Here is a 55,928-nt window from a genome sequence, read left to right as displayed (position 1 = left end):
CTCACGCGGGGCGCTGCGGCCAGCGGTTGCGGACGACGTCCACCTGTGCAGCGGCCATCATGGACCGTTTCCGATCAGGGCCTGCCGTCCCGGTGAATTGACGTTCGGACAGGAAACCGTAGACGGGCGGTAGCGATGCTCTGGAGCACACCGGGTCCATCCCGGAAACGACACCCCAGGAGGAGATCATGCCGCTCCAGCAGAGTCGCAACGGCCGTCGCCGCGCCGCAGCCGTCCTCGTAGCCCTACTGGCCGGCGCTGGCCTGACGCTGTCCGCGCCGACCGCCGCACAGGCGTCCAGCCCGTGCACCAGCCTGACCTTCTACCGGGTCGGCGGCTACCCGGGCGGCGCGGACATGCACGTGCCCACCGTCGGCTGGCAGACCGGAAACAAAAGCTGCTACCTCACCTACGGCCACTCGGGCTCCGCGGTGCTGGTGCTCCAGGAGGCGCTGAACAACTGCTACGCGCGGTCGCTCAGCCTGGACGGGAACTACGGTCCGAAGACCCGGGACGCCGTCCGGTACGCCCAGCACAAGATCAATGAGGACATCGTGTACGCGAACATCGCCGAGGACGGCGAGTACGGCCCGCAGACACGTGCCTACATGGGCTTCGCGATCTTCGGGGTCAACGGCGGCCCGGTCATTCCCAACGTCTGCTACTACCCGGGCTGACCGCCGTACAGCGCCGGCCGGAGCCCTCGCGGACTCCGGCCGGCGCCGTGGCGGCCCCTCCCCCGGTGCGGCGTCGCCGGCTCCCCCCCTGCGCGGCGACGCTCATGGATCAGCAGACCCGGACCGCCTCGATCCGCTGATTCCAGTTCCCCCCGATCGCGGCCGAGTCGTACGCCAGGTTCGCCCGGTAGCCATAGGCGTGCTGGTAGCCGAGCAGGCCGGTGGCGTTGGCGTTGTCCCAGAAGGTGGAGACGGTGCCGGACGGCCGGTTGTTGATGATCGATTGGGCCCGGTTGCGGAAGTACGAGGGCAGCGGGACGTCGTTGCATCCGTTGTACGGACCGTCGAGCAGGAAGATGTCGCCGCTGAAGTTGGCCCCGGCGTACAGGCAGAGCAGACCCGACGGGCAGGCGTAGTTGGCCTGGGCCGGACTCGGGGCGACGCCGAGCGTGGCGCCCACGGCGATCGTACCGAGCAGCGCGGACGTGAGCCTTCGCAGAGCACTTCGCACGATGGTGACCTCCGGTGTCGTCACGACCGGAACCGGCCGCGAGTCGAGTTGCCGACATCACGTTGATCGATGTCCTTGTAGCAACGATGATCTGCGCGGAAGGTCGACGAATTCCTGCCGGAACCTCAATCCGGCTGTCCCGGGGGTGCCGGTGGGGCGACCGGCGGTGCAGCGAGCGGCGGTTCATGGAGATTCGGGTCCTCGGGCCGGTCGAGGTCTGGGCGAACGGCCGTCCGGTCGATGCCGGAGCGGCCCGCCAGCGCGCCGTCCTGGCCGCACTGGCGGTCGACGTGGGCCGACCGGTGAACCTGGACGCTCTGGTGGACCGGGTCTGGGGCGACGCGTCGCCGCCCCGGGTTCGCCACAACCTGCACGTCTACCTCGCCCGGCTCCGCCGGGTGCTGGCCGACGCGGGCGCGCCGGACGTGTTGGCGCGACGGTCGGGTGGTTACCTGCTGGACCTGCCACCGGAGACAGTGGACGGCCCGCACTTCGACGCGCTGCGGCAGCGTGCCGACGGGCTGCCCGACGGGGACCCCGAACGGGTGGAACTGCTGCGCAGGGCGCTTGAGCTGTGGCGTGGCGAGCCGCTGGCGGGGCTGCCGGGCGAGTGGGCGGCCCGGGTCCGGCAGGACTGGCACCGCCGGCACACCGACACCGTCGTGCAGTGGGCCCGTGGGCTGTTGCGACGGGGCGAGCCGGATGCGGTGATCGATCCGCTGACCCGGCTCGCCGACGAGCACCCGCTCGACGAACCGGTCGCCGCCGTGCTGCTGCACGCGTTGGTCGCGGCTGGTCGCGGGGCGCAGGCACTGACGTACTACGCCCGACTGCGGGACCGGCTCGCCGACGCGCTCGGTGTGGACCCGGGCATCGAGCTTCGCCAGCTACACCAGGCCATCCTGCGCGGCGAGGTCACCTCGCCGACCCCGGAGGTGTCCCCCGTGCCGGCCGCCGCGGTCATCGTCGCCCCGTCGCGGCCGGACCGCCCGGTCCCCGCGCAGTTGCCGTCGGATGTCCGGGGCTTCGCCGGGCGGCGTTCGGAGCTGGACCGTCTGGACGCGCTGCGGGCGTCCGCCGAGGAGCGACCCGGGGCCGTCCCGCTGGCCGTGCTCTCCGGAGCGGGCGGGGTCGGCAAGACGGCCCTCGCCGTGCACTGGGCGCACCGGGTCGCCGGGCAGTTCCCGGACGGGCAGCTCTACGCCAATCTGGAGGGCTACAGCCACAGCGGCGTCGTCCGAAGCGCGGAGCAGGTGGTCCGGGGCTTCCTGGCCGCGCTCGGGGTGCCGCCGCGCGAGGTGCCGGCGGACGAGCAGGCGCAGACCGCGTTGTACCGCAGCCTGCTCGCCGGTCGGCGGGTGCTGGTGCTGCTCGACAACGCCCGGGACGCCGCGCAGGTACGGCCGCTGCTGCCGGGCGCGGCCGGCTGCCTGGTGCTGGTGACCAGCCGGGATCGGCTCACCGGTCTGGTGGCCACCGAGGGCGCCGAGGCGGTCGTGCTGGATCTGCTCAGCGCCGACGACGCGCAGGCCCTGCTGTACGCGCGGATCGGGGCGCGGGCGGAGGCGGAGCGGGCCGCGGTCGACGATCTGGTCCGACTCTGTGACCGGCTACCGCTGGCCCTGGTCGTGGTGGCGGCGCGGGCGGTGGTCCGGCCCCACCTGCCGCTGGCCGAGTTGGGCGCGCAGCTCCGGGCCGGCGGCCGGCTGGACGGGCTCGACACGGGCGACCACGACAGCAGCGTGCGGGCGGCGCTGTCCTGGTCGTACCGGCTGCTGTCGGTGCCGACCGCGCGGCTGTTCCGGCTGGTCGGCGGCAGCACGGACGTGACGGTGAGTACGGCGGCCGGGGTCAGTCTCGTCGGTGCCGGCCGGCGGGCCGTCCAGGCGGCGTTCGCCGAGCTGGCGGATGCGCACCTGATGCTGGAACGTGCCCCGGACCGGTACGCCATGCACGACCTGCTGCGGGCGTTCGCGGCCGAACTGTCCGCCGAGCACGACCCGGCCGGCGACCGGGCCGAGGCGCGCGGCCGACTCTTCGACCACTACCTGCACAGCGCGCACGCCGCGGCCGTGCTGCTGCATCCGCACTGGGATCCGATCACCCTCGCCCCGGCCGTCGCCGGCGTGCGGCCGGAGAAGTTCGGCGACCACGACGAGGCCATGGCGTGGTTCACGCGCGAGCGCGACGTGCTGATCGCGCTCGTGGAACGGTGCGCCGCCAGCGGCGCCGACCGGCACGCCTGGCAGCTGGCGTGGAGCTTGACCAGTTTCCTGGACCGCCAGGGCGGCTGGCACGACCAGTTGGCGGTGCAGCGGACGGCGCTGGCGGCGGCGCGGCGCGGCGGCGCGGCGGTCGGGCAGGCGTACGCGCACCGCAGCCTGGCGCGGGCGCAGGCCCGGCTGGGCCGGCTCGACGAGGCGCCCGGTCAGCTCCGGCGGGCGCTGGAGCTGTTCCGCGAGCTGGGCGACCCCGCCAACCAGGCGCACACCTACCTCGATCTCGCCGAGGTGGCCGACCGGGAGGGCCGGCGAGCCGAGGTGGTCCGGCATGCCGAGGCGGCGTTGGCGCTGTACCGCGAGGCGGGCCATCGCTACGGGCAGGCGATGGCCCTCAACGCGGTCGGCTGGTACCGGGCCCAGCTCGGCGAGCACGACGCCGCCGTTGAGGCGTGCCAGCAGGCGCTGGAGCTGCTGCGCGAGTTCGACGACCGGCAGGGCCAGGCGCCCACGTGGGACACCCTCGGCTACGCGCAGCACCGCGCCGGACGACCAGCGGAGGCGGTGGTCGCCTACCGGCACGCGCTGGCGCTGTACCGGGAGTTCCGGGACCGGTACTACGAGGCGGACACGCTGACGCACCTGGCGGAGGCGTTGGTCGACGCCGGCGACCCGGCGGAAGCGGCGCGGAGCTGGCGGGCGGCGCTGGGCATCCTCGACGAGCTGGGCCACCCGGACGCGCAGCGGATCCGTCAACGGCTCACGGCCGCCGGGGGGTCGTGACCCGTCGGCGGGGTCCGCCGCTCGGCCGGCCCACCGCCGCTCCCACGGAGATCACGAACAAGACCAGGGACACGATCGGAAACCAGTCTCCCGTACGCGAATAGACAGTGCCTGACCCTCGCGTCGGAGCGGCCGTGACCAGCAGCTCCGCGTCACCGGCGGTCGCCTCGCCCACGACCCTGCCGCCCGGGTCGGTGACGGTCAGCCGGCCGAACGCGGCGGCGCGGACCACGGTGATCCCGTTCTCCACCCCACGGACGAGGGCCATCCGGCTGTGCAGCCAGCCGTCGGAGGTGAAATCCAGGCCGGGGACGAGCAGCACCGAGACGCCCTGCGCCCGATACCGCCGGACCAGACCGGGATAGTCAAGGTCCTTGCAGATCGCCACGCCGAACCGCCCGTCCACGATCACCTCGTCGCCGCCCGGCGTCAGCCAGTCCTCCAGGCCCGGGATCAGATGTTGCTTCTCGTACGTCCTGATCGTTCCGCTCGGGTCCAGCACCAGCGCCACGTTGCTCGCGGTCCCGGCCCGCCGCAGCACCACGCCGACGACGACCCGGGCCGCGGTCTGCTGGAGCGCCTCGACGAGCAGGGGCAGGGTGGCGTCTGTCACGGCGAACACCTTCTCCGGCAGCACGACGATCCGCGCCCCGCGCGCGGCCAGGTCCGAGACCCGCGGAACGTACCGGGTGAGCAGGTCCCGCCCGGACGGTTCGTCGATCGGGAGCCCGTCCTCGGACTGTCGCAGCGCGACGAGGCCCACGGTCAGCGGCTCGGCCGGCTGCGGGGAGCGACTCAGTGACCAGGCCGACCATCCGCCGACGCCGAGCAGGAGGGCGAGCAGGCAGGTGAGGGCCGGGCGTGGGCCGTCGAGCCGAGCGGTGCGGGTGGGTCGCAGGCCTGCGAGCAGGGCGGCGAGGGCGATCGGGACGGCGAGCAGCAGGTAGGTGACGCCCCACACGCCGGTGAGCGCGGTCAGCTGGATGACCGGGCGGACGTCCGCCTGCGTGTAGGCGAGGCTCCACCACGCGCCGTGCGGCAACAGGCGGGACGCGGCGTACTCGCCCAGCACCCACAGTGACGGCACGGTGAGAACAGCGGTCCCGACTCGCCCGTGCCGCAGGAGCGTCCGGGCGAGCAGGACCGTGCCGGCTGCCAGGCCGAGGCCGAGCACGAACACGCCGCCGACCACGAAGACCGGTAGTCGCAGCGTGCCGCGGTAGTACCCGACAATGCCGAGTTGGCCGATCGACCAGGCGAGAACCGTCGCACCGAGCGCGGTCCTCGGGCGTACCCGCACCGAGGCGAGGATCAGCGGGATCGGGGCGAGCCAGGTCAGCGCGGCAACCGGGTGCAGCCCGGAACCACCGAGCCAGAGCAGTCCACTGAGGAGCGCGGCGATGATCGTCGTCATGCGTCGATCGTGCGGCGGGAGCGGCCGGGGCGGATCGCCGTACGAACTGGAGGTGATCTGGTCCTGTGGAGGGAGGCGCGGCAGCGCCCGGCGAGACCATACTGCCGGCGTGAAGCGGTACGTCAATCTCGCCGTCACCGTGGCCGCCGTGGCCGCGACCGTGCTACCCGCCCTGGCCGGCGGTCCCCGTGCCTGGTGGGTGCTGCCGCTCGCGGTCGCGTCCTCGGTCCCGGTGCTGTGGCGTGACCGCGCGCTGGTCCAGGTCGCCGTCGTCGTGGGCCTCGCCACGACCGTCTCCGCCTCGCTCGGCGCACCCCCGCTGCTGCCGGTCGGTCCGCTCGTCTGCCTCTACACGTTCGCGGCGCGGGCCGCCCTGCCGATCCGCCTGCTCGGCATCCTGGTCACCGCCGGCGGCCTGCTGGTCTCGCTGCTCTATCCACACCCGGACGTGGAGGTGCTGCGGTACCTGGTGGTCGCCTACAGCTTCGCGTACGCCCTGGGCACGAGCGCCCGCGCCCGCCGTACCCAGGCCATGGCCCACGCCGAACGCGATCGTCGCGTCGCCGGTGAACGTGCGGCGGCCGTGCTGCGCGAACGCGCGCGCATCGCCCGGGACCTGCACGACATCCTCACCCACGCGGTCGGCGTCATGATCGTGCAAGCGGAGGCGGGACCTCTGCTGGTCCGCCCCCACCCGGACCGCGCCGACGCGGCGTTCGCCACGATCGCGGCCACCGGCAGGGACGCGGTCGTCCAGCTCCGCCGCGCGGTCGGCAGCCTGCACGAACCCGCCGATGAGTCCCTCGACCAGCCGGGCCTGGCCCACCTGCCCGTCCTCGTCGAACGCGTCCGCGCCACCGGACTCGACGCCGTCCTCACCATCTCACCCCCGCCGTGCGGATCCGTCGCCGGATCTCAGTCCGAGGTCACCCTCGGTCCACCGGTCGAACCGCCCGCGCACGTCGGGGTCGCCGCCTACCGGATCGTGCAGGAGTCCCTGACCAATGTGGTCCGGCACGCCGAGGCCCGATCGGTCCGCATTCTGCTGAGCTACAGCGCGGACGCCCTGACCGTGTCGATCACCGATGACGGTCGCGGCAACCGGGCTGTCGGCGTCGGGGTGCCCGGATACGGAATCGTCGGCATGCGCGAGCGCGCCCGGACCTGCGGCGGGACCCTGCGCACCGGCCCGGCCTCCGAAAGCCACGGCTTCACCGTCACCGCCACCTTGCCGCTCTGCGCACCCGTGGCCGTCTGATGCTGCGTGTGGTGCTCGCCGACGATCAGGACCTGTTCCGGGCCGGATTCGCCACGATCCTCGGCGCGGAGCCGGACATCGAGGTGGTCGCCGAGGCCCCCGACGGCGCCGCCGCCGTGCGGGCCACCCTCGACCACCGTCCCGACGTCGTCCTGATGGACATGCGGATGCCCGTTCTCGACGGTGTCGCCGCGACCCGGCACGTCTGCTCACTCACCCCGAGCCGGGTCCTCGCCCTGACCATGTTCGACACCGACGACTACCTGTACGCGGCCCTGCGTGCCGGTGCCAGCGGCTTCCTGCTCAAGGACGCCCCACGAGCCGACCTGGTCAACGCGGTGCGGGTGGTCGCCGCCGGCGATGCGCTGCTCGCTCCCGGCGTCACCGCCCGGGTGATCGGCGAACTACACCGACGCGGCCACCCGGACCCGGCGCTCGCCGCCGCGGTGACCGCCCTGACCGCCCGCGAGACGGACGTCCTGCGCCTGATCGCGGCCGGTCTGTCGAACGCCGAGATCGCCGCCCACCACCACCTGAGCGAGCACACGGTGAAAACTCACGTCGGCAACCTGCTCGCCAAACTGAGTCTGCGCGACCGCGCCCAGGCAGTCATGATCGCCTACGAATCCGGCCTGGTGATCCCCGGTCGCTGACCGGTGGCGACGTCACGGTCTGCCGACCTCGTCGATCATGGAGTCATGGTGCCTGTCAGGCACCGTGATGAGCGCTTTGTCACCCACCACAACTCCATGATCGACGAGGCGAGACAGTTCGCGAGGAGGCTTACAGGGTGCGCGCCAGCCGGTCGGCGAGGGTACGGGTGAACCGGGCCGGGTCGGCCAGCTCGCCGCCCTCGGCGAGGACCGCCAGGCCGTACAGCAGCTCGGCGGTCTCGGTCAGGGCCGGGCCGGAATCGCCCTGCTCGTGGGCCTTGCGCAGCCCGGCGACCAGCGGGTGACCCGGATTGATCTCCAGGATCCGCTTGGTCGAGGGGACCTCGTGCCCCATCGCCCGGTACATCTTCTCCAGCGTCGGCGTGAGGTCGTGCGCGTCACCGACCACACAGGCCGGTGAGGTGGTCAGCCGCGAGGACAGGCGGACCTCCCGGACGCTGTCGGCCAGGGTCGTGCCCAGCCAGTCGACCAGCGCGGCGAACTCCTGCCGCTGCTGCTCACGCTCGGCCTCGGCCTGCTGCTTCTCCTCGTCGGTGTCCAGGTCGACCTGGCCCTTGGCGATCGAGCGCAACGGCCGGCCGTCGTACTCGCCGACGCGCTCGACCCACACCTCGTCGACCGGGTCGGTGAGCAGCAGCACCTCGTGGCCCTTGGCGCGGAACGCCTCCAGGTGCGGGGAGTTCTCGATGGTGGTCCGGGAGTCGCCGGTGGCGTACCAGATGTCGGTCTGGCCGTCCTTCATCCGCGACACGTAGCCGGCCAGGTCGGTGGGCTCCGCCGCGTCGTGGGTGGACGCGACCGACAGGATCTCCAGCAGGGTGTCGCGGTTGTCGGCGTCGTCGATCAGCCCTTCCTTGACCACCGCGCCGAACTCGGTCCAGAAGGTGCGGTAGCGCTCGGCGTGGTTGGCCTTGAGGTCCTTGACGGTGGCGAGGACCTTCTTGACCAGGCGGCGGCGGACGATCTGGATCTGCCGGTCCTGCTGGAGGATCTCGCGGGAGATGTTCAGCGACAGGTCGTGGGCGTCGACGACACCCTTGACGAAGCGCAGGTAGGTGGGGACCAGCGCCTCGCAGTCGTCCATGATGAACACGCGCTTGACGTAGAGCTGCACGCCGCGGCGGCCCTGCGGGGAGAACATGTCCAGCGGGGCGTGGCTGGGCAGGAACAGCAGCGCCTCGTACTCGAAGGTGCCCTCGCCCTTCATGTGCACGACCTCGAGCGGGTCGGCCCAGTCGTGGCTGACGTGCTTGTAGAACTCGTTGTACTCGGCGGCGTCGACCTCGTCGCGGGGACGCGCCCACAGCGCCTTCATCGAGTTGAGGGTCTGCTCCTCGCTGGTGGGCGGCTCGCCCTCAGCCCGCGAGCGCTCGACGCTCATCCGGATCGGCCACGCGATGAAGTCGGAGTAGCGCTTGACGATCTCGCGGATCGTCCACTCGGCGGTGTAGTCGTGCAGGTTGTCCTCGGTGTCGGCGGGCTTGAGGTGCAGGGTCACCGCGGTGCCCGCCGGCGCCTCGTCGACGGACTCGATCGAGTAGGTGCCCTCGCCGGTGGACTCCCAGCGGGTGCCGCCGGTCTCGCCGGCCTTGCGGGTCAGCAGGGTGACCCGGTCGGCGACCATGAACGCGGCGTAGAAGCCGACGCCGAACTGCCCGATCAGTTCCTGCGAGGCGCGGGCGTCGGCGGATTCGCGGAGCTGGCGCAGCAGCTCGGCGGTGCCGGACTTGGCGATCGTGCCGATCAGCCGGACCACCTCGTCACGGGTCATCCCGATGCCGTTGTCCCGCACGGTCAGCGTGCGCGCGTCCCGGTCGACCTCGATGACGACGTGCAGGTCGTCGGTGTCGGCGACGAGGTCCTTGTCGACGAGCGTCGCCAGCCGCAGCTTGTCCAGTGCGTCGGACGCGTTCGAGATGAGTTCCCGCAGGAAGACGTCCTTGTTCGAGTAGATCGAGTGGACGACCAGCTGCAGGAGCTGACGCGCCTCGGCCTGGAACTCCAACGTCTCGGCCTGGTTGCTCACACCGTCTCCCTTCTCGGCTCGTACGGAGGTTCGCGCAAAGGATACGAGCCGTCACCGGCGCGGGTGTGTGCGCCTCCGGGTCGTATTCCCGATTCTCGTCCGCCCGTCGCGTGACCTACCTGACTTTGCCTAACAGAAGTCAGCCGGATAGCGTTCCTGTCGAGAAGCCGCCACGAACCCTGGAGCACTCCATGAAGATCGCTGGAAGCACCGCCCTCGTCACCGGCGCCAACCGGGGCTTCGGCCGGCACCTGGCCGCCGAGCTCGTCGCCCGCGGAGCAACGGTCTACGCCGGCGCGCGCAACCCGGACAGCGTCGACCTGCCCGGCGTGACGCCGGTCCGGCTGGACATCACCGACCCCGCCTCGGTGGCCGCCGCGGCGAAGCTGGCCGGCGACGTGAACCTGCTGGTCAACAACGCCGGCATCGACAGCCGGGCGGACCTGCTTGAGGGTGACCTCGACCTGATCCGCCTGGAACTGGAGACGCACTACCTCGGCAACCTGTCGATGATCCGGTCCTTCGCGCCGGTCATCGCCGGCAACGGTGGCGGAACCATCCTCAACGTCCTGTCCGTGCTGTCCTGGGTGAATTTCCCCCTGCACGCGGCGTACGGCGCGGCGAAGTCGGCCGAGTGGGCGATGACCAACGCGCTACGCCTCCAGCTCGCCGAGCGGGGCGTGCGGGTCGCCGGCCTGCACGTCGGCTACATGGACACCGACATGGCCGCGACGATCGACGGCCCCAAGTCCGACCCGGCGGAGATCGCCCGGATCGGCGTCGACGGCATCGAGGCCGACGCGTACGAGATCGTCACCGACGACGTCAGCCGGCAGGTGCAGGCCGGGCTCGCGGGCGGCGTCGCCGCACTCTACCCGCAGCTCCCCTGACCGCCCCCCCACCGGGAACGCGACGGGCCGCCGCCGGCATGCACCGGCGGCGGCCCTTGATCGGGTACGCGGTCAGCTCCCGCCGCGTACGCCGTCACACTCGCGGTCAGCAGCCACCGCAGGTGTAGAAGAGGATGTCCCAGTGGCTCCCCTCCTTGGTGTAGAGGTTGCCCGACGGCGCCCGGTACTGGTACCCGAAGCCGGAGATGTAGCCGACATAGGCGTAGTTCGCGGAGATGTAGTTCTGGATGCACGTGCTCAGCGCGATGTCGAGCTTGTAGCCGTTCCAGTGGCTGTACGTGCCCCCGGCGTGCCCGACCTCGGTTCCCGCGGTGATGGTGACCGCGCAGCCGCTGGCCCGCTTGAAGGTGATGATGCCGTCGATGGTGGCCTGCCGGACCCCGTCGAACGAGGTGCAGGTGGACACGTTGCGGTCGCTGCAGTTGCCGCTGGAGGTCCAGGAGATGCCGGCGGCGCGTAGCTGCGAGGTGGCGCTGGAATGGCTGATGGCGAAGGCCGGAGCGGCCAGGCCGAACGTGGCGCAGACCGCCGCCAGGGTGGCCACGAGCAGCGTGAGCACGCGGCGGCGCAGGGTGGATCGAGTGGGTGACATGGCACTCCCGTTCGCGTGAGGGGCGGAATTCTGCGAATCAGGGGCCGGCCTTGGAGGATTTCTACCAGAGATAGACGGACGTGACCAGATGTCGGGTGGGAGCGCGACGCACGCCCCCACCCGACGCGCCTCAGCTGGCCTGCAGCGTCACGTCGTCGATGACGAAGCTGGTCTGCAACGACGAGTCCTCGGTGCCGGTGAACTTGAGGGTCACCGTCTGCCCGGCAAACCCGGCCACGTTGAACGTGCGCTGGGTGTAGCCGGAGGCGGCGTTCAGGTTCGAGTACGTCGCCAGGGTGGTCGAGCCCACCTGCACGGTGAGCTTGTCGTACGCCGTGGAACTGGTCGTCTCGGCGGTGTCGATGTGCAGCCAGAACGACAGCGTGTAGCTGGCGCATCCGGCCGGCACGGTCACCGACTGGGACAGGGTGTCGGTGTGGGTGCTGCCGTACCCGTCGAGCCACGCCTTGTACGACCCGGTCCGGGCCGCCTGGCCGCTGGAACTGGTGATCACGCCGGAGGAGGCGGTCCACGGCGTACTGCCGCTCTCGAAGCCACCGTTGCCGATCACCTGCCCACCGGCACAGCCCCCGGTACCGGTCACCGTGAGGGTGAGGCTGGCGGTCCGGGTGACCGAGCCGGTGCCGGTGACCGTGAGGGTGACGGTGCCGGTGGCGGCACTGGACGACGCGGTCAGCGTCACCGTGGCCGAGCCGCCGGAGGTCACCGACGACGGGCTGAACGAGACGCTCACCCCGCTCGGCGCGCCGGACGCGCTGAGGCTGACCGTCTGCGCCGAGCCGGAGGTGGTCGCGGTGCTGACCGTGGCGCTGGCGCTGGCGCCCCGGGCGACGCTGAGCGCGGTGGGGCTGACCGCGAGCGAGAAGTCGTTGGTCGGGGTGCCGGTGCCCACGGCGAGCTGCCACAGCGCGTACGCGACACCGTCCGCGGCCCGGTTCAGCACGGTGGCGCTGACGTTGGCGGTGGTGTCACAGGACCGGTGGTAGCAGGCGTCGTACGCCGCGTTGGCGGTGCCGCCCCACTTGGCCGCCTGGCTGCTGGTCTTGCGGGCGCTCGCGCCCGCGGCGTACCCGGAGGTCGGGATGCCGGCCTGCTGGAAGTAGTAGTCGTCGGAGCGGCCCTGGCCCTCGACGTTCTCCTCCGGTTGCAGCCCCAGCGAGTCCCAGTACGCCTTCAGCGGCGCGGCAGTGGTGGAGGTGACCCGGTTGATGAAGTAGCCGCCGTTGGTGGAGCCGACCATGTCGAAGTTGTAGTAGCCCTTGAGGTAGCCACGCTGGGTGGAGTTGAGCGAGTTGACGTAGAAGCGGGAGCCGTTGAGCCCCTGCTCCTCGTCGGTCCACCAGGCGAACCGGACCTTCTTCGTCATGGTCGGGTTCTGCGCGGCGAGGACCAGGGCGTTCTCCAGCAGGGTGGCCGAGCCGGAGCCGTTGTCGTTGATGCCCGGACCGGCCGAGACGCTGTCCAGGTGGGCGCCGAACATGACCACCTGGTCGGCCGGGCCGCCGGGCCACTCGGCGATGAGGTTGTTCGACGGGTACGTGCAGCTGGAGCAGTACTGCTCGCTGACGGTGTAGCCGGCCGCCTGGAGCTTGCCCTTGACGTAGCTGAGCGAGGCGGTGTAGCCGGCAGACCCGGCCCGCCGGTTGCCGCCGTTGCTGCTGGCGATGGAGTTGAACTGGGTCAGGTGCGCCTGGACGTTGGTGACGGAGATGTCCGGCGCCGCCAGGACGGCGGCGGACGCGGCGATCGGCCGGCCCGCCGTCGTCGCGGCGGAGGGTGACGCGGTCGCCGGCTGGGCGGCCAACGTCACCGTCATCCCGGTGAACACGGCGAGCGCGATTCCCGCGCTCAGCGTTCTACCTCTCATGGGGGCTCCTCGGGGTCGGAGAGATAACCGAGACACTTACAGATATCTATGTCTGTGACATCGGACGTTCGTCCCGAACCCCCGCCCGTTAGACGGTGGGTACCGGCGTCGGCACAGGTGAGTAGAGGTGCCAGGATGGGTAGGTAACACCAGCAGGGGTCGTCGGGCCCGGAACGGGGGGCTAGCGATGAGGCCGGGTCGAGCGTGACACGACCCCGCAGCGACCTGTTCGACGACGGCGGGGCCACCGGACAGCTGATGGCGGAGCTGGACTGGGCCGACACACCGCTCGGCGCGGTTTCCGACTGGCCGCAGAGCCTGCGCTCCGCCGTACGGATGGTGCTCTCCTCCCGCTACCCGATGCTGCTGCTCTGGGGCGACCGCCTCTCGCAGCTCTACAACGACGCGTACTCGGCGCTGATCGGCGACAAGCACCCCGGGGCGCTGGGCGACGACGTGCGGGTGACCCTGGCCGAGGGCTGGGACGTCCTCGCCCCCCTGATCGAGCAGGCCATGGCGACCGGGGTGGCCAGTTGGGTACCCGCCCTCCAACTCCTGCTGGAGCGCGCCGGCTACCGCGAGGAGGCCTACTTCAGCGTCTCGCACGCCCCGGCCCGCGACGACGACGGCCGCACCGTGGGTGTGCTGACGGTGTGCAGCGAGGTCACCGAACAGGTCGTCGGCGAACGGCGACTGCGGCTGCTGCGCGACCTGTCCCTGCGCGGCGACGGGCGCACCGTCGACGTGGACGCGACCTGCGCGCGACTGATCGACGCGATCGGCGGCCACCCCCTGGACGTGCCGTTCGCCGCGATCTACCTGCGCGACGGTGGAACCCTGCGGCGGATCGCCCACGCGGGCGGCGACCCGCGCGACGCGACCATCACCGGGTCGCTGCCGACCGTCGTCGACCTGGCCGACCCGGGCCCGACGGCCCGCGCCTGGGGGCTGCCGGACGCGGCGGCGGGGCGGCCCACCGACGTGACCGGCCTCGACGAGCGGCTGTCGCTGCCCGCCGGTCCGTGGGGCGATCCGGCCCGCGCCGCGCTCGCGCTGCCACTGCCGGCGGGTGCCGACGACCAGCCGCTCGGCGTCCTGCTGGTCGGCGTCAGCCCCAACCGCTCGCTGGACGAGGCGTACCGCTCGTTCTACCAACTGTTGACGCAGCAGGTCTCGACGGCGGTGCGCAACGCCCAGGAGTACGAGCGGGAGCGACGTCGGGCCGAGACGCTGGCCGAGCTGGACCGGGTGAAGACCACCTTCTTCACCAACGTCAGCCACGAGTTCCGTACCCCGCTGACCCTCATGCTCGGGCCGTTGGCCGACGCCCTCGCCGACACCGCCGCGCCCCTGACGCCCCCGCAGCGGGAGCGGGTCGAGACCGCCTGGCGCAGCGCGACCCGGCTGTTGACGCTGGTCAACAGCCTGCTCACCTTCTCCAGCCTGGAGGCCGGCCGGGCTCGCAGCGACGCCCACGAGGTAGACCTGTCGGCGCTCACCGCCGAACTGGCCAGCGTCTTCCGCGCCGCCGTCGAGCGGGCCGGGCTGACCCTGGACGTCGACTGCCCGCCGCTGCCCCACCCGGTCACCGTCGACCCGGTCAACTGGGAACGCGTCGTCACCAACCTGCTGTCCAACGCCCTGAAGTACACGTTCATCGGTGGCATCCGCGTCGCCGTGGACGCCGACCACGACGAGGTACGCCTGACCGTCGCCGACACCGGCATCGGGATCGCCGAGGCGGAGCTACCGAAGCTCTTCGAACGCTTCCACCGGGTGCAGGGCGCGCGGTCGCGCAGCCACGAGGGCACCGGAATCGGCCTGGCCCTGGTCAACGAGCTGGCCCGGCTGGAGGGCGGCGAGGTGCGGGTGACCAGCCAGGTGGGCGTCGGCACCACCTTCACCGTGGCCCTGCCCTGGTCGGCGGCACGGCGCGCGGCGGCGACCGGTCCGTCCCCCGAAGGGTGGGGCGACGCGGCACGCGCCGCCGTCCAGGAGGCGACGGGCTGGCTGACCGACCCGGCCGGAGACGTCGCCGAGCCCGCCACGGCGCCCGGTCCGGCCGCCGACGAGCTGGCCGGCGCACGGATCCTGCTCGCCGACGACAACAGCGACATGCGCGCGTACCTGAGTCGGCTGCTCGCCGCGCAGGGCTGGCGGGTGTGGTCGGTCACCGACGGCCGGCAGGCCCTCGACGCGGTTCACCGGGAGCTACCGGACCTGGTGCTCACCGACGTGATGATGCCCGTGCTGGACGGCTTCGACCTGGTCCGCCGGTTGCGCGCGGACCCCGCGACCCGGTCGCTGCCGGTGCTCGTGCTCTCCGCGCGAGCGGGCGAGGAGGCCAGCGTGGCAGGTCTGAGCCTGGGCGCCGACGACTACCTGGTGAAGCCGTTCGCGGCCGCCGAGCTGATCGCCCGGATCCGGACCGCCATCCGCCGCGCGCGCAGCGGCGCGTCCGACCCCGACGGCCCCGCACCGACAGCCGTCAGCACCCCGACATCGACGCAACCCGTCGGCACGGCCACGGAGACCAGGGCCCGGACCGGACCCTCCGGTGACCAGCCCGCACCGGTCGGGGCCGCACCGGCTGAGGGCGCGTCACCCGTGGACCGCGCCGGCGACCCGACCCGCGCGTCGGCGATCGCCAGGCCCGACGAGGACCGGCTCGGCGACCGACTGGACGAGCAGTGGACGTACCCGTCGGTGCCCACCTCGGCGGCCGCCATGCGACGGGACGTCCGGCTGGCGTTGGACGACCTCGACGTCGACGGGGACGTGGCGGAAGATCTGCTGCTCGCCGCCTCCGAGGCGATGAACAACGCCGTCGAACACGCGCAACGACCCAGCCGCCCCGAGGTGCGGGTCCGGCTCCAGGTGGGCGACACGCTGGTCCGAATCTCGGTACGCGACTTCGGCACCTGGCGGGACCGCCGACCGGCCATGGACCGGGGCCGAGGCGCGCTGCTGATGAACGCCTACGGCGACGTACGGCTCGTCTCCACCGGCGAGGGAACGACCGTCACCATCGAACGCCGGCTGACCTGAACCCGGCGGGCGGCTCGGCATGTGCCACGACGCAGGTTGGGCGGGTTAAGAATTTCCTGCCGTCCGCCCTGCTCGGGCTGGCTCTCCCCCACGGGTGTCGAAGTGTCCGCCCTCGGCGTGGTCCACGTGTCCGCCGGACGGGATGTGTCCAGCGCTCGGACATCGCCACGTCCCCGGGGTTGTCCGACCGGTCCGCGTCTCCGTCGTTGTCCGGACCGTCCGGCGGACAGCCGGTGCCGGAGAACAGTTCAACCGGAAGATGCAGACCTAGACAATGACGTTGGTGAAGCCGGCGAGTCCGGGCGCAAGATGCCCTTGCGCCCGGACTCGTCGCGCTAGCGCCGGCTCCGGGTGGCCCGCTTACGCAGCGCCAGCGTGATCGCCCCGACCACGGCCAGGGTGATCGTGCCGATCGTCGTGACGGCCACCTGAGCGATGCCGCCCAGCTCCGGACCGCTGAGCTTGACGATGTAGATCAGCGGAGCAACCGCGATGATCTCGGCCGCGATCAGGGCGGCGATCAGCAGTTTCTCTGTGCCGTTCATCGCGTTGGACTGGTGATTGGTAGATGTGCAACATACTGTGTGCATGGGTTGTAGCCGTCTTTCTACTTGGCCCTAGACCGGACATGTGGTGAGACGTGACCCGTCAAGGCGGGCCCGGGGGTCGTAACCCCCCGGGCACCAGCCTCGACAGGTATCTGCGGGTCTTGTCTCTGGTGGAAGCACTGTATCGGGGTGGTCTGGCGGAACCCACCATTCACGCCGTGAGGTCCGCGCATCAAACCTTGCTCCGACTAGTCGGCTCGCGGTTGCCCTATGGAGCCTCCCGAGCCGGCCACCGAGACCGTATCGAGCAACCACGCTGGACAACGCCTCTACAGGGTTGTTCAGCGTGTCGTCCGCGCTTGCCTGTAGCGGCACGCGCCAGGTGACCGCATTGCCACGGTCCCGCACCCACCCTCACGTCATGCGCTTGGGCGGCTGGCTCAACCGCTCATCGATCGGGACCGGGTCACGGCCTCCACCTCGCTGAACGCGTTGATCCCTCGACGGTAGGTGACCGGAGGCGACTCTGCGGCATCGCTGTGACGCCGGACACGAAAGCTGGTCGATCGCAGGTCCACCATGGATCATCCCGCATTTCGCCCGGACTCCTTGGCGCAGATGCCCTTGCTCGGCCCCTCCGAACTGATGTCCATCCGGGGCCGCCCGTGGTATTGAGACCACCGCACCCGATCTTCAGGAGGTGTCCTTTCGACCGCGCCCCGCACTTTCGACGCAGTAGACCGAGGGATTGGCGAAGGTTGGACCGCCATGGAGTCGGACCGGCTGATCGTGCCGCCCGGAGAGGTCGCCCGCGCGCCCCCGCGCCCGCTCCCCCGGGCCGCCCACGATCCGCCCGGAGTTGTCCGGACCGTCCGGCCGTCCATGTCCGCCTGTCCGGACGCACAAGTGCAGCGCGTTGAGCAGCCGGTCCAAGTCGCTGAAGTCGGCACCCTGACGAGATTTCCTCCGGGTAGGTGCCGCACGCCTTGATGTAGTTGTAGGCGAACGGCTGGCAGTGCGGGTCGCCAGGCACAACCCGCACTGCCGCCCGTGCTACCGCCGGCCCCGGGGAGGCCGCTTGCGCAGCACCACCGCAATCGCGCCGATCGCGGCCAGGGCAATGCCGCTGATGGCAGGAATCGCCACCGGGGCCACGTTGCCCATCTCCTCGGCGCTGCTCAGGACGATGCAGAGCAGCGCCCCGATGGACAGCGCCGTCACCAGCAGCAACCCTGCGATCAGGGCGTTGTCCGTGCTGCCAGGTCCCCCGGGCTGGTGCGGCCCGGTACCTCTCGTTACCGTGGTCACTTGGTCTCGTTCTCCCTCTCAGATGGTCCTTGCCTCGGACATGAGCGGACGTGACCGTTCAAGGCGGCCCCGGGGATGCCAGTCCCCGGGAGTCCGCCGCCTTGACCTGGCGAGCCAGGCCGGCTACTTCCGTTGGAGCAATCTAACGTTCGAAGAGGACAGAGCCACGGCCGCAGAGCGTCCGGCGGCCCTTTCTCCCGTGCTCGGTTGGACTGTAATGGCACCTCCCCTCACTACCGACCCGCCCCGCGCGCGCCAACGCGGCGCAGCTAAAGGGCAAATGCACATCAGTGCGACAGCTCCCGAAGCGCCGCTGTGGATAAGTATGTGGACGCTGTCTGATGGATCGTCACGTTCGGCGGCGGCCCCGTCCTTCACCCATCAAGCCGCGCGACCCGTGGAGAGGTTTTTGCGTAGCAGTGCGGCGTCCTTGTACTGCTCCACCTCCGACGGATAGCGCAGGCGGCAATACCGAGCCGAACGGGCACCCGGCGGTGCTCCGCTGGATCAAGTCCGCTGCAGGCGCGGACCAGATCCTCGCCGCGATGATGGTCTACGCCGAGCAGGCAGGCGAGCGACGTACCGCCGGGCTGCGTGTGCTTCCCGGAGTCGTCCAGCGTCTCGATGCACGGCGTCACCACCACCGCGCCCACCGTGCACCGCATCGGCCGCACGGGCGGCATCATGCTGTACGGGCACGGCCGGGGGGTGCCCGAGGGTGCGCTCCAGCCGGCCGCGCCGGGCACCGACGCTGCGCCCGCGTGGGAAGGCGGCGATTCGGTGACCGTGGCCGGGATGTCCATCCCCGATCGGCACGTGCACCCGGACACCCGGGCCGACCTGGAGCGGCTGTCCGCGCTGGCCGCTCGCTCCGGGGAGTTGGACCGGGCTGCGCGAGACGCCAAGCGGGACACGGAGAGCGCCGGCACCGATGCGCGCCGGCTCGCCGCTGACGCTGCCGCCGCCGGCACCCGCTCGATGCCGCTGCCGTCACCCTGACGATCCGCGAGCGGCAGGAGCAGGCGGAGGCCGCACAGATAACGGAGGACGGCACCCGGGACGCGGTCGGCCAGGTCCGGCGTCAGGTAGCCGCTGGGATCGAGCAGCGTCGGGCGGAGTGGTTAAGCTACCTGCACCGCCAGGCTGCCGGCGAGCTGGCACGGCTGGATCTCGTCCTGGCCGAGCTGGACGCAGCGGTGTCCGACCTGGCCGAGATCGACCGGGTGCGCCAGACGGTGGAGTCTCCGAGCGCTGGCCGGCTGTTCACCGCTGGGACGTCCATCCCGGTCACGAGCGCCATGGAGGCGGCCCGGCAAACCCGCCAGAGCGCCGCGGAGGCGTGGCCGGGCTGGAGCGGCACGCCGCCAAGGTGGCGCGGGAGAACGCGTCTCACCCCGCCTGAACGGTCACAGACGAGCGGCCCCATCCCCGCTCGGGATGGGACGTTTCAGCTTTCGCCCAGCGCCTGATTCTTCCGGTACTTCTTGATCCACGCTTCTACGGCCGCGCGGTCCCAGACTCGCACCTTGCCGCTGGCCACCGTGTCGATCGGTGCCGGGAAGGTCTTGCGGTTCGTGATCTCAGTAGCCCGGGTGCGTGACACGCCGCCGAGCATGTCTGCGATGTCGGAGAGCGCCACGAGTCTCACGCAGTGACCGTATGTACGTGCCAGGGGAGCACGTTGCCACTTCCAACCTTGACGGTGTGCACGTTGCAGGGGATGCTGACGGGGTGACAACCGGATGCGGTCCGGTCACCTGATCGGGGATCGGTGGCCGGACCTGCCCATTTATGGGAGGGGGAGCCGTGCCGATGGACGACGGACCCGTAACGCCCGCACTGCTGTTGTGGTCGGCCATGCGCGTGATCAACCAGCACGCGGAGCCGACCAGCCCGCACCGGGAGACCGGGCGGTGTGCTCAGTGCGGTGAGGGCGCGTGCGGGATGCTCGCGTGGGCTATCGGGGAGGTCAAGCGCCAGCGGATGGCCGGCAGTCGCGCTGCTCGGTACGGCATGACCGGCACCCGCCGATGATCGAGCGGGAGTTACCCCCGTCGGTGTGGGTGCCGATGGCGGCCCGACAGGTCATCAGGCAGCACCAAGTGCACGGATCGTGTGGGCGCTGCCGGCCGGACGGGTGCCCGGCGCTGCGTTGGGCGCGGGACCGGATCGAGGCGCGCCGGCTGGCCGGTAACCGGCCGCAGCGGTACTGACCGATTTCCCTGTCGCGCAATGGCATGTTTCACGGCTGGCCCAGGGATCAGAGTCGGCGGCCCGCGCCGTCACGGGCGACGATGCCGTCCAGCCGCTCCCCCGGCGCGAGCGTGGCCGGGTCGAACCAGAAGATCGCCACCTGCTTGTCGAGACTCCACCGCGCCACCTTGGCGTCGACCTGCCGACCGTCCGCCGTGCCGATGATTCGCGTCGCCGGGCCGACGAAGTAGCCGAAGGTGGGCACCAACACGGCCGACTCCCTCTCGTCGTACCCGATCTGGTGAAAACCGGGGCTCCGGTCGCTGCCCTCGACGTCGTTGACCAGGATGTCCGTGCGCACCGTGCCGTCCGGCGCGCGGCGACCGGCGGCCAGGCCGATGGTCACCTTGGGCACCCCGGGGATCGTCACCCCGACGATGTAGTACACCCGGAGATCGACGCCGTGCCGTATACCGGCGTCGATCACCTGACCCAGGGGCTTGGGATTCGGCACGCCACGAGCCTGCGTGGGCGGTGGCGTCGGCCCGTCCGACGTCGGCGCGACACCGACCGAGGGCGAGGCGACGGCGGCCGGGGACGCGGGCTCGGCCGGCGCGGAGTCGCGCGAACCGCTCGGGTCGACCGTCACCGCGGTCACGGCTACCAGCCCGGCCGCGAGTGTCGCCGCAGCGGCTCCGGTGACCCGCCGGCGGGTCCGCAACCGCCGCCCGTCACGCATCACCCGGGCCAGGTCGAGCACGGCGTCGGGGCGTTCGGTCGCCCGCATGGCCTCCCGCAGCCGCTCCAGCTCGCTCATCGGCGCGCCCCCTCGTCGGTGGTGCGCGGCGCGGCGGTGCGCAACTTCTCCAGGGCCCGTGAGCTGGTGCTCTTGACGGTGCCCACGGACACGGCGAGTTCTCGGGCCACCTGCGCCTCCGGCAGGTCGAAGTAGTACCGCAGCACGACGATGGCCCGTTCCCGAGGGCTCAGCGCGCCGAGGATGGCGACCAACCAGCGCCGGGTGGCCACGTCGTCGGCCACGTCACCGCGTCGCTGCTCCGGCACCTCGTCGGTCGGGTACTCCCGCATTGGCCGTCGCCACCGGTCCACCAGGTGGTTGACCAACGTGCGACGCGCGTAGCCGTAGGCGTCGTCGTCGTGGATCCGCGACCACGACGCGTACGTGCGGACCAGCGCGGTCTGTGCGGCGTCCTCGGCCTGGTGGTGGTCGCCGGTCATCAGGAACGCGGCGTGCACCAGCCGCGCGGACGCCGCCCGCGCGAACTCGACGAACTCCGCGTCACCCCGCGCCACCGCGAACCCTCCCCCGTGCCACATCACTCCAGACGGGTGCGGCCGCCGGAAGGTTGAGATCCGGATCACTTCAACTTTTCGTCGCCATGACCCGTCTTCTCCTGTGTGCGCGCCTTCAGGCGACGCGCGAGGGGAGAGACATGTCGACGAAGGGTACCCGCCGGTGGCATCTGGCCTCGGCGGCGTCACTGCTGGCGGTGGCGCTGCTCACCGGATGCACGGGGCCAGCGGCCGGGCAGCCCGCCGGAGACCCCGGTACCGGACCGCGACCCGATGACCACGCGGCGGCGTCGCACCGGCCAACCGGCGTCGGCATCCTCGGCACCCGCAGCACGCCCAACCACCCGGTCAGCTATCCCGCCACCGGCGGGAACCGCTGGACGCTGGCCGCCGCCGAGACGACGCGTGGCGGCGCGGAGAGCGGCACGCTGCTGCGCTACCGGGTCGCCGTGGAACGCGACATCCATGGTCTCGCGGCGGGTGACATCGCCACCGCGATCACCGCGACGTTGAACGACCCGCGCGGATGGACGGCGGGCGGGGACTGGCGGCTGCGGCGGGTGGGTGCCGGCGATTCGGCGGACTTCACCATCTACCTGGCGACCCCCGGCACCCGCGACACTCTCTGCCAGGACGTGCCGGACGGCTACACGTCCTGCCGCAGCGGCGACAAGGTGGTGCTGAACGTGGCGCGCTGGGTGTCGAGCGTGCCGAACTACGGCACGAGCCTGACCACCTACCGGCAGTACATGGTCAACCACGAGGTGGGGCACCGGCTCGGGTTCGGCCACGAACGCTGCCCGGGATCGGGCCGGCCGGCGCCGGTGATGCAGCAGCAGACGTTGGGCCTGCACGGTTGCCGTGCCAACGCGTGGCCGTACCCGAACGGCACGACCCGCTACCACGGCCCGTCCGGGGCGTACGACGACGCGATCCCCCGGCGCGAGGGCGCGTACCCGAAGCACTGAGACCGCCGGTCAGGGTCGGCGGCGGCGCTCCTGCTCAAGTCGCTCGTCCAGCCGACCCAGCTCATAGATGGCGTTGAGGCTGGTCGGCAGGCGGCGGACGTTGTCCGGCCCGGGGTCGGGATCGGGAGGTGACGTCGGGTCGGAAGTCGGTGCCGGAACGGCCGAGGGACCGGCACTGCCACGGCGGCGCAGCAGCAGCACCGCCAGCCCGACCAGGACCGCCGCCACCAGCAGATAGGACACGGGCGGCCAGCCATCGCGGACGGGGTCGGCGATGGCCGGCGCGACGATCGGCGCCGGGGTGTCGCCGCCCCGCACGGGCACGACCGGGTCGCGTCCGTCGGCGCCCGCCCGCTTGTCGGGGCGATCGGGCGGGACCGTCGCCCGCGCACCGGCCGACGACTCGGCGGACCCGGGGGTCGCGCCGGGCGTCGACGGGTCGGACGGCGCGGTCGCCGGTGGTCGGCTCGGCCCGGAGGTCGGGCCGCGGGTGGCGCTCGGCGTCGGGATCGGTGTGGGCGTACCGGCGCGGTCCAGCAGGTCGCCGACGATCCGGCCGACACCGCCGACCAGTTCACCGAGCGGACCCGGTGTGGCGGACACCGTCGGCGCGGGTGTGGGCGCGAGGGCGAGGGTCAACGCGAGGACGACGACGGCAGGCATCCATCCACCTCCGATGTGCCGATGCGAGGCACCGTATCGCAAGGTGGGAGGCCGTGGGGTGCCACGCCACGCCACGCCGCAGCTGACGCCGATAGCGGCGCGTCGTCGGCTGTTACCCAGCGGTTACCCGGCGGCGAGGTGCCCGTGTCGGGGCGGGACGACGGTGACGACTGAGGGTCACCGGCAGAGCCGCCGCGACGTGACCCCGGGACACCGAACGGAGAACCACGATGAGGATCAGGAGCGCGTTGACCGCGACGGCGGTCGTCCTCGCCGGAGTGCTCGCCACGGCGGGCAGCAGCGCGGCCGGGACCAGCAGCGCGACGGGCACCGGCTCGGCGCGCGCCGCCACCGAGGCGGCGTACTGCGGGATCACCTGGGGCAGCGGGGAGAAGTCGGCCGGCGCGCTGAGCGACGCTCCCCTGGTCGACGTCCGGACGGGCCAGCACGACTGCTACGACCGGGTGGTGTTCGAGTTCGCCGGCCCGGTCGACGGGTACACGATCGGCTACGGCGAGACCTGGACCGAGGGCGAAGGGCTCGCGCTGTCGCCGTACACCGCCGGAGGCGCGCTGCTGCGGGTTTCGCTGCGGGCCCCGGCGTACGACGCCGACCACCTCGGCACGGTGCCGTACCCGGTCGGCACGCACGTCACGAACCTGCTGCGCTACCCGACGCTGCGCGACGTGGTGTTCGGCGGCAGCTTCGAGGGCTACACCACCTTCGCCGTCGGCGTACGGGCCCGGCTGCCGTTCCGAGCCGTCGTGCTGACTGGTCCGGGCACCCACAGCCGGATCGTGCTCGACGTCGCCCACCAGTGGTGACCGCCGCCGTACCCCGCGCCGGCACCGTCGGACCCGCGAACCGGACCCGGAACTGCTCTACCTGGCGGCCATGTTCCACGACGCCGGGCTCGGGACCCCGTTCTCGGACCTCCAGCAGCGCTTCGAGGTCGGCTGGACACCGACCAGTTGGCGGATCCTCGCCGTCCATCCGCGCGGGGATTTCAAGAACGAATTCCTGCGCACCACGGTCGACGGGCTGAAGAATCGACCCGAAACCACGATCGGCACCGTCAACTCCGATTATCTCGAACACTTCGTTCCCGGCTTCCGGCGCGTGACGACGGTCGAGCGCATCGTCCGCGCACCCTGGCCGAGCTGAAAGGCCACGAGCATGAAAGCCATCACCGTACGCGACCGTGACGCCGGGGTGCAGGGACTCACCCTGACCGACATGCCGTACCCCCACGCCGCGGAGAACGACGTCATCGTGCGCGTCCACGCCGCCGGCTTCACACCCGGCGAGCTCGACTGGCCGACGACGTGGACCGACCGCGCGGGCCGTGACCGGACGCCCACCATCCCCGGGCACGAGCTCTCGGGTGTCGTGGCCGACCTCGGCTACGGCACCACCGGCCTCACCGTGGGTCAGCGGGTGTTCGGCCTGACCGACTGGGCCCGCGACGGATCCCTCGCCGAGTGCACGGCGGTGGAGGCGCGGAACCTCGCCCCGCTGGCGGCCGACGTCGACCACCCGGTGGCTGCGACGCTACCGATCTCCGGACTGACCGCCTGGCAGGGGCTGTTCGACCACGCCCACCTCACGGCCGGCCAGACCGTCCTCGTGCACGGCGCCGCCGGAGGTGTCGGCTCGATCGCCGTCCAACTCGGGCGGGAGGTGGGCGCCCGCGTGATCGGCACCGGTCGCGCCGCCGACCGGACCGTCGTGCTCTCTCTCGGCGCGCAGGCGTTCGTCGACCTGGACGCCGACGACCTGCGACAGGTCGGCGAGGTGGACGTGGTGCTCGACGTCATCGGTGGCGACATCCTGCGACGGTCGACCGAGCTGGTCCGCCCCGGCGGCACCGTCGTGACCATCGCCGCGCCGCCCGAGGTCCAGCCCAGGGACGGGCGAGCCGTCTTCTTCGTCGTCGAACCGGACCGTGCCCGGCTGGTCGACCTCGCCGAACGCGTCCGCACCGGACGGCTCAGGCCCATCGTGGGCGCGGTACGGCCGCTCGACGAGACGGCCTCGGCGTTCGCCCGACGCCAGCGCACAGCGGGGAAGACAATCATCAAGATCGCGGACTGACCGGGATCCGGGCCGGCGCCCGCCGAGGTCGAGGCGGGAGCCGGCCGGCGCCGACCGTGAGACGGCTAGCCTGCGGAGCCCTGCGGGGCCTCGTCGGCCAGGTGCCAGACCTCGCGCATCGGGGCCCACCAGTCCCCCGAGCCGGGCTCGGCCAGCGACTCCTGGCACGGGTCGGTCAGCTTCCACCACTCCTGCGTCTGCGGGTCCGCGGCGATCAGCCGCAGGTCGGCCTCGTAGTCGTCGCCGACGTACTCGTAGTAACCGAAGAGCAGGTCGTCGTGGAGGAAGATCGTGTAGTTGCGGAAGTTCGCCGCGCGCAGCGTCTGCTCGACGCTCGGCCAGACGGCGGCGTGTAACCGCAGGTAGGTCTCCCGCTGCTCGGGGCGGAGTCGGATCACGCAGCCATGACGTTGCACGTCGTGCCCTTTCGTGTGAGGGGGATGCCCGGAGGCACCTGACCGTAGCGGTGACGACGCCGGGATGAGGACCCGACCGGCCGCCGATGACGACCGTTCCGCCAGGGTTACGCACAGTGGTCACGGGTCTACCCTCGACTGATGGAGGGCCGCGTACTGGTGGTCGAGGACGACGTCTCCATTCGGGAGGTCACCGCCCTCGGTCTGCGCCGCGCCGGCTTCCGGGTCGACACCGCCACCGACGGACGACAGGCGCTCGTGACCTGGCGAGCGCACCCGGTCGACCTGATCGTGCTCGACGTCATGCTGCCCGAACTGGACGGTCTGGAGGTGTGCCGGGAGATCCGGCGGACGAGCCAGGTGCCGATCCTCATGCTGACCGCGCGCACCGACACGCTCGACGTGGTGGTCGGTCTGGAGTGCGGCGCGGACGACTACCTGCGCAAGCCCTTCGACCTGCCGGAGCTGGTGGCCCGGGTCCGCTCGGTGCTGCGGCGGGTGAGCGCGCCGACGCCGTCGCGCACCATCGCCGTGGGCGACCTGGAGATCGACCCGGGCGCATTCGTGGTACGCCGCGACGGCCGGGAGGTGGAGCTGACCGCGACCGAGTTCCGGCTCCTGCTGGAGCTGGCCCGACGTCCCGGCCAGGTCTTCACCCGGGAACTGTTGCTGGACCTGGTCTGGAACCACCGCTTCCTGGGCGACTCACGGCTCGTCGACGTGGCGGTGCAGAGGCTGCGCGCGAAGGTCGAGGACGATCCGGCGCACCCGCGGCGCATCCGCACGGTACGCGGCGCGGGCTACAAACTGTCCGCCGGTTGACGGGAGGTCGGCGATGGCCGTACGCCCGGTGCCGCCCGGCCGGCTGCGGCGCCGACTGACGATCGCGTTCGTGCTGGTCGCCGGAGTGTCCGCCGGACTGCTCGCCGGCGGGACCGGGCTGCTGCTGCGGCAGTCCTGGTGGGACGCGTCGCTGCGTCAGGCCGCCGCCGACGCCCGTTACCAGCTCGTGCTCGCCGGACAGTTCCCGCCGTTGACCGAACAGCGCGACGCCGAGCTGCTCACCAGCTTCGAGGGCAGCGGTCGGCATGTGGTCCTCGTCGACGGCGTCACCCGTCCCTCCCATCCCGGGTACGCCCCCGCCCTGGGCACGCGCCTGCGGGCGTCGGTCGCGGACGGGCAGCTCGCGTACCAGCGGTCGACGTCGGCGCAGCGCCCCCGCCTGCTGGTGGTGGGCGGGCGTGTCCCCGGTTCGACCGCTGAGCTGTACGTGATCACCGTGGAGGACGACGTCGCGGCCGACCTGAACCAGGTGTACGCCGCGCTGCTGGCCGGCTGGATGGTCGTCGTCCTGGTCGCCGCCGCGGTGGGCAACCTCCTGGCCCGCCGCACCCTGGAGCCGGTGGGCCGGGCCAGCCGCGCCGCCCGGGCGCTCACCGAGGGGCTGCTCGCCACCCGTCTGCCGGTACGCGGTCGGGACGAGTTCAGCGCGTGGGCCGCGTCGTTCAACGAGATGGCCGAGGCGCTGGAGGCGAAGATCGCCGCCCTGTCCGCCGCGCAGGCCCGGGAGCGGCGGTTCACCGCCGACGTCGCGCACGAGCTGCGTACCCCGGTGACCGCCCTGGTGGCGGCGGCCTCGCTGCTGCGCGAGCAGCTGGACCGGCTGCCCGACGACGCCCGGCCGGCCGCGCGGCTGCTGGTCGGGGACGTGGTCCGGCTGCGCCGCCTGATCGAGGACCTGATGGAGATCTCGCGGCTGGACGCCGGGCGGGACCGCCCGAGCGTCGAGCCGGTGGACGCGCTGGCGCTGTTACGCGCGATCGTCGCGGCGCGCGGCTGGTCGGACCGGGTGCTGGTCACCGGCGATCCCGTGGCGCTGCGCACCGACCCTCGCCACCTGGAGCGGGTCCTGGCCAACCTGGTCGCCAACGCGGTCGAGCACGGCGGCGGTGAGATCTCCGCGAGCGTGCGCGCGGCGGGCCGAGGCGTCGTGTTCGAGGTGGCCGACCAGGGGCCCGGCATCCCGGTCGCGCACCTGCCGCTGGTGTTCGACCGGTTCCACAAGGTCGACGCCGCGCGCTCGGCCCCGGGCAGCGGCCTCGGTCTGGCGATCGCCCGGGAACACGCGGCGGTGCTGGGCGGGGTGCTGAGTGTGCGCAGCGAGCCGGGCGTCGGCACGCGGTTCCGCCTGGAACTGCCCGCGCGGGATCCCGACGGTGCCGCGCGGGAGGGGGTGCGGGATGAGCGGCCGTGACGGGTCCCGCGCGGCAGGATTGGCGCTGGTCGCCGCGCTCGTCCTGAGCGGGTGCGGCACCCCCCGCTCCGGCGTCCTGGGCACGGCGCCGCCGGGGCCGCCGCCCACCACTTCCCCACCGACCGTCGCGCCCGCCACGACCGCGCCGGCCGCTTCGGCGCCGCCGACGCCGCCGGCCACCGGCACCCCGCCGCGTCCGCCGACGCCGGCGGTCACCGGGACCCGCCGGCCGGACCCGGTGACGATCGAGCTGTGGTACGTCCGCTCCGGGCGGCTCGTGCCCACCCGGCGCACCCGACCGGCCACCGTCGCGACGTCCCGGCTCGCCCTGAGTGAGCTGTCCGCCGGGCCGACTCCGGCCGAGGCCGCCACGGGGATGGTGACCCTGCTGCCGGCCGGCGTCGAGGTCACCCGGATCGTCGACGGGGTGGCGACACTCGGCCCCGTCCCGTCCGCCGACGACCCGGCGGACCGTCGGCGGCTGCGCGAGGCGCAGGTGGTGTGGACGCTCACCCAGTTCCCCACCGTCCGGCGGGTCCGCTTTCCCGGGGGCGCACCGGTCGGTCGGGCCGACTATCCGGGCCTGCTCGCGCCGATCGTGGTCACCGGGCCGAGCGTCGGCGAGAGGGTCACCGCCCCGCTCACCGTCAGCGGCACGGCGGACGTGTTCGAGGCCACGGTGAGCGTCCGGGTGCTGGACGACGCCGGCCGCCAGGTGGCCGCCGCCTTCGGCACGGCGAGCTGCGGCAGTGGCTGCCGGGGCGACTACCGGGTGGTGGTGAACTGGCGTACGAACAGGGCGCAGCACGGCACGATCGAGGTGTACGAGGTGTCGGCCCGGGACGGCACCCGGATCAACACCGTGGCCGTGCCGGTGCTCCTCGCGCCGCCCGACAGCTGAGGTTGAAACGTCACCGTTTCGCTCGCCCGATGCGACGCACCTCATAAAAGCCTGCAGGAAGGGCTCCGAGCGAACTAGGGTCAGTACGACATCGTTTCACGGGGGGTGCAGGTGCTGGAGGGTCAGCAGGTGAGCGCGGGCGTCGGCGTGCCGGCCGCCCGGTCGGCCCGGTGCACGAGCACCGACCTGTTCAGCGTGGTGATCGACCTGCTGCGCGAGGTCGGCTACGACCGGATGACCATCGACGCCGTGGCCGCCCGCGCCCACGTGAGCAAGGCCACCATCTACCGACGGTGGGACGGCAAGGCCGAGCTGGTCGTCGCCGCCCTGAGCGACCGCCAGGTCGGCGTGCTCAACCCACCCGACACCGGCTCACTGCGGGGTGACCTGCTCGAGCTGCTCCGCGCCACCGCCGCCATCTGTGTCGCCGACTGCGACCTGATGCAGGCGCTGACCTTCGCCATGCGGACGAGTCCGGAGCTGGAGCGTCTGGTACGCCACCAGGTGCTGCCCGCCGGTCGCGTGGCCAGCACCGCCGTCCTCGTCCGCGCCGCCGCCCGTGGGGAGATCCCCCCGGAGGCCGGCGAACGGGACCTGTTCCACGATCTTGCGCCCGCGCTCCTCATGTCCCGACTGGTCGCGCACGGTCTACCCGCCGACGACGCGTTCCTCACCCAGGTCGTCGACCAGGTGCTGATCCCGGTCCTGACCTACCGGCACGACCGCCCGTCCCAGGCCTGATCCATCAACATCCGCACCACGGAAGGCTTCACCATGCCCGGAACCACCTCGACCGCCCCCGGCGCCCCCGGCGCCGGGACGTCGACAGGCGCCCCGCACCCGCGGCGCTGGATCGCCCTGGGGGTCATCGCGGTCTCGCAGCTGATGGTCGTCCTCGACGCCACCATCGTGAACATCGCGCTCCCCCAGGCCCAGGCCGACCTGGGCATCACCGACGCGAACCGGCAGTGGGTGATCACCGCCTACACGCTGGCCTTCGGCGGTCTGCTCCTGCTCGGTGGCCGGATCGCCGACTACTGGGGGCGTAAGCGCACCTTCCTGGTCGGCATGACCGGCTTCGCGCTGGCCTCCGCGCTGGGCGGCCTCGCCACCACCGGTGGGATGCTCTTCGCCGCCCGCGCGTTGCAGGGCGCGTTCGGCGCGCTGCTCGCGCCGGCCGCCCTGGCGCTGCTCACAGTGCTGTTCACCGAGGCCACCGAGCGCGCCAAGGCGTTCGCCGTGTACGGCGCGATCGCCGGTGGCGGCTCCGCGGTCGGGCTGCTGCTCGGCGGGGTGCTGACCGAGTACGCCGACTGGCGCTGGTGCCTGCTGGTCAACATCCCGGTCGCCGCCATCGCGATCGCCTTCGCCCTCCCGCTCGTGCCGGAGAGCCGGGCGCACGGCAACACCCGCTACGACGTGCCCGGCGCGGTCGTCGTCACCGCCGGTCTGGTCTCCCTCGTCTACGGCTTCACCAAGGCGGCCGAGGACGGTTGGGACGCGACCGCCACGCTCGGCTTCATCGCCGCCGGTGTGGTGCTGCTGGCCGCCTTCGTGGTGATCGAGCTGCGCACCAACCACCCGCTGCTGCCGCTGCGGATCATCCTGGACCGCAACCGGGGCGGGGCGTACCTCACCTCGACGCTGATCGGCGCGGGCCTGTTCGGGGCGTTCCTCTTCCTGACCTTCTACTTCCAGGTGGTCCTGCAGTACAAGCCCCTGGAGGCCGGCCTCGCGTCGCTGCCGGTCACCGCCGGTGTGCTGATCGCCGCGGGCGGCGCCAGCCAGCTCATGCCGCGACTGGGCGCCAAGCCGCTGATGGTCGCCGGTGCGGTGCTCGCCGCCGCGGGCATGCTGGTGCTGACCCAGATCGACGTCGACACGTCGTTCCTCACCCACCTGCTGCCCGCCCAGGTCGTCCTGGGTCTGGGACTCGGCTTCACCTTCGTCCCGCTGTCCAGCCTCGCGCTGGTCGGGGTGCCGGAGCACGACGCCGGCGCGGCCAGCGCGACGCTCAACGCCACCCAGCAGGTCGGTGGCTCACTCGGCACCGCGCTGCTGAACACCTTCTACACCAGCGCGGTCACCGCGTACCTGGTCGGCCGGGCGCCGAACCCGGCGACGCAGGTGGAGGCGCTGGTGCACGGGTACCGCGTCGCGTTCGCCTGGGGCGCGGTCCTGATCGTGCTCGCCGGGCTGGTCACGCTGGTCCTGGTGAAGGTGCGCAAGGAGGACATCCCGGCCGGCAACGCCGTGCACATGGGCTGAGCCCGAACGACGCCGCCCGGCCCGCACCCGATGGGGTACGGGCCGGGCGGCGCACACCGGGTGCGTCCGACCGGGGCGAATCGTCCGGTAGCGTCCCGACCATCGTCGAAGATCCGTTGAGGAGACATATGTCCACGGCTGCCGACCAGATCATCCACGCGCTACGGGCGGGCCACGAGGAGCTTGCCGCGCTCGTGCGCGACCTGAAGGACGACGACCTGCGCCAGCCCTCCGGGGCCAGCGAATGGCAGGTCTCCCAGGTGCTCAGCCACCTGGGCAGCGGCGCCGAGATCGGCCTCGCGGGGCTGAACGCCTCCATCGAGGGCACGCCCGCCCCGGACGGCGACTTCAACCGCGGCGTGTGGCAGCGCTGGGACGCCATGTCCCCCGAGGAGCACGCCGCCGGCTTCCTGGCGTCCAACGAGCGTCTGGTCGAGGCGTACGAGGCGCTGGACGCCGAGACCCGCGAGACGCTGCGGATCAACCTCGGCTTCCTGCCCGACCCGGTCGACGTCGCCACCGCCGCCCGGTTCCGGCTCAGCGAGTTCGCCCTGCACCAGTGGGACGCCGAGGTGGCGTTCAACCCGTTCGCGGCGGTGACGCCGGAGGCGGTGCCGCTGCTCCTCGATCAGATCGGCGGCATGCTGAGCTGGACCAGCCGACCCAAGGAGCTGGCCGGCCGGGAGGCGACCCTGCTGGTACGGCTGCGGGACCCGGAACGGACGTTCGGGCTGCGGCTGGGCGAGCAGATCACGCTCACCGACGCGCCGGAGCAGCCCGACGGTGAGCTGTCCCTGCCGGCCGAGGCGTGGCTGCGGCTGGTGGTCGGCCGGCTCGGGCAGCGTTACACCCCGGATGGCGTGCGGGTGAGCGGGCCGGTGACCCTGGACGACCTGCGCCGGGTCTTCGTCGGCTTCTGAGGAGGTCCGCGCGGGCCGGTGCTCCCGGCCCGCGCGTACCCTCGTCAGCCCTTCACGCAGACGACCTGCTTGAGGTGCGCGACCACCTCCACCAGGTCATCCTGCTGGGCCATCACCTCGGTGATGTCCTTGTACGCGCCGGGGATCTCGTCGACCACCCCGGCGTCCTTGCGGCACTCCACGCCCGCGGTCTGCGCGGCCAGGTCGGCGGTGCTGAACGTCCGCTTCGCCTGCGCCCGCGACATCCGCCGCCCGGCACCGTGCGACGCGGAGCAGTACGCGTCCGGGTTACCCCGACCCCGCACGATGTACGACCCGGTCCCCATCGACCCGGGAATGATGCCCAGGTCACCCCGGCCGGCCCGGATCGCGCCCTTGCGGGTGACCAGCACGTCGACGCCGTCGTAGCTCTCCTCGGAGACGTAGTTGTGGTGGCACGAGATGGGCTCGTCGTAGCCGACCTGCGGGAACTGCTCGCGCACCACATTGCAGAGCAGCGCCAGCATGACGGCCCGGTTGCGCCGGGCGTACTCCTGCGCCCACCACAGGTCCCGCCGGTACGCCTCCATCTCCGGCGTGCCGGCAAGGAACACGGCGAGGTCCCGGTCGGGCAGGTCGGCGTTGTGCGGCAGCCGCCGGGCCACCCCGATGTGCCGCTCGGCCAGTTCCTTGCCGATGTTGCGCGACCCGGAGTGCAGCATCAGCCAGACCCGGCCCTCGTCGTCGCCGCCCTGCTCCAGGCAGACCTCGATGAAGTGGTTACCGCCGCCGAGCGTCCCGATCTGCCGCTGCGCCCGCGTCTCGAGCTGCGCCACCCGAGGGTCCAGACCGGCGAAGCGACCCCAGAAGTCGTCCCAGCCGGCCTGCTCCAGCCCGCGGACCCGACGCGGGTTGACCGCCTCGGGCCGCTGCGCGAAGCCGACCGGGATGGTGGCCTCGATCGCGGACCGCAGGCCGCCCAGGTCGTCCGGCAGGTCGGCGGCGGTCAGCGAGGTGCGCACCGCCGACATGCCGCAGCCGATGTCGACGCCGACCGCAGCCGGCGAGACGGCCTGTCGCATGGCGATCACCGAACCGACCGTCGCGCCCTTACCGAAGTGCACGTCCGGCATCACGGCGACACCCTGCACCCAGGGCAGCGCGCCGATGTTGCGCAGCTGCTTCGCGGCCTGCGGCTCGATGGCGTACGGGTCGGTCCAGACCCGGACCGGCGCCCGGGTCCCGGCGAGCGGGGTGAATCCCATGATGGTCTCCTTCTGTCGTGCGGGTGACCGATATCGATCATGCGCCGGGCGGCTGTGGTCCGGCGGCGGTACGGGGATACGAGAAGGCCGCCCGATCCCGGTGGGGATGGGCGGCCGGCGGACGCGCTACGCGTCGGCGTCAGTCGCGCCACCCCGGCCCGGTGCCCCGCAAGGGGTTGCAGGCAGTGGTCGTGGCTGTGGTGAGGAGATAACCGCCGGCAGGAAGCAGACGCCGGGCGGCGTCGGTGCGGACGCGTCGCGACACGGCGTACTCCCCTCGTGGTTGCTCTCGTGGTTGCTCTCGACCTTGCACCGGTGACAGTAGGAGGATGGCGGCACGTCCGCAATGGATATCTCCGTGGGCGCGGCACCGGCGGGCCTGGCGGGCCTGGCGGGCCTGTCACCCGCAGGTCCTGTCGAGCTGCCCCAGATGTGGGGCGGCACCGAGCGACCGGCCCCGCCACCCAAACCACCGTCTGCCAAGCGGACCGGTGCCCGCGACCCGGACCGGCGGCCGGCGAGCAGATGGGCACCCGCCACGGCGACGCCGCGCCCGGCTGCGCGGAGCGCGCCCGGCTGCGCGGAGCGCGCCCGGCTGCGCGGAGCGCGCCCCATTTATGGGGCAGCTCGACAGGGGCACGACACAGCGAGCGGCCCACCGGGCCGGCCCTCGTCGCTAGGCCCGTTCAGGTGTCGTAGCAGCCGTCCCACGGCGGGGCGAACCCCAGCTCGTCGGGGAGGAACTCGGCGTGGTCGTCGCCGTCGTACTCCTCGGACCAGTCGACCAGCCCGAACGCGTGCCCGTCGACCTCGACCCGGAACAGGCGGATGGCGAAGACCCGACCGGGCAACGCGTCCAGACACCCGGTGAGGCGGGCCTCCGCCCGGTCGATGGAGGCGTCCTCGTGCTCGCTCGCGCCCCTGCGGCGGTACCAGTCGTCTTCGGCTCCGGCACCGCCGGTGAGGGTGGCGGTGACGGAGCCGAAGAACTGTCGGGAATCGCCATGGCCGCGAGGCTATGGCCGACCTACGACGCGGACACCAGCCGGAACGACTGCGCCGCGGTGCCGTTGCAGGTGTACTGGATGAGCTGGACGCTGTCCGCCGTGGATGCGCCCGGCACGTCCAGGCACTTGCCGCTGCTGCGGTTGACCAGGCGGTAGTAGCCGCCGCCCTCGGACTCCGCGCGCCACTGCTGGTTGACGCCGCCGCTGTAGGACCAGAGCTGGATGGGGGCCGAGTCGGCGGTCGACCGGTCGGTCACGTCGAGCACCTGCGCGCTGTTGTTGCGGTTGTTGACCCGCAGGTAGCCGTCGCTGGTCGGGACGAACTGGTACTGCTGGGCGGTGCTGTTGTTGCAGGCGTACTGCTGGATCGCGGTGCCGTTCGCGGTGCCGGCGGCCCGCGCGTCCACGCACTTGCCGCTGCCCCGGTTGACGACGGTGTGCCAGGCGGTCGGGGAGATCGGGCCGGCGCTGCCGGTCGGGGTGGGCGTCGGGGTCGGGGTCGGCGACGTGCCGACGCCGGCGAGCCAGTGCAGCCCGTCGATCAGCAGCTTGTTCTGCTGGGCGCTGTCGAAGGTGGACGACAGGCCGGTCTTGGTGCCGTAGTCCATCCTGTTGTGCCCGAAGTTGGCGTAGATCATCTTGTACTGCCGGTTGCTCCAGACCAGCGGGTAGTAGCCGCTGTACCAGGACTGGTTGGGGTCGGTCCCGACCGGGAAGCTCGACGGGTCGACCGAGGCCAGGATGTCGATGTTCGAGTTCTGCCGCAGGTCGTTGCTCCACGAGTACCACTCGCTGAACGACGACGAGAACGTCGCCGGCAGGTTCCGGGTGGCCGCGTGGGTGCGGTTGTCGACGCGCATGGTGACCCGGGTGGGCAGCCAGGTGTTGGTCCGGAACGAGCCGGAGCCGAGGAACGTGTTGTAGTACCAGCTCCAGCTCGACGGGTTGTCGGTCCACGCGCTGACGTGGAAGCCCATCCACGCCCCGCCGTTCTGCATGTACTGCTGGAAGGCGGGGCGCTGGGCGGCGGGCGGCGCGTCGTCCAGGAACATGACGACCTTGTACTGGGCCAGGTTGGACGTGTTCAGCAGGCTCCAGTTGTTGGTGGCCTCCCAGGAGAAGCCGTACTGCGCGGCGGCCTGCGGGAACCAGGCGCGCGCGTCCTTGATGAAGTCGATGTGCGCGTCGTCCCAGGTGCCGTTGTAGAAGGCCAGGACCTTGAACGTCGGCGCGGCCTGCGCGCTGCGCGCGACGCCGAGACCGACGCCGGCGGTCACGGCGACGACGAGCGCGACGAACACCGACAGGATCCTTCTGGTACGGGAGGAAAGTTCTGCGATCACCTGATCGTCCCTTCGGTGGGGACGCGCGCCGCCGCGTCGTCGTAAATCTGTTCACAAGGTTTACAGATAGACGAAAGGTTATGCTTTTCCGACGTGCGGCGTCAATCGCCAGCCGCGTCGATCGGGTGGGATTCCTGCGGTAGCGGGTACTCCGGCCCGATGACCAGCCCGGATGCCGTCGACGTCGACAGGCCGCTGGCTGTGGACGTGCCCGCCGCGACGCACGACGCCAGCGGCGAGCGGGTGCCGATCCGCGACCTGGCCGCCCTCGCCCCGGAGGCGCGACCCGCGCGCCGGTGGACGCCGGGCCGGGTGGTGGCCACCCCCGCCGCCCTGGACCACCCGCACGGACAGCGGATCGTCGACCGGGTGCAGGCGCTCGGCATCGAGGTGGAACGGCTCCGATCCAATCGACTCAGCGGAGTACGCGGGCAGACCGACCGCGAGACCTACGCGCGGGCCAAGGCGACCATGGCGATCGTGGTGAGCCCGCCGTCCCGGCGCGACCTGCAACCCATCGCGCCCAGCGCCGACTGGCGCGTCGACCTCGCCGAGGGCTGCCCCGCGCACTGCCAGTACTGCTACCTGGCCGGCTCGCTCTCCGGCCCGCCGGTGACCCGGGTGTACGCGGACCTCGACGACATCCTCGCCGGACTGACTCCGTACGCCGGGCGCGGCACGGTGACCAGCCGCGACGCGCGTCGCGCCGACGAGGGCACCACGTTCGAGGCGTCCTGCTACACCGACCCCCTGGCGCTGGAGCACCTGACCGGCAGTTGGCAACGGGCGGTGCGGCACTTCGCCGACTGGGACGCCCCCGTGCAGTTGCGCTGGACCACCAAGTACGCCGACGTGGACAGCTTCGTCGGCCTGCCCCACCACGGCCGCACCCGGGTCCGGTTCAGCGTCAACTGCGCCCCGGTCAGCCAGCGGTTCGAGGGCGGCACCGCCCGGGTGCCGGACCGGCTCGCCGCCCTGCGCCGGCTCGCGCTCGACGGTTATCCCGTCGGGCTGACCATCGCGCCCATCATCGCGCTGCCCGACTGGCGCGAGGCGTACGGCGACCTGCTGGACCAGGTCCGCGCGGCGGTCGACGGGGTACCGGAGCTGGACCTGACCGCCGAGCTGATCACCCACCGGTTCACGCCCGGCAGCCGGGAGGTGCTGCTCGGCTGGTACCCGCGTACCCGGCTGGAGATGGACGTAGCGGCGCGCAGCCGCAAACACGGCAGGTTCGGCGCGGTGAAGTACGTCTACCCTCGGGACACGATGGCCGAGCTGCGACGGTGGTTCACCGACGAGCTGACCGCGCGGATACCCGCCTGCCGTGTCCTCTACTGGACCTGAGCCGGGTCTCAGCCGACCGACGAACGGGCGACCGGCGCGGCGAAGAACGTGTCCGGGTACGGCTCGTCGCGCAGGCGGTAGTGCCACCACTCCCGGTCGTAGTTCACGAATCCGGCGTCGGTCATCAGCCGTCGCAGCAACCGCCGGTTGTCCCGGGCGGTCCCGGTGATCCGGGGGTCGTCGGTGTGCGCTCGGGCGTCGAAGCAGTCGAAGCCCGTACCCATGTCGATGGTGTTGTCCGCGAAGCGCTGCGCCCGGGGCGCGGTGCAGGCCACCAGCGACTGGCCGGGCCGGTACGGAGGTTGGCTGGCGGCGGGCTCGTCGACGAGGGTGAGGTCCATCGTGCTGCCCCGGCTGTGCGCGGTCGGCGCACCGATGTAGCCGTCGGCGAAGAGCCTGTCCTTCGCCAGGTCCGGGTAGAACTCGGCCTTGGTCTGCTGCTCGCCGGGACGCTTCGACCAGGCGACGAAGTCGTCCACCGCCGGCTGCGGGCGGTAGCAGTCGTACACCTTGAGGCTGTGGCCCCCGGCGAGCGCGGCGTCCTGGACCCGACGCAGCGCCTCGGCCGCCGGCCGGGTGAGCAGGCACAGCGGTTCGCGGTAGCCGGCGATCGGCCGGCCCACGAAGTTGTGCGCCGTGGCGTACCGGATGTCGGCGTGGATGCGCGGGTCGACGTCGGTCAGCACCACAAAATTCGGCAACTCGCCCGCGCCCGGCGGGGTCGCGCTCGGGCGGGCGGTAGGGCCGTCAGGCGTCGGTCGAGGGCTCGCCGAGACCGGGGTGGCGACCGTCGGCGTGGGGCGCGGCGGCGAGGAGCAGCCGCCGAGCGCCGCGGCGAGCGCGAGTACGGCGACGCCACCCAACCGTCCTGACCTGCGCACAGGTCCTGTTTACCAAAGGCGGTCGGTGGCGCGCGGCGGATCGGTCGGGGCGTCCCGCGCCCGGTCCAGCGGGCCCGCTCAGTCGCCGGACGTCAGCGGAACCGGGTGGACGCCGACCCTCGTCGCCTCGGGCGTCTCGACCAACTGCGCGGCGAGGAAGCGCAGGGCCGCCTCGTCGTCGTCGATACCCCCGGCCTCGTGGCCGTTGTAGCGCCACACCGACAGCTCGGTCGGTCCCGCGTGGGAGTTGTGGGCGGCGTAGACACCCGAGGGCGGCACGATGTCGTCCATCAACGCCACCGAGTAGCGGGTGGGCCGGCGGCAGCGCCGCGCGAAGTTGACGCCGTCGACGTACGACAGGGTCGTCAGCGTCCGCTCCTCGGCGTCGCGGTGGATCGCCAGGTAGTCACGGATCTCCCGGTACGGGTGGGCGTCGGTGACCACCACGGCGCGGGGAATGTCGCACAGGAACGGCACGAGGGCCACCACCGCCCGCACACCGGGGGCCAACGCGCCGGCCGCGAGCGCCATGGCCCCGCCCTGGCTGTGCCCGAGCACCGCCAGTCGGGTCGGGTCGACCATGGGCAGGGTACGGGCGGCGTCCACGGCCCGTACCGCGTCGGTGATCAACCGTCGGTAGTAGTACGTGCGTGGGTCGGCGATGCCCCGCGTCGCCACGCCGGGCGCCTGCGCGCCGGTCGCGCCCAGGTCCGTCGTGTCGCCCCGGCTCCAGCCGGAGCCCTGCCCCCGGGTGTCCATCTGTAGATGGGTGAACCCGGCGGTCGCCCAGAGCAGGTTCTCCAGCGGGTGCCCACGCCCGCCGCCGTAGCCCACGTACTGCACGACGGTCGGCAGGGCGGTGCCGGTGCCGTGGGGAACCCGGAGCCAGGCCCGTACGGGCTGTCCGGCGAAGCCGGGGAACGTCACGTCGTACACGTCGATGGCGGTCAGACCGGTCACCACGGGTTCGAGCCGGACCGGCCACGCCGCGTCGCGCGCCTGGGCGAGCGTGCGCGCCCAGAAGTCGTCGAAGTCGGCGGGCTCGCGCACCACGCCGCGGTACTCGCGTAGCTGCTCCTCGGGCAGGTCCGTGTACATGGCGTCCTTGTCTGTCACGTGGGACGGTACGCCGAGACGCATCCGACAAATTACCGGAACATTTCCGCAACTCTGCCGAACGCTATGACCGACCTGGCGTGTCGTCAACCCCCCTCGGTGAGGCAAGATGACCCGAGGAGCGGGCGTGCCGTTCCGGGACACGGGACGGGCGACGCGGGCGGTGGCCCCTCCCGGAGCGGTGAAGGAGACACGGGTGGACGCGGACGACGGACGCAGGGTGACCATCACCGCGATCGCACGGGAGGCCGGCGTCTCGGTGCCGACCGTGTCACGGGTGCTCAACGGCCGGTCCGATGTGGCCCCCGACACCCGGGAACGCGTCGAGGAGCTGTTGCGCCACCACGGCTACCGGCGCCGCAGCAGCCGCAGCGTCCGCCGCGCCGGCCTCGTCGACCTGGTCTTCAACGACCTGGACAGCCCCTGGGCCGTGGAGATCATCCGGGGCGTCGAGGACGTCGGGCACGGCGCGGGTGTCGGCACCGTCGTCTCCGCGATCCACCGGCAGCCCACCGCGGCCCGGCAGTGGTTGCAGAACCTGCGCACCCGGGCCACCGACGGGGTCATCTTCGTGACGTCGCACCTGAGCCCGCCGCTGCACGCACAGCTGCGCCGCCTCAACGTGCCGGTGGTGGTCGTCGACCCGGCCGGCGTGCCGGCCATGGACGTGCCGACCATCGGCGCGACCAACTGGGCGGGCGGGCTCGCCGCGACCGAGCACCTGCTGGCGGTCGGCCACCGCCGGATCGGATTCGTGGCCGGACCGACACATCTGCTGTGCAGCCGGGCCCGCCTCGACGGCTACCGGGCCGGGCTGGAGGCCGCCGGAGTGCCGGTGGACGACGCGCTGATCTACCCGGGCGACTTCTACCACGCCTCCGGCTTCGCGGGCGGCACGGCGCTGCTCGACCTGGCCGATCCGCCGACCGGCATCTTCGCGGCCAGCGACCAGATGGCGTTCGGCGTCTACGAGGCCATCCGCCGCCGAGGGCTGCGGGTCCCCGACGACGTCAGCGTGGTGGGATTCGACGACCTGCCGGAGGCCCGCTGGGCGTCCCCGCCGCTGACCACCGTCCGGCAGCCCCTGGTGGAGATGGGCCGCCTCGCGGCGCGGACGGTACTGCGGCTGGCCCAGGGTGAGGGCATCGACTCCCCCCGGGTGGAGCTCGCCACCGAACTGGTCGTCCGGGACAGCGCCACCACGCCGTCGACCGGGTGACCCACGTCGTTCCAACGGCCTGAACCGGGTCGGATACCTGGTTCCACCGCTACCGGTCGGGCTCCCGGAAGTTCCGGCAACCGGTGGCGCGGTGAGCGGCCCTCGCCGCCCACCGCGCCCAGCGGATCAGTGGTGGTGTGCGCGTACGGCCCGACAGATGGTCACCGGCAGGGCGGGCGCGCCGTCGACCGGCGCGGGATCCTCGGCCGTCGGCGCGACGCCGCCGGCGGCGACCCGGTCCAGCGTGTCCAGCCCGGCCGCGTCGACCGTCCCGAAGATCGTGTAGTTGGGCCGCAGCGCCGAGTCGGCGTACACCAGGAAGAACTGGCTGCCGTTGGTGTCCGGACCGGCGTTGGCCATCGCGAGCACGCCCCGCGCGTAGAGCCGCCGTACGCCGGTCGGGTCGGTGGGCGCGGGCGGCAGGTCGGTGGGCAGCTCGTCGCGGTACCGGTAGCCCGGTCCGCCCTCGCCGGTGCCGGACGGGTCGCCGCACTGCAACACGCTGAGCGTGGGGTACGCGGTGAGCCGGTGACACGGGGTGCGGTCGTAGAACCGCTTGCCGACCAGGTGCAGGAAGCTCTGCACCGTGCACGGCGCGGCAGCCCGGTCCAGGGTCAACCCGATCGGCCCCTGGTTCGTGGAGAGCGTCACGCGGACGGTGCCCCGGTCCGGCGGGCGGCGCGGGTCGGGTGGCAGCGGCACGGGTCGGGCGGCCGGCTCGTCGGGCGTCTCGGTGTACGCGCACGGGCCGTGCGTGGTGCGCGGCGGGCGGTCAGCGGCGGGCGGCGCCGGAGCGTGCGCGACGCTGGCGACGCCGGACGCGTCGACGGTCGCGCCCGGCGCGGCCAGCGCGGTGACCGAAGAGCCGACGACCAGCGCCGCGGCGATCACCGTCACGCCCGCGAGACGGGTCAGCGCACGTACCGACGGGCGGGGTGCCGCCGCGCCGGAGGGCGTTTCGCGTTCACTCGACACAGGGATCCTCCTGGGACTCGCGCTGCCAGAAAGACCGGAGTCTATGGATGCCGGAGCCGGTTGTCGATCGCTGCGGCCGGTTGCCGACCCGTCAGGACAACCGGCGGCGGCGGTGCCACAGCAGCCCACCCAGCAGCACCAGCACCCCCGCGCCACTGAGCGCGGAAACCGACCAGAGCCAGCCGGAACCGGTGTGCGCCGGACCGCTGGCCGCCGCCGGGCGGGGCGGACCGGGCGCGGCCAGCACGGACGGGGTCGCCGAAGGCGTGGCGGTCAACTCTCCCGGCTCGACCAGGCGACCGACGCCGACGTCGCGGGGCAGCGAGAAACCCCAGTCCAACAGGGCCGCGCCCTGCTCCCAGCCCCGCTTCGGCGTCGGCTCGGCACCCAGCAACGTCACCACCAGCCGGCGACCGTTGCGTTGCGCCGCTCCGACGTACGTGTGCCGCGCCAGGTCGGTGAAGCCCGTCTTGCCGCCCAACGCGCCCGGGTACCGGTAGATGAGCTGGTTCTCGTTCTGGATCTGGAACCCCTTCGTCCGCTGTGCCGGCTGCGCGGGGATCGTCGCCAGGTCGGTGAGCGCGTACCGGCGGAACGTCGGCTGCGCGAAGCAGGACCGGGCGATCAGCGCCAGGTCGTACGCGCTGGTGAACTGGCCCTTGCCGTCCAGCCCGGACGGGGTGACGGCATGTGTCTGGAGCGCGCCGAGGTGGTGCGCCTGCTCGTTCATGGCGCGCACTCCCCCGGCCGCGCCGTCCGGGCCACCGCCGAGACGGGCCAGCGCGTTCGCCGCCTCGTTGCCGGAGTTCAGCAGCAGCCCCAGCCAGATCGTCTCGATCGTGTAGCGGCCACCCTCGACCAGGCCGACGGCGGACGAGCCGGGCTCGATGTTCATGTCCGCCGCGGTGACGGTCACCGTCTGGGCGGGGTCGAGTCGGGGCATCATCGTGGCCGCCAGCAACAGCTTCTGGACGCTGGCCGGGGTGCCGTACTCGTGCGGGCCGCAGCCGCCGAGCACCTGGCCGGAGTCGAGGTCCGCGACCAGCCACGACGTGGCAGTGATCGCCGGTGGCGCGTCCACGCCGGCCGGCACGACCAGGCCGCTGGTCGCCAGTCCGACGCCGCCGACCACCCGAGCCTCGGGCACGGTGGGCGGGGGCGACGGGCGCGGCGGCCGGGACACCGTCGGGGCCGACGCCCGCGGACACCGCACGGCCGGCGGGGCGGCAGCGGTACGCGTGGCCGCCGCCGCCGTGCCGACAGCCGGCGCGGAAGCGGGCAGGACGGCAGCCGCCGTGACCGCCAGCAGCGCAGCAGCTCTCATGTGCCCGACCCTAGCCAACAAGATCGCTCGGCGGGAGCGGTTGGCCGCTCGACCATCCGGCGGCGGACCGCTCCACCAGGTAGTCGTGCAACGCGGCACTGCCCCGCAACCGCCGCAGGCTGCGGGCGTGCAGGTCCTGCTCACGACGGGCCAGCTCGGCGCGTACCCGCTGCGCGCTGCCGGTGGTGCGCAGCTCGCCCAGCACCGCCTCGATGATCTCGAACGGGTACGCGCCCCGACGCAGGAGCGCGACGACCTGCGCGGCGCGCAGCTCGGTCTCGTCGTACACCCGGTAGTTGGTGCCGGGCGCGCGGCCCGGCCGCACCAGGTCGCGCGCCTCCCACAGGCGCAGTTGCGAGGTCCGCACGCCGACCAGCGCCGCCACCTCGCCGATGCGGACACCACGGCGCTGGGCCGGCCGGGTCGCCGGCGGGTTGGCCAGCACGGTTTCGAAGGCACCGAGCACCCGGCGGATGTCGGCGCGTTCGCGGTCCAGTTCGGCATGGCCGCCGTCGAGCGCCGCCAGGGCCGCCGGCACGTCGCCCCGGTGCACCGCCGCCATGATCTCCCGGGTACGACCCCAGCCGTGCCCCTCGGCCAGCCGGCGGGCCACGGTCAGCGCGCGGGCGTGCGCGGTCGTGAAGATCCGGTAGCCGCTCGCGGTTCGCCGCACCGGCGGCAGGACGCCCTCCTCGACGTAATTGCGCACCTGCTGCACCGAGATCCCGACGGTGGCGGCGAGGTCCACGGCTCGCAGGCGATCCTTCGGCATGGCCTCCACCGGGCAACCGTACCGCTTGTCATGTGATTTGAGACTTTCCCGTCCTTAAGTAACCGCCGCACGCTCGATTTTTCGTCAAACCCTTTATGTGAGGATTAATGAGACAATTTAATGCGTCCCGTGCAGGGCAGGGTCGTTCTGCCATCACTTCGTGAAGGGTTCGCATGTCGCAGCCAGCAAGGTCCGCCGCCGACAGCCACGACATGATCGAGGTACGCGGAGCGCGGGAGAACAATCTCGCGAGCGTCTCGGTCGACATCCCCAAGCGCCGGTTGACCGTCTTCACCGGTGTCTCCGGGTCAGGTAAATCGTCGCTGGTCTTCGGCACCATCGCCGCCGAGTCCCAGCGCATGATCAACGAGACCTACAGCGCGTTCCTCCAGTCGTTCATGCCGAACCTCAACCGGCCGGACGTCGACTCGCTGCGCAACCTCAGCGCCGCCATCGTCGTCGACCAGGAACGGATGGGCGTCAACTCCCGCTCCACCGTCGGCACCGCCACCGACGCGTACGCCATGCTGCGGATCCTCTTCAGCCGGCTCGGCGAGCCGTCAGTCGGTGGCGCGGGCGCGTTCAGCTTCAACCTGCCCGAGGGCATGTGCCTCACCTGTGAAGGACTCGGCCGGGTCTCCGACCTCGACGTCAACGAGCTGGTCGACGTCGAACGCTCGCTCAACGACGGCGCGATCACCGCGCCCAACTTCGCCGTCGGCTCCTGGTACTGGCAGACCATCGTCGGCTCCGGCCTGTTCGACCCCGACGCCAAACTCCAGGACTTCACCCCGCAGCAGTGGGAGGACTTCCTGCACAAGCCAGCCACGAAGATCAAGGTAGGCAGCAACAACTGGACGTACGAAGGGCTCGCGGTCAAGGTCAAGCGGCTCCTCCTGGCCAAGGACCGCGAGTCGATGCAGCCGCACATCCGCGCCTTCGTCGACCGTGCGGTCACCTTCACCACCTGCCCGTCCTGCGCCGGCACCCGGCTCAACGCCGCCGCCCTGTCGTCACGGATCGCCGGCCGCAGCATCGCCGAGTGCTCCGCCATGCAGATCAGCGACCTGGCCGCGTTCGTCCGGACCATCGACGACCCGGGGGTCGCCCCGCTGATCGGCAACCTGCGTGACCTGCTCGACTCACTGGTCGAGATCGGGTTGGGCTACCTCAGCCTGGACCGGGAGTCCGCGACCCTCTCCGGCGGCGAGGCGCAGCGGGTGAAGATGGTCCGACACCTTGGCTCCAGCCTCTCCGACGTCACGTACGTCTTCGACGAACCCACCGTCGGCCTGCACCCGCACGACATCGCCCGGATGAACGACCTGCTGCTGCGGCTGCGCGACAAGGGCAACACCGTGCTGGTGGTGGAGCACAAGCCGGAGACCATCGCCATCGCCGACCACGTCGTCGACCTGGGACCCGGCGCGGGCACGGCCGGCGGGCAGATCTGCTTCACCGGCGACGTCCCCGGCCTGCGCCGCGCAGACACGCTCACCGGCCGGCACCTGGACCACCGCGTGACCCTGCGCGACGAGGTACGCCGACCGACCGGCCAGCTCGGGATCCGCCGCGCCGACCTGCACAACCTGCGCGACGTGGACGTGGACATCCCGCTCGGCGTCCTCACCGTGGTCACTGGCGTGGCTGGCTCGGGCAAGAGTTCGCTGATCCACGGCTCGCTGCGCGGCCGGTCCGGTGTGGTGATCGTCGACCAGTCCCCGATTCGCGGGTCACGACGCAGCAACCCGGCCACCTACAGCGGGCTGCTCGACCCGATCCGTACCGCCTTCGCCAAGGCCAACGGCGTCAAGGCCGGGTTGTTCAGCGCGAACTCCGAGGGCGCCTGCCCGGCCTGCAAGGGCATCGGGCTGATCTACACCGACCTGGCGATGATGGCCGGCGTGGCGAGCGTCTGCGAGCGCTGCGCGGGGCGGCGGTTCACCGACGAGGTGCTCACGTACACACTGCGCGGCAAGAACATCAGCGAGGTGCTGGCCATGTCGGTCACCGAGGCACACGGGTTCTTCCCCAGCGGGCCGGCCCACCTGATCCTCGACCGGCTGGTCGACGTCGGGTTGGGCTACCTCAGCCTCGGTCAGCCGCTGACCACCCTGTCCGGCGGGGAGCGGCAACGACTCAAGCTCGCCATCCACCTGGCGGAGAAGACCAGCACGTACGTCCTCGACGAGCCCACCACCGGCCTGCACCTGGCCGACGTGGACCAACTGTTGGCCCTGTTGGACCGCATGGTCGACGCGGGCAACACGGTCATCGTCATCGAGCACCACCAAGCCGTGATGGCCCACGCGGACTGGCTCATCGACCTCGGGCCGGGCGCCGGGCACGACGGCGGTCGCATCGTCTTCACCGGCACGCCGGCCGACCTGGTCGCCCACGGCGACACTCTCACCGCCACCCACCTGCGCGAGTACGTCCACAAGCCCACGATGCGGTGACGGGTCGGCGGTACCCGGGCCGGGCGACTTGACCTGACGCCGCACGGAGGGCGGTCCGGGCGCCCCGGGCGGCGATGTGAGCGGGCCAGCGGCGGCCGGTGCGCGGCCGGCGCTGTCGGGTGGCCGGCGACGCCGATGGTCAGGCGACGCGGCGCAGCCACCGCCGCTGCCAGGGTGTCTCGACCGCCTTCGGGTGGTAGCCCGCCCGGACCCAGGACACCGCCCGCTCGGCCGGCAGGTCGTCGAGGATCGCCAGCGCGGCCAGCGCCGTGCCGGTGCGGCCGATCCCGCCCCGGCAGGCCACCTCGACGCGCTCGCCGTCGCGGGCCCTCCGCAGCGCCTCGCGCAACGCGTCGAGTGCGTCCTCCCGATCGAGCGGCACCCAGAAGTCGGGCCACCTGATCCGCCGGGATGGCCAGACCGGTTCCGGTCCAGGCGCCAGCAGCAGCGCGAAGTCGGCCGGCGGGGCGGTCGCGGCGATGCGGCGTCCCCGCACCACCGCCCCGCTGGGCAGTACGAGCAACCCGGGCTGCTCGGACCAGGTCTGCGCGGCATCCATCGGCACATTGTGCCGCGAGCGCGGGCCGGTCATCGTGCCCGGTGGACACGAAAGCGCCGCCCCCGACCGTGGTCGGGGGCGGCGCCGGTGTCGGTGTGCAGGTCGCCTCTCGGCGAGTGGCGCGACGCGGCTCCAGCCGAACGGTATTCCGCGAAGGCTATGTAGGTGAGGCCCGGGGACACTGAGTCACACCGACACTGGTCTACAACCAGCCGACGCCGCCCGATGTTCCCCCTCCGGCGAGGTCGTTCGGGCGACTAGTCGGGCCGGCGGTGGGGATGCCGATGGCCGGCACCCCGGGGGCGCCGGCCATCGATGCGGTCGTGCGTCAGCTGTTCCAGTACTGGCCGACCAGGTCGGCGGCCTGCTGCTCCCACTGCGCGTACGCGTCCGGGAACGCCGACACCTGCACGGTCTGCGCGGCCTCGGTCAGCGGCATGTCCTGCCAGCCGTCAACCTGACGCAGGCCCTTGAGGAACGCCGTCGTCGAGTACTCCGGGTCGGTGATCTGCTCCGGCGTGCCCCAACCGCTCGACGGGCGCTGCTGGAACAGACCCAGCGAGTCGTGGTCGTTCATCTCGCCGAGGTGACCCAGGTTCTCCAGCTTCGACTCCTGCAGGCTCGTCGCGATCGAGATGACCGCCGCCCGCTCGGGCAGGCCCGCCTTCTTGGTGGCCGCGATGATGGCCTTGGCGTTGCCGGTCTGCTCGTCGTTCAGGTCGATGTGCGACTGCGCGCCCTGGGTGCCGTGCGGGATCAGCTTGCTCGCGTCGGGCTTGTCGGCCTGCACCACGGCGACCGGCCGGGGGTCGGTGCTCGGGGCGGCGACATGGGCGATCGGGCCGGCGAAGACACCACCGGCGAACGCGAGACCGGCAACGGACAGCATGCTCTTACGGAAGATCGTGTTCATGGGGGTAGCTCCTTCGGGGGTAGGAAACACCCGCCTCACCACAGGGAAACGGCGACGCGGATGTGCGCACCTCGTCCGGCGCTGCACAAACGGGGGGTCTCGGGTGCGGCACCAAGCGGAGCGGTGCCGGGGCGGCGTCCGACGGGCGAGGGAAGTCGCTCGTGGGCGCCGGGACCGTGTGTAACGACCGCCGGTCCGGAGTCATTCCCGGGCCCTCAGCCGTGGATCCGGAAGCGGACCCGGGGCCGTCCTGCGGTCGTTCGGGGGTCTGCAACGACCCGGTCCGGCCGACCATTCCCCGGGCGGGGTGGCCGTGGTCCTGCGATCGTCAGGGTGTGTAACGACCCCGGGTCGGCCACGATTCCGGCCCGGGGATGCACCCGGTCACACCCCATCGCCACCCGGAATCGGACATCACGCCCAAGGCGCACCACCCGGCGCTCGCCGTCGGGCCGCCCACGGCGACGCCCACCGGCAGCCGCAGGTGAGCGTGGCCATGGGCCGGTCCGCCGTCACCCTGTCCACCTGGCGTCCCCTTCCGCTGTTCCGCTGTCCGTCGGGGCGGCTGCGGCGGGGCATGGCGGTTGTGGGCTGTGATGCCGGTGAGTCATCAAGATGACTCACCGGCATCAAGGCCGCAGGAGTGGTCGCCGCCCCTGGCATCGAAAGCTGCCGGGTCCGCACCGCACCGCACTGCACCGGACCGGACCGGACCGGACCGGACCGGACCGCACCGCACCGCACCGCACCGCACCGCACCGCACCGCGCCGCACCGGACCGCACCGCACCGCACCGGTCCGCACCGCACCGCACCGGACCGCACCGCACCGCACCGGACACATCGTGCGGGCGGCGATAGGCTAGCGCTCGTCCGAGGCCCAGGAGGCGCCCCGGTAGAGGGTGCCCCGACCGTCGGGATCCGGCGTTCCCGCCGGGGGCGCACCGCGGCGAGACAGAGCCGGGTCCGATTCGGGGTTTCGGGCGGCGCGGCGGGCCTTGAGCACCCGCGAGCCGACGAACCAGGCGACGGCCGCGACGCAGACGACGATCACGACGTTCTGGAGGGTGCCGACGTAGCCCTCGACGAGGTGCCAGTTGTCACCGAGCAGATAGCCGGCGAGCACGAAGGTGGTGTTCCAGATCAGGCTGCCCAGCGTCGTGTAGAGCAGGAAGGTCCGCACCGGCATCCGCTCCACCCCGGCCGGGATGGAGATCAGGCTCCGGAAGATCGGGATCATCCGGCCGAAGAACACCGCCTTCACGCCGTGCCGCAGGAACCACGCCTCGGTCCGGTCGACGTCGCTGAGCTTCACCAACGGTAGTCGGGCCACGATGGCACGCATCCGGTCGCGGCCCAGGGACGCGCCGATCAGATAGAGCGCCAGCGCGCCCAGCACCGAACCCAGCGTGGTCCAGAAGATCGCGCCGACCAGGCTGATCCGACCCTGCGCGGCCACGAAGCCGGCCAGCGGCAGGATGACCTCGCTGGGGATCGGCGGAAACAGGTTCTCCAACGCCACCGCCAGACCCGCGCCGGGCCCGCCGAGCCGTTCCACCAGATCGCTGACGTACCCGACGATCCCGCCCTGCGGCGGTTCGGCCGCGGCGGCGGGGGTTCCGGTGGCGAGGACGGCGTGCGACGTTCGAAGCATGCCCACACGTTACGAAGCGATCCTGAGAGCCAACCGTGAGGCGGAGACCTCGCAGGCAGCCACGGACGGGCCGGCCCGCGCTCCGTTGCGGCTCGCGGTGGCGCAGCCGCCGTGCGTACCCCTGGATGTCGGGGAGAACGCGCGGGCGCACGCCGACGCGGTCCGCGCGGCGCGCGCCCGGGTGGTGGTCTTCCCGGAGCTGTCCCTGACGGGGTACGAGTTGCAGGGGCCGGTCGTGCCGATGGACGACCGGCGGTTGACGCCACTTGTCGACGCGTGCGCCGAGGTTGGCACGGTGGCGTTGGCCGGCGCGCCGGTGCCCGGAGACCACATCGGAGTGCTGGCGGTGACCGGTGACGGGGTGACGGTGGCGTACCGGAAGATGTGGCTGGGCGGCGTGGAGGCGCGGCGGTTCCGGCCGGGCGACGCACCGGGCGTGCTCGACGTGGACGGATGGCGGATCGGGCTGGCGGTCTGCAAGGACACCGGTGTCGCCGGGCACGCGCAGGCGACGGCGGCCCTGGGGATCGACGTGTACGCGGCGGGCGTGCTGGAGTCGGCCCGGGACGCCGCTGTGCCGGACGTGCGGGCGCAGCGGATCGTCACGACGCACCGGGTCTGGGTGGCGATGGCGAGCTTCGCCGGGTCGACCGGCGGCGGTTACCGCGAGGCGGCCGGCCGCTCGGCCATCTGGACACCGCACGGTGATGAGGCCGCGCGGGTGGGCACGACACCGGGCGAGTGGGCCGCGACCTCAATCCACTGAGCACACCGGCGTTTCCTGTCGTACCGGTACGACAGGATCGGGCGATGAGCGCGATTCCCCCTCGACTGTCCGTGATCACCCTGGGCGCCCGCGACCTGGGCCGGCTGCGATCCTTCTACCGATCCCTGGGCTGGCCGGAGCTGCCCGCCAGCGACGACGGCTGGTCGGCGTTCCTGCTCGGAGGCGTTCTGCTCGCCCTCTACCCGCTGCCCGAGCTGGCGGCCGAGGCGGCACCGGGTGTCGCCGATCCGGCCGGTGGCTGGTCCGGCGTGACGCTGGCCTGCAACGTCGACGACCGCGCGGGGGTCGACGCGGCCTTCGAGGCGGCTGTCGCGGTGGGGGCGTCGGTCGTGGCAGCGCCGACCGACCGTTCGTGGGGTGGCCGCTCGGCCTACATCGCCGACCCGGAGGGCAACCGGTGGGAGATCGCCTGGGCGGGTACGGCGGTCTTCGACGAACGCGGCGCGCTCGTCTCGTTCGGCGGGTGAGCCGTGCCGTGGTTGATCCCGGGCGACGCCCTTGACATGCTTCGGTCCATGACCGTTTTCCCGCCCACCTTCGCCGACGACGTCGTCGACCAGCCAGCCCAGACGCAGATCGAGGCGTTCATCGACGAGCATCGCCGCGCGCTCAACGAGGCCCTGGACGGGCTGACCGAGGAGCAGGCACGACGCTCGCTGGTGCCGTCGCGAACGACACTGCTGGGTCTGGTGAAGCACGCGGCCTTCGTGGAGAAGGTCTGGTTCGACGAGGCGATCACATGCCGGTCGCGTGCCGAGATCGGCATCCCGGCGACGCCGGACGAGTCGTTCATCCTCGACGACGGCGACACCATCGCCAGCATCCAGCAGGCCCACCGCGAAGCGTGCGAGGCGTCGCGCCGCGCGACGGCCTCGCTGGGTCTGGACGACGTGCTGCACGGCAACCGGCGCGGCCCGCTGCCACTGCGCTGGATGTACCTGCACGTCCTGCGCGAGTTGGCGCAGCACTGCGGGCACGCGGAGATCCTGCGCGAGCAGATCCTGCGCGACTGACGCGCCGACCGTCCGACGTGGACGGGTCAGAGCGCCAGCCGACCCGGGACGGTGTCCCCGAAGCGCCGCAGGGTCCAGCGGGCCGGCGGCCAGCCGCCGGTGTCGTGGTCGGTGACCCACTCGCTGATCGACGCCGGGGGCACCTCCAGATCGAACGCCCGGAAGATCGGCTGCGCGGCGAGCGCGTGGAAGGCGCCCTCCACGGTCTCGCTGTGGCCGACCAGGACCACGGTGCCGCCCCGGTGCCGGTGCGCGATCTCCATGACGGCGCGGCTGACGCGGACGACCAACTCGGCCCAGCTCTCGTTGCCGTCCTCGAACGGGCGGAAAACTCCCCCACCGGGCACCGCGTGCTCGGTCCGGAAGCGGGCGACCGGCAGCCCGTCGGCGTACGGCGGGGTGTGCCAGGTGCAGAGGCCGCAGTCGGCCAACGGCCGGACGCCGAACGCCGCGGCGATGGGCTGCGCGGTCTCGACGGCGCGGCGCAGCACCGACGAGTACACCGCCACCGGCCCCTCGACGGCGTAGTCGTCCACGAGTCGCTTGGCCAGCCGGTCGGCCTGGTCGTAGCCGAGCGACGTCAGCCCCCGGCACCCGTGCGGGCCGCCCACGATCCCGTCGACCTGATGGACCGACTCACCGTGACGCACGAAGATCAGCCGTGTTCGCATCGGCCCATCATGCCAGCGACGTCCGCGGATAGATCAGCCGTCCGGACGGACGATGGCGTCAGTCGGCGTCCAGGACCTCGCGCAGCCGCGCGGCGAACTCCGCCGGCTTGCCCGCGTATCCGTGCTCGTCGCCGAGGAAGCCGCCGTGGTGACTCGGGAACACCACGGCCTCCTGGCCGAGGAGCGCCGCCGTGCCGAGGGCCGTACGCGCGGTGTAGGTGCCCGACGACTCCGCGCCGACCGCGATCACGATGCGGCTCGACGCGGCGGTGAGGACGGCCGCGTCGGGGCGGTAGTCGGTGATCGCCCATGAGCTGTTGGACAGCAGCGGATCGTCGCGGCTGCCGTCGTCCTCGGTCGGCAGGCCGACCATCGCGGGGTCGGGGGCGGGCTGGGCGAAGTAGGCGTCGGTGAACTCGCCCTGCCACGACGTCATCGCGATGAAGGCGGCCATGCCGGCGCCGAATCCGTTGGCCTGGTACGCCTCGTAGAAGGCGTTCCGAGCGCGCTCGGCTGCGGCGGCGTCCGGGAGCACCGCGTTGATCGGCGGCTCGTGCGCCACCAGCGTGACGACGTCGTCGGGGTGGGTCGCGACGAGTTCGAGCGCGGTCACCGCGCCACCGCTACTGGCGAACACGTCCACCGGACCGGCGGCGAGGGTCTCGATGAGCAGGTGCAGATCGGCCGACTGCTGCTGTGGCGTCTGGTCGGACCGGCCGTCGCTACGGGTGCTGCGACCGAGACCGCGCGGGTCGTACGTGATGACGGTCCGGTCCGTCAGGTGCGGGGCGAGCGCGCCGAAGCCCTCCGCCGTCATCGGCTGGCCGATGAGAAGCAACGCGCGACGCCCGCCGGTCGGAGGCAGTGGACCTCGGACGTCGTAGACCAGGTCAGCGCCGGGTACGGCGAGGCGGTGCGTCTGCGTCGTCGTCATGCCGGTGAGACTACTTAGTGGTTGGCGCGATCGGCGGGTAGCTCACGGGTCTGGGCCAGCAGCGCGTCGAGCTGGACGGCGGTCTGCCGGGGCAACCGGTCACGGTCCACCAGTTCGGCGATGGTGTCCCGCAGGTCGGCGATGCGCCGCTCGCGGTCCCGGGTCCGTCGGTTCACGTCGGCGAGGTCGTCGCGCAGGTCCTCGGCGGTTCTGCGGTCGACGTCGCCACGGGCCACCGCCGCGGCGAGCACCTGGTCGAACTCGTCGCTGACCTGCCGGAAGCTGACCGGCAACCCCTGCCCGACGGACGACGGCACGGCGCTGCTGGGGCGGGGCGACGGGGAGGCCGACGTCGCCGGCTTCGGCGACTGCGTCCGGGGCGGGGGCGCCGTGGTGGAGGGCGACGACGGGCCGGCCACCGGCCCGGGGCCGGACGTGTCGGGTGCGCCGATGCCCTGGGTGAGCAGCGCGCCGAGGCCGACCAGCACGGCGAGGCCGGCCGCGACGGCGAGCGCCACGGGCCGGCGCGGACGGCGTCGGACCGGCGCGGACACGACCGGCGCTGGCCGGGCGGCCGAGCGGTCGATCAGGGTCGGCGGGTGGGCGGCCGGGACGATCCGGAGCAGCTCGGTGGGGGGCTCGACCGGCTGGCCGGCGCCGAACCGTCGGGCGAGCTGTGCGGCGCTGGGCCGCCGGGCCGGGTCGGCGGCGAGGCAGGTGAGGGTCAGCTCGGCGATGTCGGCGGGTAGGCCGGGCACTCGCAGCGGAGGCACCGGTGTGCGCCGCTGGTGCACCTCGATGGCGTCCTCCCAGCTCTGTACGGGCAGCGGCGCCGCGCCGGTGAGCATGCGGTAGAGCACCGCGCCGAGGGCGTACACGTCGCTGGCCGGGTCGGGCGGACCGGCGGCGAGGCGCTCCGGGGCGAAGTACGCGGGTGTGCCCATCACCGGCTCGCCGGACTGGCTGTCGAGCCCACCGAGCGCGGCGATGCCAAAGTCGAGCACCTTGGCCCCGGTGTCGGTGAGCATGACGTTGGCCGGCTTCACGTCGCGGTGTACCACCCCGATGCGGTGCGCGGCGGCCAGCGCGGCGGCGATGTGCCCGGCCACCCGGACCGCCTCCGGCCAGGGCAGCGGGCCGGAGCGCAGCCGGTCGGCGAGGTTGTGGCCCTCGACCAGCTCCATCACCAGGTACGGGACGACGACGCCGCTGGCCAGGGTCGCCTCGGCGTAGTCGTACACCTGGGTGACGTGCGGGTGGGTCAGCCGGGCGGCCGCGCGGGCCTCGCGCCGGATGGTGGCCCGCAGGTGCGGGTCGGCGGCGAGCTGGCCGGCGAGTACCTTGATCGCCACCGGCCGGCCGAGCACGTCGTCGTCGGCCCGCCACACCTCGGACATGCCGCCGAGACCGATCCGCTCGTGCAGCACGTAGCGGTCGTGGAGGCGGAGGGTGGGGGTGAAGGGTGACATGGCCAGACCAGTCTGCCCGGCGAGTGCGCGATCGACCACCCTACGTGTCCGGACCGGCACCGTTCGTCCCCGGAGTGCCGGAATGGGCGGTGATCAGGAGCAGCGGGGCACCGGCCGAGGCTGGATCCGGTCGGCGAGCCGGCGCAGGGCGACGGCGGTCAACTGCCGGGTCGGGGCGAGCAGCGGCCGACGGACGCGCTCGACGACGACCGGGGCGTCCGGTCGGGCCGAGGTGACGTGGCGGTTCATCGCGTCCAGGGCGGTGACGTATCCGGTCGGGAATTCCATGGTCAACTCCTGACATGAGGTCCGGTGGAGGCCCGGACGACGAGTTCGGTGGGTAGCAGCACGTGACCCGCGGCAGCGTCCGTGGGTGGGTCGAGCAGCAGTTCGGCGGCGATCCGGCCCTTCTCCTGCGCCGGCTGCCGGACGGTGGTGAGGCCGGCCGCCGCCGCCTCGGGGACGTCGTCGAACCCGGTCACCGAGACCGGCGGGTGGGTGCCGCCCGGTCGCCGGGCCAGGGCGTCGAGCACGCCGAGGGCGAGCACGTCGGCGCCGGCCAGCACGGCCGTGGGCGGCTCGGGCCGGTCGAACAGCCCGGCGACGGCGGCCGACGCGGCGTGGCCGCTGTTGCCGGGGGCGTTGAGCAGTATCAGCTCCGACCAGGCGACGCCGACCTCGGCGAACGCGTCGGCGAAGCCGGCGAGCCGGCCACGGGTCGTCGGGTGCCGGGCGTGCTCGAACCCGGCCAGGGTCACCGGACCGGCGGGCGCGTCGGGCAGGACGGAGTCCACGAGCAGGGCGACCCGCCGGTGGCCGAGACCGGCCACGTGCGCGGCGACGCCGCGCGCGGCGGCCCGCTCGTCGATGCCGACGAACCGCTCGTCGGCGGCGGCGTCGTCGCGTACGGCCGTGCTGACGTACGGCAGGCCGCGCGCCCGGATGACGTCCAGCGCCCACTCCTCGTCGGCCACGCAGTACACGCAGAAGCCGTCGACGGCGGCATTCTCCACGGCCCGCCGGGCGTCGGCCTGCGCCTGCGGCAGGGGCACGAGCAGCATGCTGGTGCCGTGTCGCTCGGCCGCGACGCCCACGCCGGCGAGGAAGCGGACGGCGAAGGGGTCGGTGAAGGCGTACGACAGCTGCGACGTGAACAGCACCCCGATCGAGCCGACGAAGCCACGGCGCAGGGAGCGGGCGGTCGGGTTGGGTCCCGGGTAGCCGAGCTGGCGCGCGGCGGCGAGGATGCGCTCGCGCAGGGCCGACGAGAGCTGGTCGGGGCGACTGTAGGCATTGGACACGGTGCTGCGGGAGACACCGACGGCGTCCGCCACGGCTTGCAGTGTCGGCTTCACTCGACGCCCCTCTGTATCGATTCAGACTGGATCGATACAGAGACTAGCCCGCCACGTCGGCAACGGTCAATGCGAATGAACCCGCGCGCGCCCCTCAGGGCACCGTCACCGCGGGTAGGTCTCCTCCAGCAGCCGGCCCAGGATCTCCGGCGTACGCTCCGGCGGCTCCGCCTCGACGCAGAGCCGCTCCATGGCCACGGCGTAGTAGTCGAGGTCGTCGCGCTTGTCCAGGTAGAGGGCGCTGGTCAACTGTTCGATGTAGACGATGTCGGGCAGCTCCTGGTCACCGAAGCGCAGGATGGTGAAGGCGCCACCGGCCGCCGCGTGACCACCTGCGGCGAAGGGGATGACCTGAAGTCGGACGGTGGGCGACTTGGTCGCCTCGATGAGCGCGGTGAGCTGGCCCCGCATCACCTCTGGACCGCCGATCGGCCGGCGCAGCGCCGCCTCGTCCACCACGGCCCAGAGCAGCGGCGGCTTGTCCCGGAGCAGCAGTTGCTGACGCTGCATCCGCAGATCCACCCGGCGGTCGATCTCGGCGACGCCGGCGCCGCCGTGCCCGAGCAGCACGACCGCCCGGGCGTACTCCCGGGTCTGCAACAGGCCGGGGACGAACTGCACCTCGTAGCTGCGGATCAGCGCCGCCGCCGCCTCCAGGCCCAGGTAGGACTGGAACCAACTGGGCAGCACGTCGCCGTAACGGTGCCACCAACCGGGACTGTTGGCGTCCCGCGCGAGCTTGAGCAGCGCGTCGCGCTCCCCCTCGTCGCTGACGCCGTAGAGGGTGAGCAGGTCGGAGACGTCCCGTTCCTTGAAGCCGACCCGGCCCAGCTCCATCCGGCTGATCTTCGACTCAGAGGAGCGGATCTCCCACCCGGCGCCCTCCCGGGTCACCCCGCTGGACTCCCGCAGCCGACGAAGCTGGGCGCCGAGCAGCATGCGCAGCACGGTTGGCCCGGTTGTCGGGCCGCCCTCGGCGGGAACCATCGTCACGTGCGGACCTCCGGATACCGACCACGTGGCCGGGCACCGAGCCCGA

The 55,928-nt window shown here is 72.3% G+C and carries 53 protein-coding genes; 24 read left to right on the top strand and 29 right to left on the bottom strand.

What is annotated here, in order from left to right; genetic code table 11:
• The first annotated feature begins 188 nt into the window (after positions 1-188).
• Positions 189-677 carry a peptidoglycan-binding domain-containing protein gene (locus AB0B55_RS17395; protein ID WP_357121590.1) on the top strand — a complete coding sequence of 163 codons (489 nt, stop codon included), beginning with the start codon at positions 189-191 and terminating at the stop codon, positions 675-677.
• A gap of 109 nt (positions 678-786) precedes the next feature.
• Here the strand turns inward: AB0B55_RS17395 and AB0B55_RS17390 are convergent, their stop codons facing one another.
• The gene (locus AB0B55_RS17390) at positions 787-1,188 is read right to left on the bottom strand and encodes a peptidase inhibitor family I36 protein (protein ID WP_357121587.1); all 402 of its coding nucleotides are present in this window, start codon (positions 1,186-1,188) and stop codon (positions 787-789) included.
• A gap of 185 nt (positions 1,189-1,373) precedes the next feature.
• Here AB0B55_RS17390 and AB0B55_RS17385 point away from each other — a divergent pair, with 185 nt between their 5' ends.
• Positions 1,374-4,190, top strand: a complete 2,817-nt coding sequence (locus AB0B55_RS17385; protein WP_357172187.1) for a BTAD domain-containing putative transcriptional regulator — start codon at positions 1,374-1,376, stop codon at positions 4,188-4,190.
• Here the strand turns inward: AB0B55_RS17385 and AB0B55_RS17380 are convergent.
• Positions 4,168-5,604 carry a nitrilase-related carbon-nitrogen hydrolase gene (locus AB0B55_RS17380; protein WP_357172186.1) on the bottom strand — a complete coding sequence of 479 codons (1,437 nt, stop codon included), beginning with the start codon at positions 5,602-5,604 and terminating at the stop codon, positions 4,168-4,170. The genes AB0B55_RS17385 and AB0B55_RS17380 overlap by 23 nt on opposite strands.
• A 109-nt stretch (positions 5,605-5,713) precedes the next feature.
• Between AB0B55_RS17380 and AB0B55_RS17375 the strand changes: the two genes are divergently transcribed.
• Complete coding sequence (locus AB0B55_RS17375) at positions 5,714-6,862, top strand: histidine kinase (RefSeq protein ID WP_357121578.1); 1,149 nt, start codon at positions 5,714-5,716, stop codon at positions 6,860-6,862.
• Positions 6,862-7,515 carry a response regulator transcription factor gene (locus AB0B55_RS17370; RefSeq protein ID WP_357172185.1) on the top strand — a complete coding sequence of 218 codons (654 nt, stop codon included), beginning with the start codon at positions 6,862-6,864 and terminating at the stop codon, positions 7,513-7,515. Before AB0B55_RS17375 ends, AB0B55_RS17370 begins: the two co-directional genes overlap by 1 nt.
• A gap of 130 nt (positions 7,516-7,645) precedes the next feature.
• Here AB0B55_RS17370 and htpG read toward each other — a convergent pair whose 3' ends face one another.
• Positions 7,646-9,562, bottom strand: a complete 1,917-nt coding sequence (htpG, locus tag AB0B55_RS17365) for a molecular chaperone HtpG (RefSeq protein ID WP_357172184.1) — start codon at positions 9,560-9,562, stop codon at positions 7,646-7,648.
• 191 nt (positions 9,563-9,753) lie between these two features.
• On the opposite strand from htpG, the gene AB0B55_RS17360 reads away from it, so the two are divergent.
• Positions 9,754-10,452 carry an SDR family oxidoreductase gene (locus AB0B55_RS17360; protein ID WP_357121569.1) on the top strand — a complete coding sequence of 233 codons (699 nt, stop codon included), beginning with the start codon at positions 9,754-9,756 and terminating at the stop codon, positions 10,450-10,452.
• A gap of 106 nt (positions 10,453-10,558) precedes the next feature.
• Here AB0B55_RS17360 and AB0B55_RS17355 read toward each other — a convergent pair whose 3' ends face one another.
• Positions 10,559-11,065, bottom strand: a complete 507-nt coding sequence (locus AB0B55_RS17355; RefSeq protein ID WP_355049970.1) for a hypothetical protein — start codon at positions 11,063-11,065, stop codon at positions 10,559-10,561.
• A gap of 130 nt (positions 11,066-11,195) precedes the next feature.
• A complete protein-coding gene (locus AB0B55_RS17350; RefSeq protein ID WP_357172183.1) occupies positions 11,196-12,953 on the bottom strand; it encodes a M28 family peptidase in 1,758 nt (585 codons plus the stop codon).
• Between the two features lie 204 nt (positions 12,954-13,157).
• Here AB0B55_RS17350 and AB0B55_RS17345 point away from each other — a divergent pair, with 204 nt between their 5' ends.
• Complete coding sequence (locus AB0B55_RS17345) at positions 13,158-16,001, top strand: ATP-binding protein (protein WP_357172182.1); 2,844 nt, start codon at positions 13,158-13,160, stop codon at positions 15,999-16,001.
• Positions 16,002-16,336: 335 nt separating this feature from the next.
• Here AB0B55_RS17345 and AB0B55_RS17340 read toward each other — a convergent pair whose 3' ends face one another.
• Together AB0B55_RS17340 and AB0B55_RS17335 are read right to left on the bottom strand one after the other, a co-directional pair.
• Positions 16,337-16,546, bottom strand: a complete 210-nt coding sequence (locus AB0B55_RS17340) for a hypothetical protein (protein ID WP_357172181.1) — start codon at positions 16,544-16,546, stop codon at positions 16,337-16,339.
• 1,056 nt (positions 16,547-17,602) lie between these two features.
• Positions 17,603-17,770 carry a hypothetical protein gene (locus AB0B55_RS17335; RefSeq protein ID WP_357172180.1) on the bottom strand — a complete coding sequence of 56 codons (168 nt, stop codon included), beginning with the start codon at positions 17,768-17,770 and terminating at the stop codon, positions 17,603-17,605.
• A 681-nt stretch (positions 17,771-18,451) separates the two neighbouring features.
• Between AB0B55_RS17335 and AB0B55_RS17330 the strand changes: the two genes are divergently transcribed.
• Positions 18,452-18,856 carry a hypothetical protein gene (locus AB0B55_RS17330; protein ID WP_357172179.1) on the top strand — a complete coding sequence of 135 codons (405 nt, stop codon included), beginning with the start codon at positions 18,452-18,454 and terminating at the stop codon, positions 18,854-18,856.
• A gap of 448 nt (positions 18,857-19,304) precedes the next feature.
• Here the strand turns inward: AB0B55_RS17330 and AB0B55_RS17325 are convergent, their stop codons facing one another.
• Positions 19,305-19,505, bottom strand: a complete 201-nt coding sequence (locus AB0B55_RS17325; protein ID WP_355233144.1) for a hypothetical protein — start codon at positions 19,503-19,505, stop codon at positions 19,305-19,307.
• 164 nt (positions 19,506-19,669) lie between these two features.
• Between AB0B55_RS17325 and AB0B55_RS17320 the strand changes: the two genes are divergently transcribed.
• The gene (locus AB0B55_RS17320) at positions 19,670-19,891 is read left to right on the top strand and encodes a hypothetical protein (RefSeq protein ID WP_357172178.1); all 222 of its coding nucleotides are present in this window, start codon (positions 19,670-19,672) and stop codon (positions 19,889-19,891) included.
• Positions 19,892-20,117: 226 nt separating this feature from the next.
• Here AB0B55_RS17320 and AB0B55_RS17315 read toward each other — a convergent pair whose 3' ends face one another.
• Positions 20,118-20,867: a hypothetical protein gene (locus AB0B55_RS17315; RefSeq protein ID WP_357172177.1), complete on the bottom strand. Its 750-nt coding sequence runs from the start codon at positions 20,865-20,867 to the stop codon at positions 20,118-20,120.
• On the bottom strand, positions 20,864-21,364 hold the full coding sequence (locus AB0B55_RS17310; RefSeq protein WP_357172176.1) for a SigE family RNA polymerase sigma factor: 501 nt from the start codon (positions 21,362-21,364) through the stop codon (positions 20,864-20,866). Before AB0B55_RS17310 ends, AB0B55_RS17315 begins: the two co-directional genes overlap by 4 nt.
• A gap of 140 nt (positions 21,365-21,504) precedes the next feature.
• Between AB0B55_RS17310 and AB0B55_RS17305 the strand changes: the two genes are divergently transcribed.
• A complete protein-coding gene (locus tag AB0B55_RS17305) occupies positions 21,505-22,332 on the top strand; it encodes a DUF3152 domain-containing protein (RefSeq protein WP_357172175.1) in 828 nt (275 codons plus the stop codon).
• Positions 22,333-22,341: 9 nt separating this feature from the next.
• On the opposite strand, the gene AB0B55_RS17300 is transcribed toward AB0B55_RS17305, so the two are convergent.
• Positions 22,342-22,995, bottom strand: a complete 654-nt coding sequence (locus AB0B55_RS17300; protein ID WP_357172174.1) for a hypothetical protein — start codon at positions 22,993-22,995, stop codon at positions 22,342-22,344.
• A gap of 230 nt (positions 22,996-23,225) precedes the next feature.
• Here AB0B55_RS17300 and AB0B55_RS17295 point away from each other — a divergent pair, with 230 nt between their 5' ends.
• From AB0B55_RS17295 to AB0B55_RS17285, 3 genes are all read left to right on the top strand, one after another.
• Positions 23,226-23,819: a hypothetical protein gene (locus AB0B55_RS17295; RefSeq protein ID WP_357172173.1), complete on the top strand. Its 594-nt coding sequence runs from the start codon at positions 23,226-23,228 to the stop codon at positions 23,817-23,819.
• A gap of 70 nt (positions 23,820-23,889) precedes the next feature.
• Complete coding sequence (locus AB0B55_RS17290) at positions 23,890-24,159, top strand: hypothetical protein (RefSeq protein ID WP_357172172.1); 270 nt, start codon at positions 23,890-23,892, stop codon at positions 24,157-24,159.
• A gap of 12 nt (positions 24,160-24,171) precedes the next feature.
• Positions 24,172-25,089: an NADP-dependent oxidoreductase gene (locus AB0B55_RS17285; protein ID WP_357172171.1), complete on the top strand. Its 918-nt coding sequence runs from the start codon at positions 24,172-24,174 to the stop codon at positions 25,087-25,089.
• Positions 25,090-25,154: 65 nt separating this feature from the next.
• On the opposite strand, the gene AB0B55_RS17280 is transcribed toward AB0B55_RS17285, so the two are convergent.
• Positions 25,155-25,487 carry an L-rhamnose mutarotase gene (locus tag AB0B55_RS17280; protein ID WP_357121533.1) on the bottom strand — a complete coding sequence of 111 codons (333 nt, stop codon included), beginning with the start codon at positions 25,485-25,487 and terminating at the stop codon, positions 25,155-25,157.
• Between the two features lie 159 nt (positions 25,488-25,646).
• Here AB0B55_RS17280 and AB0B55_RS17275 point away from each other — a divergent pair, with 159 nt between their 5' ends.
• The 6 genes from AB0B55_RS17275 (at position 25,647) to AB0B55_RS17250 (ending at position 31,848) form a co-directional block, all read left to right on the top strand.
• On the top strand, positions 25,647-26,327 hold the full coding sequence (locus AB0B55_RS17275) for a response regulator transcription factor (protein ID WP_357121530.1): 681 nt from the start codon (positions 25,647-25,649) through the stop codon (positions 26,325-26,327).
• Between the two features lie 13 nt (positions 26,328-26,340).
• Positions 26,341-27,759 (top strand): HAMP domain-containing sensor histidine kinase, encoded by a 1,419-nt coding sequence (locus AB0B55_RS17270; RefSeq protein ID WP_357172170.1) that lies wholly within the window; start codon positions 26,341-26,343, stop codon positions 27,757-27,759.
• Positions 27,746-28,660 (top strand): Gmad2 immunoglobulin-like domain-containing protein, encoded by a 915-nt coding sequence (locus AB0B55_RS17265; RefSeq protein ID WP_357121524.1) that lies wholly within the window; start codon positions 27,746-27,748, stop codon positions 28,658-28,660. The genes AB0B55_RS17270 and AB0B55_RS17265 overlap by 14 nt, the downstream gene beginning before the upstream one ends.
• Before the next feature lie 105 nt (positions 28,661-28,765).
• Positions 28,766-29,401, top strand: a complete 636-nt coding sequence (locus AB0B55_RS17260; protein WP_357121521.1) for a TetR/AcrR family transcriptional regulator — start codon at positions 28,766-28,768, stop codon at positions 29,399-29,401.
• Between the two features lie 33 nt (positions 29,402-29,434).
• Complete coding sequence (locus AB0B55_RS17255) at positions 29,435-30,928, top strand: DHA2 family efflux MFS transporter permease subunit (protein ID WP_357121518.1); 1,494 nt, start codon at positions 29,435-29,437, stop codon at positions 30,926-30,928.
• 128 nt (positions 30,929-31,056) lie between these two features.
• Positions 31,057-31,848, top strand: coding sequence for a maleylpyruvate isomerase family mycothiol-dependent enzyme (locus AB0B55_RS17250; RefSeq protein WP_357121515.1), 792 nt, complete (start codon positions 31,057-31,059; stop codon positions 31,846-31,848).
• Positions 31,849-31,892: 44 nt separating this feature from the next.
• On the opposite strand, the gene AB0B55_RS17245 is transcribed toward AB0B55_RS17250, so the two are convergent.
• From AB0B55_RS17245 to AB0B55_RS17235, 3 genes are all read right to left on the bottom strand, one after another.
• On the bottom strand, positions 31,893-33,092 hold the full coding sequence (locus AB0B55_RS17245; RefSeq protein ID WP_357121512.1) for an RtcB family protein: 1,200 nt from the start codon (positions 33,090-33,092) through the stop codon (positions 31,893-31,895).
• 686 nt (positions 33,093-33,778) lie between these two features.
• Positions 33,779-33,943 carry a hypothetical protein gene (locus AB0B55_RS17240; RefSeq protein WP_357121509.1) on the bottom strand — a complete coding sequence of 55 codons (165 nt, stop codon included), beginning with the start codon at positions 33,941-33,943 and terminating at the stop codon, positions 33,779-33,781.
• Between the two features lie 176 nt (positions 33,944-34,119).
• Positions 34,120-35,442, bottom strand: coding sequence for an RICIN domain-containing protein (locus tag AB0B55_RS17235; protein ID WP_357121506.1), 1,323 nt, complete (start codon positions 35,440-35,442; stop codon positions 34,120-34,122).
• 159 nt (positions 35,443-35,601) lie between these two features.
• On the opposite strand from AB0B55_RS17235, the gene AB0B55_RS17230 reads away from it, so the two are divergent.
• Positions 35,602-36,789, top strand: coding sequence for a spore photoproduct lyase family protein (locus tag AB0B55_RS17230; RefSeq protein WP_357121504.1), 1,188 nt, complete (start codon positions 35,602-35,604; stop codon positions 36,787-36,789).
• Between the two features lie 8 nt (positions 36,790-36,797).
• Here the strand turns inward: AB0B55_RS17230 and AB0B55_RS17225 are convergent, their stop codons facing one another.
• Both AB0B55_RS17225 and AB0B55_RS17220 read right to left on the bottom strand, forming a co-directional pair.
• Positions 36,798-37,670: a M15 family metallopeptidase gene (locus AB0B55_RS17225; protein ID WP_357121501.1), complete on the bottom strand. Its 873-nt coding sequence runs from the start codon at positions 37,668-37,670 to the stop codon at positions 36,798-36,800.
• A 78-nt stretch (positions 37,671-37,748) separates the two neighbouring features.
• A complete protein-coding gene (locus AB0B55_RS17220) occupies positions 37,749-38,768 on the bottom strand; it encodes an acetylxylan esterase (protein ID WP_357122178.1) in 1,020 nt (339 codons plus the stop codon).
• A gap of 214 nt (positions 38,769-38,982) precedes the next feature.
• On the opposite strand from AB0B55_RS17220, the gene AB0B55_RS17215 reads away from it, so the two are divergent.
• Positions 38,983-40,005, top strand: a complete 1,023-nt coding sequence (locus tag AB0B55_RS17215; RefSeq protein WP_357121498.1) for a LacI family DNA-binding transcriptional regulator — start codon at positions 38,983-38,985, stop codon at positions 40,003-40,005.
• 126 nt (positions 40,006-40,131) lie between these two features.
• On the opposite strand, the gene AB0B55_RS17210 is transcribed toward AB0B55_RS17215, so the two are convergent.
• The 3 genes from AB0B55_RS17210 to AB0B55_RS17200 all read right to left on the bottom strand — a co-directional run bounded on the left by AB0B55_RS17210 (position 40,132) and on the right by AB0B55_RS17200 (position 43,076).
• Positions 40,132-40,980 carry a peptidylprolyl isomerase gene (locus AB0B55_RS17210; protein ID WP_357121495.1) on the bottom strand — a complete coding sequence of 283 codons (849 nt, stop codon included), beginning with the start codon at positions 40,978-40,980 and terminating at the stop codon, positions 40,132-40,134.
• A 91-nt stretch (positions 40,981-41,071) separates the two neighbouring features.
• Positions 41,072-42,304 carry a D-alanyl-D-alanine carboxypeptidase gene (locus tag AB0B55_RS17205; RefSeq protein ID WP_357172169.1) on the bottom strand — a complete coding sequence of 411 codons (1,233 nt, stop codon included), beginning with the start codon at positions 42,302-42,304 and terminating at the stop codon, positions 41,072-41,074.
• A 10-nt stretch (positions 42,305-42,314) separates the two neighbouring features.
• Entirely contained in the window at positions 42,315-43,076 is a 762-nt protein-coding gene (locus tag AB0B55_RS17200; RefSeq protein ID WP_357122175.1) for a MerR family transcriptional regulator, read from the bottom strand.
• A gap of 173 nt (positions 43,077-43,249) precedes the next feature.
• Here AB0B55_RS17200 and AB0B55_RS17195 point away from each other — a divergent pair, with 173 nt between their 5' ends.
• Positions 43,250-45,535, top strand: coding sequence for an excinuclease ABC subunit UvrA (locus tag AB0B55_RS17195; protein ID WP_357172168.1), 2,286 nt, complete (start codon positions 43,250-43,252; stop codon positions 45,533-45,535).
• Between the two features lie 139 nt (positions 45,536-45,674).
• On the opposite strand, the gene AB0B55_RS17190 is transcribed toward AB0B55_RS17195, so the two are convergent.
• The 3 genes from AB0B55_RS17190 to AB0B55_RS17180 form a co-directional block, all read right to left on the bottom strand.
• Entirely contained in the window at positions 45,675-46,094 is a 420-nt protein-coding gene (locus tag AB0B55_RS17190) for a protein-tyrosine phosphatase family protein (RefSeq protein ID WP_357121489.1), read from the bottom strand.
• Positions 46,095-46,422: 328 nt separating this feature from the next.
• A complete protein-coding gene (locus tag AB0B55_RS17185; protein ID WP_357172167.1) occupies positions 46,423-47,007 on the bottom strand; it encodes a hypothetical protein in 585 nt (194 codons plus the stop codon).
• A gap of 861 nt (positions 47,008-47,868) precedes the next feature.
• A complete protein-coding gene (locus AB0B55_RS17180; RefSeq protein WP_357172166.1) occupies positions 47,869-48,660 on the bottom strand; it encodes a DedA family protein in 792 nt (263 codons plus the stop codon).
• Positions 48,661-48,745: 85 nt separating this feature from the next.
• Between AB0B55_RS17180 and AB0B55_RS17175 the strand changes: the two genes are divergently transcribed.
• Genes AB0B55_RS17175 through AB0B55_RS17165 form a run of 3 tightly spaced genes read left to right on the top strand, consistent with a single transcriptional unit; the run spans position 48,746 to position 50,460 of the window.
• Complete coding sequence (locus AB0B55_RS17175; RefSeq protein ID WP_357172264.1) at positions 48,746-49,426, top strand: carbon-nitrogen hydrolase family protein; 681 nt, start codon at positions 48,746-48,748, stop codon at positions 49,424-49,426.
• Positions 49,427-49,470: 44 nt separating this feature from the next.
• The gene (locus tag AB0B55_RS17170) at positions 49,471-49,914 is read left to right on the top strand and encodes a VOC family protein (protein ID WP_357172165.1); all 444 of its coding nucleotides are present in this window, start codon (positions 49,471-49,473) and stop codon (positions 49,912-49,914) included.
• A 48-nt stretch (positions 49,915-49,962) separates the two neighbouring features.
• Positions 49,963-50,460, top strand: a complete 498-nt coding sequence (locus tag AB0B55_RS17165) for a DinB family protein (protein WP_357121477.1) — start codon at positions 49,963-49,965, stop codon at positions 50,458-50,460.
• 26 nt (positions 50,461-50,486) lie between these two features.
• Here AB0B55_RS17165 and AB0B55_RS17160 read toward each other — a convergent pair whose 3' ends face one another.
• The 6 genes from AB0B55_RS17160 to AB0B55_RS17135 form a co-directional block, all read right to left on the bottom strand.
• Complete coding sequence (locus tag AB0B55_RS17160) at positions 50,487-51,131, bottom strand: histidine phosphatase family protein (protein ID WP_357121474.1); 645 nt, start codon at positions 51,129-51,131, stop codon at positions 50,487-50,489.
• A 58-nt stretch (positions 51,132-51,189) separates the two neighbouring features.
• Positions 51,190-52,065, bottom strand: coding sequence for an alpha/beta hydrolase (locus tag AB0B55_RS17155; protein WP_357121471.1), 876 nt, complete (start codon positions 52,063-52,065; stop codon positions 51,190-51,192).
• Between the two features lie 14 nt (positions 52,066-52,079).
• Entirely contained in the window at positions 52,080-53,534 is a 1,455-nt protein-coding gene (locus AB0B55_RS17150; RefSeq protein WP_357172164.1) for a serine/threonine-protein kinase, read from the bottom strand.
• Positions 53,535-53,627: 93 nt separating this feature from the next.
• Complete coding sequence (locus tag AB0B55_RS17145; RefSeq protein WP_357121465.1) at positions 53,628-53,822, bottom strand: hypothetical protein; 195 nt, start codon at positions 53,820-53,822, stop codon at positions 53,628-53,630.
• A gap of 2 nt (positions 53,823-53,824) precedes the next feature.
• Complete coding sequence (locus AB0B55_RS17140) at positions 53,825-54,868, bottom strand: LacI family DNA-binding transcriptional regulator (RefSeq protein WP_357121462.1); 1,044 nt, start codon at positions 54,866-54,868, stop codon at positions 53,825-53,827.
• A 126-nt stretch (positions 54,869-54,994) separates the two neighbouring features.
• On the bottom strand, positions 54,995-55,882 hold the full coding sequence (locus AB0B55_RS17135) for a helix-turn-helix transcriptional regulator (RefSeq protein ID WP_357121459.1): 888 nt from the start codon (positions 55,880-55,882) through the stop codon (positions 54,995-54,997).
• Positions 55,883-55,928 lie beyond the last annotated feature (46 nt).

The organism is Micromonospora sp. NPDC049107, from assembly GCF_040648595.1.
Lineage (GTDB): Bacteria > Actinomycetota > Actinomycetes > Mycobacteriales > Micromonosporaceae > Micromonospora.
The sequence above is the reverse complement of the archived record's forward strand: the minus strand, read 5'-3'. Positions and strand labels throughout refer to the sequence as shown.

Bases quoted from the DNA above. Each gene is read 5' to 3' on its own strand.
- AB0B55_RS17145 (WP_357121465.1), bottom strand. From the start codon at position 53,822: ATGGAATTCCCGACCGGATACGTCACCGCCCTGGACGCGATGAACCGC.
- AB0B55_RS17355 (WP_355049970.1), bottom strand. From the start codon at position 11,065: ATGTCACCCACTCGATCCACCCTGCGCCGCCGCGTGCTCACGCTGCTC.
- AB0B55_RS17380 (WP_357172186.1), bottom strand. From the start codon at position 5,604: ATGACGACGATCATCGCCGCGCTCCTCAGTGGACTGCTCTGGCTCGGT.
- AB0B55_RS17350 (WP_357172183.1), bottom strand. From the start codon at position 12,953: ATGAGAGGTAGAACGCTGAGCGCGGGAATCGCGCTCGCCGTGTTCACC.
- AB0B55_RS17185 (WP_357172167.1), bottom strand. From the start codon at position 47,007: ATGAACACGATCTTCCGTAAGAGCATGCTGTCCGTTGCCGGTCTCGCG.
- AB0B55_RS17395 (WP_357121590.1), top strand. From the start codon at position 189: ATGCCGCTCCAGCAGAGTCGCAACGGCCGTCGCCGCGCCGCAGCCGTC.
- AB0B55_RS17315 (WP_357172177.1), bottom strand. From the start codon at position 20,867: ATGAGCGAGCTGGAGCGGCTGCGGGAGGCCATGCGGGCGACCGAACGC.
- AB0B55_RS17195 (WP_357172168.1), top strand. From the start codon at position 43,250: ATGTCGCAGCCAGCAAGGTCCGCCGCCGACAGCCACGACATGATCGAG.
- AB0B55_RS17220 (WP_357122178.1), bottom strand. From the start codon at position 38,768: ATGTACACGGACCTGCCCGAGGAGCAGCTACGCGAGTACCGCGGCGTG.
- AB0B55_RS17180 (WP_357172166.1), bottom strand. From the start codon at position 48,660: ATGCTTCGAACGTCGCACGCCGTCCTCGCCACCGGAACCCCCGCCGCC.
- AB0B55_RS17170 (WP_357172165.1), top strand. From the start codon at position 49,471: ATGAGCGCGATTCCCCCTCGACTGTCCGTGATCACCCTGGGCGCCCGC.
- AB0B55_RS17305 (WP_357172175.1), top strand. From the start codon at position 21,505: ATGTCGACGAAGGGTACCCGCCGGTGGCATCTGGCCTCGGCGGCGTCA.
- AB0B55_RS17190 (WP_357121489.1), bottom strand. From the start codon at position 46,094: ATGGATGCCGCGCAGACCTGGTCCGAGCAGCCCGGGTTGCTCGTACTG.
- AB0B55_RS17265 (WP_357121524.1), top strand. From the start codon at position 27,746: ATGAGCGGCCGTGACGGGTCCCGCGCGGCAGGATTGGCGCTGGTCGCC.
- AB0B55_RS17165 (WP_357121477.1), top strand. From the start codon at position 49,963: ATGACCGTTTTCCCGCCCACCTTCGCCGACGACGTCGTCGACCAGCCA.
- AB0B55_RS17360 (WP_357121569.1), top strand. From the start codon at position 9,754: ATGAAGATCGCTGGAAGCACCGCCCTCGTCACCGGCGCCAACCGGGGC.
- AB0B55_RS17385 (WP_357172187.1), top strand. From the start codon at position 1,374: ATGGAGATTCGGGTCCTCGGGCCGGTCGAGGTCTGGGCGAACGGCCGT.
- AB0B55_RS17370 (WP_357172185.1), top strand. From the start codon at position 6,862: ATGCTGCGTGTGGTGCTCGCCGACGATCAGGACCTGTTCCGGGCCGGA.
- AB0B55_RS17150 (WP_357172164.1), bottom strand. From the start codon at position 53,534: ATGTCACCCTTCACCCCCACCCTCCGCCTCCACGACCGCTACGTGCTG.
- AB0B55_RS17200 (WP_357122175.1), bottom strand. From the start codon at position 43,076: ATGCCGAAGGATCGCCTGCGAGCCGTGGACCTCGCCGCCACCGTCGGG.
- AB0B55_RS17275 (WP_357121530.1), top strand. From the start codon at position 25,647: ATGGAGGGCCGCGTACTGGTGGTCGAGGACGACGTCTCCATTCGGGAG.
- AB0B55_RS17270 (WP_357172170.1), top strand. From the start codon at position 26,341: ATGGCCGTACGCCCGGTGCCGCCCGGCCGGCTGCGGCGCCGACTGACG.
- AB0B55_RS17290 (WP_357172172.1), top strand. From the start codon at position 23,890: ATGTTCCACGACGCCGGGCTCGGGACCCCGTTCTCGGACCTCCAGCAG.
- AB0B55_RS17295 (WP_357172173.1), top strand. From the start codon at position 23,226: ATGAGGATCAGGAGCGCGTTGACCGCGACGGCGGTCGTCCTCGCCGGA.
- AB0B55_RS17255 (WP_357121518.1), top strand. From the start codon at position 29,435: ATGCCCGGAACCACCTCGACCGCCCCCGGCGCCCCCGGCGCCGGGACG.
- AB0B55_RS17205 (WP_357172169.1), bottom strand. From the start codon at position 42,304: ATGAGAGCTGCTGCGCTGCTGGCGGTCACGGCGGCTGCCGTCCTGCCC.
- AB0B55_RS17250 (WP_357121515.1), top strand. From the start codon at position 31,057: ATGTCCACGGCTGCCGACCAGATCATCCACGCGCTACGGGCGGGCCAC.
- AB0B55_RS17300 (WP_357172174.1), bottom strand. From the start codon at position 22,995: ATGCCTGCCGTCGTCGTCCTCGCGTTGACCCTCGCCCTCGCGCCCACA.
- AB0B55_RS17285 (WP_357172171.1), top strand. From the start codon at position 24,172: ATGAAAGCCATCACCGTACGCGACCGTGACGCCGGGGTGCAGGGACTC.
- AB0B55_RS17160 (WP_357121474.1), bottom strand. From the start codon at position 51,131: ATGCGAACACGGCTGATCTTCGTGCGTCACGGTGAGTCGGTCCATCAG.
- AB0B55_RS17320 (WP_357172178.1), top strand. From the start codon at position 19,670: ATGGACGACGGACCCGTAACGCCCGCACTGCTGTTGTGGTCGGCCATG.
- AB0B55_RS17340 (WP_357172181.1), bottom strand. From the start codon at position 16,546: ATGAACGGCACAGAGAAACTGCTGATCGCCGCCCTGATCGCGGCCGAG.
- AB0B55_RS17155 (WP_357121471.1), bottom strand. From the start codon at position 52,065: ATGACGACGACGCAGACGCACCGCCTCGCCGTACCCGGCGCTGACCTG.
- AB0B55_RS17230 (WP_357121504.1), top strand. From the start codon at position 35,602: ATGACCAGCCCGGATGCCGTCGACGTCGACAGGCCGCTGGCTGTGGAC.
- AB0B55_RS17245 (WP_357121512.1), bottom strand. From the start codon at position 33,092: ATGGGATTCACCCCGCTCGCCGGGACCCGGGCGCCGGTCCGGGTCTGG.